At 62.8% G+C, this 41,550-nt stretch carries 47 protein-coding genes; 36 read left to right on the forward strand and 11 right to left on the reverse strand.

Annotation, left to right across the window (positions count from 1 at the left end):
- A partial coding sequence (locus NKH60_RS27960; protein WP_352874185.1) for an SGNH/GDSL hydrolase family protein occupies nt 1-1,548 on the forward strand: 1,548 nt, incomplete at its 5' end.
- Nucleotides 1,549-1,581: 33 nt separating this feature from the next.
- On the forward strand, nt 1,582-2,166 hold the full coding sequence (locus tag NKH60_RS27965; RefSeq protein WP_352458146.1) for an acyltransferase: 585 nt from the start codon (nt 1,582-1,584) through the stop codon (nt 2,164-2,166).
- A 28-nt stretch (nt 2,167-2,194) separates the two neighbouring features.
- On the opposite strand, the gene NKH60_RS27970 is transcribed toward NKH60_RS27965, so the two are convergent.
- The 5 genes from NKH60_RS27970 to NKH60_RS27990 all read right to left on the reverse strand — a co-directional run bounded on the left by NKH60_RS27970 (nt 2,195) and on the right by NKH60_RS27990 (nt 4,395).
- Nucleotides 2,195-2,941 (reverse strand): hypothetical protein, encoded by a 747-nt coding sequence (locus tag NKH60_RS27970; RefSeq protein WP_352835243.1) that lies wholly within the window; start codon nt 2,939-2,941, stop codon nt 2,195-2,197.
- Between the two features lie 268 nt (nt 2,942-3,209).
- Nucleotides 3,210-3,383, reverse strand: a complete 174-nt coding sequence (locus NKH60_RS27975; protein WP_352465314.1) for a hypothetical protein — start codon at nt 3,381-3,383, stop codon at nt 3,210-3,212.
- Nucleotides 3,384-3,549: 166 nt separating this feature from the next.
- Nucleotides 3,550-3,717, reverse strand: a complete 168-nt coding sequence (locus NKH60_RS27980) for a hypothetical protein (RefSeq protein WP_352835187.1) — start codon at nt 3,715-3,717, stop codon at nt 3,550-3,552.
- 176 nt (nt 3,718-3,893) lie between these two features.
- Nucleotides 3,894-4,076: a hypothetical protein gene (locus NKH60_RS27985; RefSeq protein ID WP_352491000.1), complete on the reverse strand. Its 183-nt coding sequence runs from the start codon at nt 4,074-4,076 to the stop codon at nt 3,894-3,896.
- A gap of 133 nt (nt 4,077-4,209) precedes the next feature.
- Nucleotides 4,210-4,395 (reverse strand): hypothetical protein, encoded by a 186-nt coding sequence (locus tag NKH60_RS27990; RefSeq protein WP_352474196.1) that lies wholly within the window; start codon nt 4,393-4,395, stop codon nt 4,210-4,212.
- Between the two features lie 152 nt (nt 4,396-4,547).
- Between NKH60_RS27990 and NKH60_RS27995 the strand changes: the two genes are divergently transcribed.
- The 6 genes from NKH60_RS27995 to NKH60_RS28020 all read left to right on the forward strand — a co-directional run bounded on the left by NKH60_RS27995 (nt 4,548) and on the right by NKH60_RS28020 (nt 6,810).
- The gene (locus NKH60_RS27995) at nt 4,548-5,345 is read left to right on the forward strand and encodes an N-acetylmuramidase family protein (protein ID WP_352851027.1); all 798 of its coding nucleotides are present in this window, start codon (nt 4,548-4,550) and stop codon (nt 5,343-5,345) included.
- Nucleotide 5,346: 1 nt separating this feature from the next.
- Nucleotides 5,347-5,613 carry a hypothetical protein gene (locus tag NKH60_RS28000; protein ID WP_352874189.1) on the forward strand — a complete coding sequence of 89 codons (267 nt, stop codon included), beginning with the start codon at nt 5,347-5,349 and terminating at the stop codon, nt 5,611-5,613.
- The gene (locus tag NKH60_RS28005; protein ID WP_352773023.1) at nt 5,559-5,828 is read left to right on the forward strand and encodes a hypothetical protein; all 270 of its coding nucleotides are present in this window, start codon (nt 5,559-5,561) and stop codon (nt 5,826-5,828) included. Before NKH60_RS28000 ends, NKH60_RS28005 begins: the two co-directional genes overlap by 55 nt.
- Nucleotides 5,813-6,016 carry a hypothetical protein gene (locus tag NKH60_RS28010; protein WP_352491004.1) on the forward strand — a complete coding sequence of 68 codons (204 nt, stop codon included), beginning with the start codon at nt 5,813-5,815 and terminating at the stop codon, nt 6,014-6,016. Before NKH60_RS28005 ends, NKH60_RS28010 begins: the two co-directional genes overlap by 16 nt.
- Nucleotides 6,016-6,339, forward strand: a complete 324-nt coding sequence (locus NKH60_RS28015; protein ID WP_036245970.1) for a hypothetical protein — start codon at nt 6,016-6,018, stop codon at nt 6,337-6,339. The genes NKH60_RS28010 and NKH60_RS28015 overlap by 1 nt, the downstream gene beginning before the upstream one ends.
- Nucleotides 6,340-6,510: 171 nt before the next feature.
- Entirely contained in the window at nt 6,511-6,810 is a 300-nt protein-coding gene (locus tag NKH60_RS28020) for a hypothetical protein (RefSeq protein ID WP_352835182.1), read from the forward strand.
- A gap of 14 nt (nt 6,811-6,824) precedes the next feature.
- On the opposite strand, the gene NKH60_RS28025 is transcribed toward NKH60_RS28020, so the two are convergent.
- Nucleotides 6,825-7,100, reverse strand: coding sequence for a hypothetical protein (locus NKH60_RS28025; protein WP_352474207.1), 276 nt, complete (start codon nt 7,098-7,100; stop codon nt 6,825-6,827).
- 168 nt (nt 7,101-7,268) lie between these two features.
- On the opposite strand from NKH60_RS28025, the gene NKH60_RS28030 reads away from it, so the two are divergent.
- The 4 genes from NKH60_RS28030 (at nt 7,269) to NKH60_RS28045 (ending at nt 8,865) form a co-directional block, all read left to right on the forward strand.
- Nucleotides 7,269-7,565: a hypothetical protein gene (locus NKH60_RS28030; RefSeq protein ID WP_352474209.1), complete on the forward strand. Its 297-nt coding sequence runs from the start codon at nt 7,269-7,271 to the stop codon at nt 7,563-7,565.
- Between the two features lie 343 nt (nt 7,566-7,908).
- The gene (locus NKH60_RS28035; RefSeq protein WP_352474210.1) at nt 7,909-8,214 is read left to right on the forward strand and encodes a DUF1236 domain-containing protein; all 306 of its coding nucleotides are present in this window, start codon (nt 7,909-7,911) and stop codon (nt 8,212-8,214) included.
- 124 nt (nt 8,215-8,338) lie between these two features.
- Nucleotides 8,339-8,551 (forward strand): hypothetical protein, encoded by a 213-nt coding sequence (locus NKH60_RS28040; protein WP_352452715.1) that lies wholly within the window; start codon nt 8,339-8,341, stop codon nt 8,549-8,551.
- An 86-nt stretch (nt 8,552-8,637) separates the two neighbouring features.
- The gene (locus NKH60_RS28045) at nt 8,638-8,865 is read left to right on the forward strand and encodes a DUF2934 domain-containing protein (RefSeq protein WP_352503642.1); all 228 of its coding nucleotides are present in this window, start codon (nt 8,638-8,640) and stop codon (nt 8,863-8,865) included.
- Nucleotides 8,866-9,002: 137 nt separating this feature from the next.
- Here the strand turns inward: NKH60_RS28045 and NKH60_RS28050 are convergent, their stop codons facing one another.
- Nucleotides 9,003-9,317: a hypothetical protein gene (locus tag NKH60_RS28050; RefSeq protein WP_352474216.1), complete on the reverse strand. Its 315-nt coding sequence runs from the start codon at nt 9,315-9,317 to the stop codon at nt 9,003-9,005.
- Nucleotides 9,318-9,750: 433 nt separating this feature from the next.
- Here NKH60_RS28050 and NKH60_RS28055 point away from each other — a divergent pair, with 433 nt between their 5' ends.
- Complete coding sequence (locus NKH60_RS28055) at nt 9,751-10,452, forward strand: hypothetical protein (protein ID WP_352874193.1); 702 nt, start codon at nt 9,751-9,753, stop codon at nt 10,450-10,452.
- Between the two features lie 134 nt (nt 10,453-10,586).
- Here NKH60_RS28055 and NKH60_RS28060 read toward each other — a convergent pair whose 3' ends face one another.
- Nucleotides 10,587-10,919, reverse strand: coding sequence for a hypothetical protein (locus tag NKH60_RS28060; protein WP_352474220.1), 333 nt, complete (start codon nt 10,917-10,919; stop codon nt 10,587-10,589).
- A gap of 275 nt (nt 10,920-11,194) precedes the next feature.
- On the opposite strand from NKH60_RS28060, the gene NKH60_RS28065 reads away from it, so the two are divergent.
- The 3 genes from NKH60_RS28065 to NKH60_RS28075 all read left to right on the forward strand — a co-directional run bounded on the left by NKH60_RS28065 (nt 11,195) and on the right by NKH60_RS28075 (nt 13,321).
- Nucleotides 11,195-11,449 carry a hypothetical protein gene (locus tag NKH60_RS28065; RefSeq protein ID WP_352474222.1) on the forward strand — a complete coding sequence of 85 codons (255 nt, stop codon included), beginning with the start codon at nt 11,195-11,197 and terminating at the stop codon, nt 11,447-11,449.
- 202 nt (nt 11,450-11,651) lie between these two features.
- The gene (locus NKH60_RS28070) at nt 11,652-12,902 is read left to right on the forward strand and encodes an aconitase X (protein ID WP_352503643.1); all 1,251 of its coding nucleotides are present in this window, start codon (nt 11,652-11,654) and stop codon (nt 12,900-12,902) included.
- Entirely contained in the window at nt 12,899-13,321 is a 423-nt protein-coding gene (locus NKH60_RS28075; protein WP_352474226.1) for an aconitase X swivel domain-containing protein, read from the forward strand. Before NKH60_RS28070 ends, NKH60_RS28075 begins: the two co-directional genes overlap by 4 nt.
- On the opposite strand, the gene NKH60_RS28080 is transcribed toward NKH60_RS28075, so the two are convergent.
- The 3 genes from NKH60_RS28080 to NKH60_RS28090 form a co-directional block, all read right to left on the reverse strand.
- Nucleotides 13,318-14,400 carry an SIP domain-containing protein gene (locus tag NKH60_RS28080; RefSeq protein WP_352541118.1) on the reverse strand — a complete coding sequence of 361 codons (1,083 nt, stop codon included), beginning with the start codon at nt 14,398-14,400 and terminating at the stop codon, nt 13,318-13,320. The genes NKH60_RS28075 and NKH60_RS28080 overlap by 4 nt on opposite strands.
- A 2-nt stretch (nt 14,401-14,402) precedes the next feature.
- Nucleotides 14,403-16,535, reverse strand: coding sequence for a TonB-dependent hemoglobin/transferrin/lactoferrin family receptor (locus NKH60_RS28085; protein ID WP_352835180.1), 2,133 nt, complete (start codon nt 16,533-16,535; stop codon nt 14,403-14,405).
- A gap of 241 nt (nt 16,536-16,776) precedes the next feature.
- The gene (locus NKH60_RS28090) at nt 16,777-17,808 is read right to left on the reverse strand and encodes a LacI family DNA-binding transcriptional regulator (protein ID WP_352678761.1); all 1,032 of its coding nucleotides are present in this window, start codon (nt 17,806-17,808) and stop codon (nt 16,777-16,779) included.
- Between the two features lie 374 nt (nt 17,809-18,182).
- Between NKH60_RS28090 and NKH60_RS28095 the strand changes: the two genes are divergently transcribed.
- The 20 genes from NKH60_RS28095 (at nt 18,183) to NKH60_RS28190 (ending at nt 41,257) form a co-directional block, all read left to right on the forward strand.
- Complete coding sequence (locus NKH60_RS28095; protein WP_352835177.1) at nt 18,183-19,796, forward strand: extracellular solute-binding protein; 1,614 nt, start codon at nt 18,183-18,185, stop codon at nt 19,794-19,796.
- A 79-nt stretch (nt 19,797-19,875) separates the two neighbouring features.
- Nucleotides 19,876-20,736 (forward strand): carbohydrate ABC transporter permease, encoded by an 861-nt coding sequence (locus NKH60_RS28100; protein ID WP_352835174.1) that lies wholly within the window; start codon nt 19,876-19,878, stop codon nt 20,734-20,736.
- Complete coding sequence (locus NKH60_RS28105) at nt 20,733-21,692, forward strand: carbohydrate ABC transporter permease (RefSeq protein ID WP_352835170.1); 960 nt, start codon at nt 20,733-20,735, stop codon at nt 21,690-21,692. The genes NKH60_RS28100 and NKH60_RS28105 overlap by 4 nt, the downstream gene beginning before the upstream one ends.
- A complete protein-coding gene (locus tag NKH60_RS28110; protein WP_352835168.1) occupies nt 21,692-22,783 on the forward strand; it encodes an ABC transporter ATP-binding protein in 1,092 nt (363 codons plus the stop codon). Before NKH60_RS28105 ends, NKH60_RS28110 begins: the two co-directional genes overlap by 1 nt.
- 4 nt (nt 22,784-22,787) lie before the next feature.
- Complete coding sequence (locus NKH60_RS28115; RefSeq protein ID WP_352835165.1) at nt 22,788-23,849, forward strand: ABC transporter ATP-binding protein; 1,062 nt, start codon at nt 22,788-22,790, stop codon at nt 23,847-23,849.
- A 50-nt stretch (nt 23,850-23,899) separates the two neighbouring features.
- Nucleotides 23,900-24,988 (forward strand): Gfo/Idh/MocA family protein, encoded by a 1,089-nt coding sequence (locus tag NKH60_RS28120; RefSeq protein WP_352835237.1) that lies wholly within the window; start codon nt 23,900-23,902, stop codon nt 24,986-24,988.
- A gap of 26 nt (nt 24,989-25,014) precedes the next feature.
- The gene (locus tag NKH60_RS28125; RefSeq protein WP_292661966.1) at nt 25,015-25,929 is read left to right on the forward strand and encodes a sugar phosphate isomerase/epimerase family protein; all 915 of its coding nucleotides are present in this window, start codon (nt 25,015-25,017) and stop codon (nt 25,927-25,929) included.
- Nucleotides 25,930-25,966: 37 nt separating this feature from the next.
- On the forward strand, nt 25,967-26,908 hold the full coding sequence (locus tag NKH60_RS28130) for a sugar ABC transporter substrate-binding protein (RefSeq protein WP_023675781.1): 942 nt from the start codon (nt 25,967-25,969) through the stop codon (nt 26,906-26,908).
- A 61-nt stretch (nt 26,909-26,969) separates the two neighbouring features.
- Nucleotides 26,970-27,974, forward strand: coding sequence for an ABC transporter permease (locus tag NKH60_RS28135; RefSeq protein WP_352874199.1), 1,005 nt, complete (start codon nt 26,970-26,972; stop codon nt 27,972-27,974).
- Nucleotides 27,971-28,753 (forward strand): ATP-binding cassette domain-containing protein, encoded by a 783-nt coding sequence (locus tag NKH60_RS28140; RefSeq protein WP_352835234.1) that lies wholly within the window; start codon nt 27,971-27,973, stop codon nt 28,751-28,753. The genes NKH60_RS28135 and NKH60_RS28140 overlap by 4 nt, the downstream gene beginning before the upstream one ends.
- A 34-nt stretch (nt 28,754-28,787) precedes the next feature.
- A complete protein-coding gene (locus tag NKH60_RS28145) occupies nt 28,788-29,969 on the forward strand; it encodes an aldose 1-epimerase family protein (protein WP_352835156.1) in 1,182 nt (393 codons plus the stop codon).
- 91 nt (nt 29,970-30,060) lie between these two features.
- The gene (locus NKH60_RS28150; RefSeq protein ID WP_352835153.1) at nt 30,061-31,149 is read left to right on the forward strand and encodes a fatty acid desaturase family protein; all 1,089 of its coding nucleotides are present in this window, start codon (nt 30,061-30,063) and stop codon (nt 31,147-31,149) included.
- 44 nt (nt 31,150-31,193) lie between these two features.
- Nucleotides 31,194-31,508 (forward strand): MocE family 2Fe-2S type ferredoxin, encoded by a 315-nt coding sequence (locus NKH60_RS28155; protein ID WP_023675786.1) that lies wholly within the window; start codon nt 31,194-31,196, stop codon nt 31,506-31,508.
- A 37-nt stretch (nt 31,509-31,545) separates the two neighbouring features.
- Nucleotides 31,546-32,346, forward strand: a complete 801-nt coding sequence (locus NKH60_RS28160; protein ID WP_023675787.1) for a 3-methyl-2-oxobutanoate hydroxymethyltransferase — start codon at nt 31,546-31,548, stop codon at nt 32,344-32,346.
- Between the two features lie 226 nt (nt 32,347-32,572).
- The gene (locus NKH60_RS28165; protein WP_352835150.1) at nt 32,573-34,015 is read left to right on the forward strand and encodes a DHA2 family efflux MFS transporter permease subunit; all 1,443 of its coding nucleotides are present in this window, start codon (nt 32,573-32,575) and stop codon (nt 34,013-34,015) included.
- Between the two features lie 280 nt (nt 34,016-34,295).
- Complete coding sequence (locus NKH60_RS28170; RefSeq protein ID WP_352452739.1) at nt 34,296-35,282, forward strand: ABC transporter permease; 987 nt, start codon at nt 34,296-34,298, stop codon at nt 35,280-35,282.
- Nucleotides 35,283-35,339: 57 nt separating this feature from the next.
- Complete coding sequence (locus NKH60_RS28175) at nt 35,340-36,365, forward strand: sugar ABC transporter substrate-binding protein (protein ID WP_352835147.1); 1,026 nt, start codon at nt 35,340-35,342, stop codon at nt 36,363-36,365.
- A 217-nt stretch (nt 36,366-36,582) separates the two neighbouring features.
- Nucleotides 36,583-38,706 (forward strand): ABC transporter permease, encoded by a 2,124-nt coding sequence (locus tag NKH60_RS28180; protein WP_352835145.1) that lies wholly within the window; start codon nt 36,583-36,585, stop codon nt 38,704-38,706.
- Nucleotides 38,703-39,761: a hypothetical protein gene (locus NKH60_RS28185; protein WP_352474242.1), complete on the forward strand. Its 1,059-nt coding sequence runs from the start codon at nt 38,703-38,705 to the stop codon at nt 39,759-39,761. Before NKH60_RS28180 ends, NKH60_RS28185 begins: the two co-directional genes overlap by 4 nt.
- Nucleotides 39,761-41,257, forward strand: a complete 1,497-nt coding sequence (locus tag NKH60_RS28190; RefSeq protein ID WP_352771376.1) for a sugar ABC transporter ATP-binding protein — start codon at nt 39,761-39,763, stop codon at nt 41,255-41,257. Before NKH60_RS28185 ends, NKH60_RS28190 begins: the two co-directional genes overlap by 1 nt.
- Nucleotides 41,258-41,550 lie beyond the last annotated feature (293 nt).

Raw genomic sequence — 41,550 nt, forward strand, 5'->3', positions numbered from 1 at the left:
AGGCGAGGAGGTCGCGTCGACCTTAATCAAGACGCTTCGGTGCGAGTGGATCCACGGCTTCATCGCCGACTTCTTCAACACTATCAGTGCAAGGCTGTCGTCCTGGCTGCGGCAAATATTACGAACAATGTGCAGGCACGCATGTCGGCTGCTGGCGTTTTTCCGTTCACCGGCGATGGAACCAGCGGTATGTACATTCGCAGTATCGTGCTGCGCAAGCAGGGCCTGCCGGCTAACCTGTTCCCGAGCAGCGACCCCGCCAACGCCGCCTTCACGAAGCAGAACGTGACGGTTACCACCACGGTCAGCCCTTATGAACCGGTGCTGATCTCCCTGCCTCCGCTTGTCGATGGCCTCGACGTGACCGTCAGAGGCCGAATGACGGCGTCGAAGCTTGTCGAAATGGTCGGCTCTGGCAATCCTTCCGTTTATCAGGGCAGGTCCGTGGTCAATGGCGACAATATCGTCTGGAAAGTCACCGCCAAAAAGGCCGAACGCAATCGTCTCAATCTCTACTCCAACAACGCCGTCATCTTCGACTGCACCTTCAATCTCGACACCGGGACTGCGACCGGCACGGGCGCGAGCATCGTCGCTCTTGGCAACGGCTGGTACGAATGCACGGTCACGAAGACGGCAACGGCCACGGCCGCGACGAACTGGCAACAGCGTATTTTCCCGTCTGCTGGCGGTCACCCGTATGTCGGCGATGGTGTGTCTGGATTCTATGTCCAAAGGTCGGCTCTAAGCATCAATGGTGGGCCGAATGTCTTCTCGTCTTCGGAAAACCTCTCCAACTCGGCCTGGACCAAAAGCGCCGGCGTGACGGCAGTCGCCAATGGCGCTCTGTATCTTGGCCTACTGTCGGATCCGGCCAACATCGGCGGCGATCCATATGACGACGGCTCGGCCGCCCTGGTTGGTAAGAAATTGACGCTGATCGGCTCTAGTATTTCGGCCGGAGCCTACTACGTTCCCGTCCTCGCCGGTCTGACCGGTATGGTCCCTACCAATCTAGCCGTCAGTGGCTCGGCCTTGGGGCTGAGCACCACCGCCTATCCGAGCTACGGAATGTCCAATGCGATCACCAACATTCCGGTCGACGCGGACTTGGTAATCCTGGAGCCGGGCCCGAACGCCTTTGGCGCGCAGGAGACGCCCCTGGGCGCTCTCGGCGACACGACCTACGCCACTCACTATGGTTCGCTGTGGGCGGCGTGCGCCGCCATCCGAGCGCGTGCGCCGAACGCCAAGATCATCATGATTGGCACCTACAGCGGCGGCCCTGGACACGCGACGCACCGGATAGGTCGGGTGAATGGCCAGGGCAACACCATGGACCAGTTCTTCAACGCCGAGCGCGAAGTGGCGAAGCTGCTGTCCATACCGTTAATCGACGTAGGTGGTGAGAGTGGCATCGGCTACCTGACCTCGTTGCTTTACATGGGCGATGAGCTCCATCCGAATGCTGCGGGCAGTCTGCGTCACGGAACTTTCGACGCTGAGGAACTCCGTTGTCTGTCGCGCCGGGGCTTCTTCGGAGCCTAGACTGGAATGGTCCTGTGTGGCAGATGTTCGCGAATGCGCGTCTTCTCCACCGTTCTCACTCTTCGCCGCCGCTTTTGGTCGTGGATCGCCACGGGCGCCGCTAGGGAGAATGCCGTCATCGGGCCGCGCACGAAGTTCGGCGCCGGGGCAGAGATCTTTAATATCCACGGCGACCGGTCTCGCGTCTCAATCGGCGCGGACAGCCATTTGGATGGGCATTTGCAGGTCTTTGCCCACGAGGGTCGGATCAAGATTGATGATTGGTTCTATCTTGGCCCAAGCTCGACGATTTGGTCGTCAGACCCGGTGGGGATCAAGATCGGAAAGCGGGTACACGTCTCATGGGGTGTGGCGATCCACGACACCAACTCGCATCCTATGGACCCGAAGAAGCGCTTCGCGCAGATGCAAGCCATCTTCAAGCGGGGCCATCCTAGAGTCGACCCTGGCATCCGCTCCGCTCCGATCGTGATTGGAGACGATGTCTGGATTGGGAACAGTGCCATGATCATGAAGGGTGTCACGATCGGCGATCGGGCGATTATCTCCGCCGGTTCCATAGTGCGAACCGACGTCCCTGCTGACGCCCTGGTGCGGCCTGACCGGGTCGTGAAATGATGCCTTTGGGTTAATGCTCATCACACGGTTAGCTCACTGTCACGAAGGGCATGTGCTTGATCCGCTCCCATTGCTCCTTCGCCGTGGTTCCTGACCAGCCGTTGCGAAGTGCACTCTCGCGGTACGCCTCCACAGGCTCTAGTCCGGGCAAGGCCACAGTCTGCGGCAAGAAGAACAGGTTGCCGCCAGCCGCCGAGACAGCGACGAGTTTGTAGCCGTGACTATTGCAGAGCTGCGTCAGAGCGGTGATCGAGGCGCCGTGATACCAACCGCTTTCGTGCTTTGCGGCCCTATCGAACGACGGATCGTATGGCACGGTGACGGGGTTGAGCCCGAAGCTGGCATTGTACTCCGCGACAATGATGGCCGGGCGCACTGGCAGCAAGGCTTGCAGAAACCAGTAGTCGTTTCCATCGACATCGACGGAAAGCACTCCAAGTTGCGGAAAATGCGTGGCGAGACTTTCGATGTTGTTGAGATCAATGAAGCTCTGGCGCACTTCAATCCGCTTTGGAAGCAGCGAGCGCGCCAACCGCACGGTCGTTGCGTCGCCGTCGACGAGCAGACCCCTGAATTCACTAAGCCCAATGCAGTTGTACTCCGTCGGATGGAAACCAAATTCCAAGAACGTTTTCGGGCTTTGGCCAACAATCTGCGACAGGATTACACTTTCGTCTGATTGCGGAGACCCGGCAAGGCGAGCCTTTGCGAGGTGAAAATAATATCGGAGGGGGCTTGAGCGAAGGAAAGCATGCATGCGCGATTGGACATTCATCAATGGATGACTCCTGATCGCCCGCCCGCGGACAATTATTTGCGACAAGCGGCGGCGGTTTGCAAGCTTGCAAACGCGCGTGTCCGCCAGTCTGGAGGCCATTTGAAAATCGCCGAAAAGTTCGTCAGAAGAATTGCTCTGCGAGGCCGCTCGGGATGCTGTGCGCACCAACAATGGCACAGCAGGCCGACCAGAAATCCTACAGCTGGGCGGTATTTCGGAATTGCCAGGGTTCATCGCCGACGCGGACCCGCCGCCGGCGGAGCCGCTACCGTCTGCTGTCCTGCGGTTTCTGATGCAGGTCCTGGCTTTTCGACCACCAGACAAAATACAGCGAGCCCATCTTCATCACAGGCACGCGGCGGTCGCGTTCCCTGGCCCGCAACTCACGATAGGTCTTCATCTTCAGAGTGCCGCCAGGCAACCTGATACGCACTGCCATCGGTCCAACTCCCGTTGTGCAACGCAGCAATTTTCGTGCAATGCGGTAAGTAGAGACCTTCCGTTACGGGAGAGTCAACAGCAGGATCATCAACTTATTTTGCAAGCTGGCCGGCGGAGGTCGGGGCGGGCTTCCCAGGCGCATGGCAGCCGAAAAAATTCATGCGTCACCCTGGCGACTGATCGTCAACCAGGCGCTGGCGGTTCGACCACCAGGTGAAATAGATCCGGCCGATCTTGACGACGGGTATGCGGCGGGCGCGTTCGCGTTCGCGCAATTCGCGGTACACCTTCACCTTCAGCGTGCCGCCCGGCATTCTGATACGCACTGCCATCGCTTCCGCCGCCCCAAATTGTGCAATGCAGCATCAGAGACCTTCCGCTGCGGAAGAGTCAATGCCTGCCCGCTGACTATTTCTGGGACTAGTCGAGCGGCTTTGAGGTTTTGGCGCGCACGGCGGTTCCTGATCACCGAGGCGGCATGCCCAGTCGGGATCGTCGGGTGCGCGGGCTATTTCCTGGGCGAGGATTTTCTGGGCGAGGATGGGCGATCGGACACGCCGCTCGGCCACCAGATGACGAAGTAATTGCCGACCTGCCAAACCGGCACCTCGCGGTTCTGCTCGCGGCGCCGCAGCTCGCTCCTTTTCTTGATCTTCAAGGTGCCGCCCGGAAGCCTGATTCTTATCGTCACGTGTCCTCCCGCTAAAGCTACGAACGATAGACGGGAACAGTTTCATCCCGGCTAGGCAATTTCATCCAGGCCAAGCAATTTCGGGGCCGAAAACGCAGCGCGCCTGACCGCAGCGATATCGCCGGAACCGGCTTCATTTGAAGAAATCCGCAATGCCGTTGATGGCCAGCACCGCATAGACGATCGGTCCGGCGATAAACGCACAATAGAGACAGAGGATCGCCGCCAGCACCGCGAGCAACGGCTTGTCGCGAGCGACGGCGCGGAGCTCGGACTTCACCGACCAGCGTGCCGCAGCGGTTTGTTCATCATCAGACATGTGCACCATCCCGCGGCCATTTCACACGGCGGGTCGAAAACATCAACCTTCCTTGCCACATCGGCGCGGGCTGCCGCCAAATTCTGCTTTGCCGCCGCGCATCTGCTTTTTCAACCTCAAAACCTTGCCCGCGAGGGCGGAAAGGACTGCCCATGGACATGACGTTCAGGGGCGCCGCCAGGCGCCTCGATGATATAGACTTGCCGAAACTCGGTGCCCGGATCGGCGTCGGCGAGGACGAGATGCACGCGTTCCTCGATGTCGAGACCAGCGGGCACGGCTTCGACGCCGTTGGCCGGCCGGTCATCCTGTTCGAACCGCACGTCTTCTACCGCAACCTGTCGGGTGCCAAGCGGGCACAAGCGGTAGCCGCCGGCCTCGCTTATCCGAAGTGGGGCGCAAAGCCCTATCCCAGGGATAGCTACCCACGGCTCAGGGCAGCTTGTGCGATCGACGAAACCGCGGCGCTCAAATCCGCTTCGTGGGGCTTGGGCCAGGTCCTCGGCGAGAATTTCAAGGCGGCAGGCTTCCTTACCGTGCAGGCGATGGCCGAGGCGATGATGGCGGACGAGGCGCTGCAGCTCGGCGCGGCGATCGATTTCATCGTCGAGAAGCGGCTCGACGACAATCTGCGCAATCATGACTGGTCGGGATTCGCCAAGGGCTACAACGGCGCCGGCTATCGCAAGAACGCCTACGATACCAGGCTTGCCGAGGCCTATCGCAAATGGTCGCGCATCAAGGACACGCCCTGGCCGTCTGCCGGTCCGGTGTCATCGGCGGTCACCCCTGCAGTCCCGCCAGAGCCCGCCAAGCCAATTGCCGTTCCACAAGCGACCGCTACGCCCTCTGGGCCTCCCGTGGCTGTCGCCAGGCCCGGCTTCTGGGCAGCGCTGATCGCCGCCATCCTCAAATTATCAGCCATCCTCAAGCTATTCGGAAGGAAATGACATGTGGACCCGGATCAAGAGCTTTTTCCGCGACAGCGAGACAATATTCTGGGCGCGGCTTCAGGCGGCCATCGGCGTCATCGCGACTATCGTCACCTATGTCGACCCGCAGGTTCTTTCGCCGGTCGTTCCGGGGGAATGGTTCCCCTGGTTTCTTGTGATCAACGGCGTTTTGACCGAGTTCCTGCGCCGCCGCCGCGCGGAGGACTTGTTATGGCAGCGCTTCTCAGCATTCTCAGCGCCATCATCGGCAACAGGGTCGTCATGACGGCATTCGCTGCTGTGGCGGGCGGCATCGGCCTTTACGTTGCCGGCGGCATCAACCGGGCGAGGAAGGAGGCGGTCAAACAGGCAGAGGCAAAAGTCGCGGCCGCCGAGGATCGTCTGGAAATGAGGCGCGAGGCCGCCGCCGAAGAGCGCAAGGCCGCCGGCATGGCCGATGCGGCAGCAAGGGCGGAGGCTGAGAAATGGGCAAGGCGCTGATCCTCTGCGTGGTGCTCGCCGGCTGCACGACAACCGCGCCGGCCGGCAATCCGCGCCAGGTCTGGTGCGACCACAACCAGCCGCGCCGGCCATCCTCCCCGGTCGTTGCCGCCATGAGCCGGCCCGAGCTCGACGAGATGAACGCCTTCAACGGGCAGGGCGCCAGATGGTGCGGGTGGACGCCATGATGCACGAATTGCTCGACGTCCTGGGCATCAAGGCGCCGGTGTTGGTCGCCGGCCTGTCCGGCGGCATTTTGCGGGCCTTGTCGCGCCATCGCTACAAGGTCCGCGAAATGGTGGCCTCGCCGATCTGCGGCGCGCTGGCGGCGGCCTATCTGACGCTGCCGGTCGTGCATTATTTCCGCGCCGCCGGCCTGCCCATTCCTTCTCCGGACGACGACACCACGACGCTGGCCGCGGCGTTCCTCATCGGCGTCTCGGCGATGTGGATCTCGGACATCGTCTTCGAGGTTATCGTGCGCCGGTTCGGGCCGGTGAAGGAGGAATAAGCCGCCCAAGCCCGCCGAAATAGTGACGTTCAGTTGGAGCCCGCCGCGCCGAAAGGTGCGGCGGGCTTTTTGCATTTTTGCTCGCATTCTGTACGATCTTTCTTTCGCGACAGGGCGGCTCGATCCGGCGCTGCCCGACCAAGATGCGCGTTAGGCATGGGAGATGGTGTCATGCTTGCCAAGGTCCAGACACAAGCGGCAGTCCTGACAGCCGGGGCGCTTCTGTTTGCCGCAACGGCCGACGCGCGGCCGGACAGCCGCGCGATGACATGCGAACAGACGCAGCGTCTGATCCAGAGGCATCGCTCTGTCGTGCTCACCACCGGCCAGAACACCTACGACCGTTACGTCCGCCAATTCGGCAATGAATGCGACTGGCCGCAGGTGCCGCGCGCCGCGTATATCAAGACGCGTGACGGTCAATGTCTGGTCTATCGCTGCCAGGAGCCGCTCTTCGACCTCCCGAATTGAAAGCAGGCGGCGGCTCATTCCTCGTCGAAAGGGCCACCTTCGCGTGCGAGATCGCGCGAAATGACACGTTCATCCGTATCGTCCGGCAAGGCCTCGTCGCTGTCCTGGTAAGCGTTATCGTCGTCCTCCTCCGGCAGTTCGCCGCTCTTCTCGACGTCATAGCGAATATCGCCGTTTTGCGGCACGCCGTCAGGGAGGATTCTCCCGCTCCGGATGGCATCCCAGTCCTGCTGCTGGATCGTCGGGCTCTCCGTCTCGTCGTCGGTTCGTTCTTTGCTGCGCGGTTCCATCGCCGGTTCTCCATAATGTCAGCGGCCCTGAATTGGCTCAGTGGTTGAACTCATAAGTCTGGCAGCCGGTTCCGGGCCGCTGCGGTCCGCGCGCATTGCCGCACGACGGAACCAATCGCGCCGGCCCGCCTTCACATTCAGAAGATACTGGCGCGAAAGGAGCTCGACATGAGACCGCTCATTTTCTTGCCGTACATGTTAGGTGCGCTGCTGCTGGCGGTGCCGGCGGCCGCGCAGCCGGGCGAACAGGCGCAATCCGACCGCTGCAAAGTCGAGCCGCCGGACCAGAACAGCCAACAGCAGAAGCCGGCCGGCAACAATTTGTCCGATACGCTCGAGCCATGCGGTGGGGTCCTGAAGCCGCCGCCAACGGGCGATCAGGGCATGGCGGCGCCACCGCCGGATGAGGGCAAGACCCCGGTGATCAAGCCCGGCGAGGTGCCGCCACAGCCGCCAAAGCAGTAGCAGCGACGAGCGGCAACTTCGCGCCGCTCGCGCCGGCAGGTTTGTTGCACTCGCTGAGGAACATTAGCTTGTCCTAAATGTTATTTCAGACGCAGTAGATATCACCCCCCTCCGGTATCGCTGCTGATCGGGAAACCGATCGGCCCGCGTCTTGCGACGCGGGCCACCGCAAGCTCATTCGCAGTCCATTCGCCGCATCGCGCGGGCACTTCACCGCTGTTCGATTAGCCGCCACTTACGGAACAACAAGGTGGCGTGGGCGTTTGCCTAGAGGGTTCGCCGCTTCGACCGGAATGCCGCGTCGCAATTGTAAGGGCGAGGCCCGTAACAACAGGAGTAGACGATGAAAATCCACCTTGTTCCTGCTGCGGCGGGATTGGCGTTGCTTGCCGGCGTCGGCGTGGCCACCGCGGACCAGGTGATTGTCACGCCCAAACAGCAGACGGTCATCCGCGAATACGTCCACAAGCACCCGCTGGCGTCGATCAGTCTTCTGGGGGTGGAGCTCAATATCGGTTCCACGTTGCCCGATACGGTTGAGCTGCAACCGATCGATGTTCCAGACGTGCGGTACAGATACGTCGTCGTCGGCAATCGCACCGTGCTCGTCGACCCAGACACCCGCAAGATCGTGCAGGTCATCGAGTGATCGGCGTTGCCAAACCGCGAACCGGATTTGGAAGGTCATGGCCTAAATTATCAAATGAGAGCTCCATCCCGAGGGATCGGGATGGAGCCGCTGTCGTCTCGAAACAAGGAAAGGAGCCACTCCCATGCTGCCGCATGTCGAGCCGGTCAACGTGGCCGCAGCCGTCGACAAACTGCTTGCTGAACGAGGCGATGGCCTGCTGTCGATGAAGGCGGCGATAGCACTGTTGCGCGAACGCACCGGAACCGAGCGCTCGGACGCGGACCTTGAAGGGCTGATCATCAAGAAGGCGGCGCTCCTCGGGGTCGCCGTCCTGTGTGACAGAGAGGTTCAATGACGGTGTCGCCTGCCGCTCAAGACCCCGGTCGAAATTTCAGCTAGAACAAGGTTGCTTACGCATCAACCGAGCCGACGGAGGCAACAATGACGGACAGGCAGGAACGGATTCGCCAGCGAGCACACGCGATCTGGGAACAGGCAGGCAGGCCCGACGGGGCGCATCAGCAGCATTGGGATCAGGCTACCGCCGAAATCGACGCAGAAACCGCCGCGCCGGAGACCGCCAGCCGACCGAAGCCGAAAGCACGCCAGCCTAGGCCGGCCGCCAGCAAGGACGGAAGCAAATCCAAGGCGCGACCACGTAAAGCGTGAACGCAAGCGGATTTGATTCCAACGCTGGATCTCGCGGGTGGTCGGCCCATACATCGTTCCATGATCGGCAGCAAAACCAGTCCTGACCGGTCCTGCTGCCGCAAGCCCGCGATGGCAAGCCCGATTGGCGCGGCTAACTACTTACCGCAATTGTTGTCGTTGACAGTCGGTGAAACCGTCCCGGCAGGCTTGTTGGATGCATCGGGTTGAGCTCCTTGCGGGGTTGCAGGGCAGTTTTCATCCGCATTGGAGTTCATGGTACCCGTCGTGCCCATCGTGCTGCGGGTCGTGCCAGGGTCAATACCGTTCGGCTTGGGCTGGACGACGATGCTCTTCTCGCTGCCAGGCGCATTGTTGTCCGACCCGGCGTTCTGGGCCATCGCCGCGGTCGCCAGACCGGCTGCAAGTATGGAAGCTGTCACGATTTTCGTAAGCATGTTGATCTCCATCATTGGGTTATCATCATGTGGCGACTACAGAAAAAACAACCCGGGTGATGGAAAGGTTCCGGCAAAAATGACGCAGCACAGTGAAGCAAACCCGCGCAGCGCGGATCTTCTCGGCCCCCCTTGTTCTATTACCGTAGGTAGGTTTGATGTTGTGGTTTGCTGATTAGGAATTCGCCTTCTTTGGCCGCCGACCGTCGCAACGTTCGTCTATTGCGGCGCCATCAGCTGAGTCTCGCATCGCTTCAATTGGTAGAGACCATCCCAAGTAAAACTTTCGGAAAATTTCACTACAAATTTCACGCGGCTGTTATTTGAAAATATACCATGAGGCCAGCGAGCTGATCGGCAACGAAACCGATCATCTTCTTGCAAATTAGTAGGTATGCAACCGGCGACGTCGCGGGCTGTTCAGCGCAACTACAGCAAGGAGAGTGTTATGACCACCTTAATCAAAACAATCACCGATGCGGTGGCAGGCAGCGCAGTTATTTTCATGCTCTCGATGCCCGTGAATGCCGCGGACGGAATTGCCGTTGGTGTTGGAACATCCATCGGCGGCAACGGCGGCATCAAAGCCGGCCTCGGCGCGACGGTTGGCGGTCGCGGCGGCATCAACGCCGGTGCCGGCGCGACGGTTGGCGGCAGCGGCGGCATCAAGGCAGGCCTCGGTGCGTCGTTGGGCGGCAGTAGCGGCATCAACGCCGGTGCCGGCGCGACGGTTGGCGGTTCCAGCGGAATCGCGGCGGGCGCCGGCGCATCGGTCGGGGGCAGAAGCGGCATCAACGCCGGTGCCGGCGCGACGATCGGCGGTTCCGGTGGCATTGCTGCCGGCGCGGGGGTAGGTATCGGCAGCGGCGTTAGGGCTGGCACGGGGGTCGGGATCGGCAGCGGCATCAATGTCGGCGCCGGTGTCGGGATCGGTGGTGGCACCAATCCGAGCAATCCGTCCAACCCGGGCAGTCCGTCCAATCCCAGCAACCCCAGCAACCCCAGCAATCCCAGCTTGCCCCAGGTCGTTGCCGACATGGCGGGCGACAAGTTGGCCAGGATGAAGAAGCGCTGCGTTGACGTGCTCAGCAGCGAAGGCACTTACGACAGCGATCTGCGCCAATTGTGCCTGCTGATCGCCCGCCGCTAAGGCGAATACATCGGATGAATGTCGGACCGGGCCGAGAGGCCTTCGTCCACCAAAGCTCCAGCAGTCCAAAGCCCGCCATTGCGGCGGGCTTTTTTCCGAGCACGTGGCGGCAGCATGGCGGGGCTCACACGCGCTCAGTGTGTTTGACGGCCAGGATCCGGCGAAGCGGACGCTTCGTCTTCCAGGGAGTCCCAACCCGCGGCGGGGCTGCTTTGCATCAGCTGAGGGCACGCAAACTCCGCCAGATCGGTTTCCGCGAAGCCGTCGAACTCGATAGCCGCCCCGTAGAGCTGGGCTGCTTGCATGACGAGCCATTCGATGTCCTCGCGCGCAACATTCTCGGCGAGGTTCTGCAGTCGCGCGGCTTCGGCGACAGCAGTCAGATTGATGGCAATCCCGGACCGCAATACAGCCCGAACTCGGGAACTGACGTCCTCGTGCAGGCGAACCGAAAATCCGTAGCGCATGGAAAACCTTCCCTTCAGGAGCGGTTTGTCCCTCATGTTCCACGATGCGCCCAGGATTCGCGATTGGCAAGCGAAATTCCTTAAAAACTCATTTCATGTCAAATAGTTAGCGTATTTTGTTGATTGCCTATCTGACGCTTGATCCGCTTCATCTGACTTCTGCATGACTCGCTGATCCGAAGGCCTTGACGCATTCTGCTCACGTACCTAACTCTACAGAAAATTAGGAACACACTAACTCAGCTGCATTTAGGCTGGTGTGACAGGAGGCCGAGATGTCCGAACTGGAACGCCCGGAACGATTGCAGATCATGCTGACCGTCGATGAACTGGCGGCGTTGGAGAACTGGCGCTTCGACAAGCACATGCCGAGCCGGTCGGCCGCGGTACGTGAGCTTTTGAGGCGAGGTCTCACAGCCGATGGTTTCCTGACGGCGGCGCATGGGACCAAGTCGCGCGATTTCGGCATCCTGCCGCATTCTGCAGATGGTGACCGCAGCGCGGCCGACGGACCGTCCCAGAAGGAATAGCGCCGAAGGAATAGCGCCGTTTCCGCCGCGGATCGCCCGCTCTGCGACCGTGCTTCGCGTCTCTCTCTTGCTTCGCGATGAGCTGTGAACGTCTGGTCTGCTGACGGCTGCGAAGTAGAAGAGATCCAAAGCTCTGTCTTGCCAGACGCTCCGTAATCAGGGAGTGCTTGATCGGCATAGTGCGGGCTCGGGAATATTGCCGATGACGCTGGAATTGACGGCGGGCGACCAGTCGATGCTGCATGGCGAGCAAGGCTCGGCAGCGGCTGCCGCCATGACGATCCTGGTTGCCTTTTCGAAGGCGGTCGGCGCGCGCAAGTTGCTGGACATTGCCGGTGCCCATATCGACGGCTGCCTCTATCACGGCCAGGCCAGCCTCGATTTCGTCGAAAGGCTGATCGAGGGCGGCGGCCGCGTTCGGGTGCCGACGACGCTGAATGTCGGTTCGTTCGACCTCATCCATCCCGGATTGGTGAAGATGCCGGTGTCGCAAGAAACGCCGGCGCGACGCCTGATGAAGGCGCATCTGGAACTCGGCTGCCAGGCGACCTTCACCTGCGCACCCTATCAGACCCGGTTCCGGCCAAGGTTCGGCGAGCAGATCGCCTGGGGTGAATCCAACGCCATCGTCTTTGCCAATTCGGTGATCGGCGCGCGGACCAACCGCTATGGCGATTTTATCGATTTGTGCTGCGCAATGACCGGGCGCGCGCCGGCATGGGGGCTGCATCTGAGTGAAAATCGACGAGGCCAGGTCCTGTTCGAGCTGACTGACGCTGCTTTCGAGCCAAGCGACGCTCTGTTTGTCGGCGTCGGGCTGATCATCGGGCAAAGGGCTGGCGACCGCATCCCTGTCATATCGGGCCTGCCGCAGCCGCGCGACGAGGACCAATTGAAGGCGCTGGGGGCGGCGGCAGCAACGACGGGTGCCGTGGCGCTGTTTCATGCCGTCGGCATCACGCCGGAGGCGGAGACGCCGGATGAGGCGTTGCACGGCCTGGCGCCGGAGGAAAAAATCCGGATCTCTCGCGCTGACATCCACCATGCGCTGGCCAGGCTGTCGAGCGTTCCCGACGGCGTGCAGCTCGCAGCCGTGTCGTTAGGCACGCCGCATTTCTCCCATGAAGAGTGGATGCGCCTGTTGCCGCTGCTGCGCGAAGTCGGTCCAGGCAAAGGTGTCCCGATCTATGTCAACACAGGGCGCGCGACGCTGACGCGGCTGCAGGACGAAGGCGCACTGGCCGGCATGGAAGCCTTCGGCCTTGTCCCGGTCACCGACACCTGCACCTATGTCACGTCGATCCTCGAGCGTCTCGATGGCGTGGTGATGACCAATTCGGGCAAATGGGCGCATTACGCACCTGGCAATATCGGTGTCTCGGTGGCCTTCGGTGACATGGAAGACTGCGTCCGCTCGGCTGCGGCCGGCCGCGTCGTGCGAGGCGCGCCATGAAGACGCCGGCCAGAACCGGTACATTCCACCTTTCCGGCTCGGCACAAGGCCCAGCGCTGGTGCTTTCGCAGGCGCTCAGCTTCTGGGGCGGGATCGACGTCGAAACGGGCGACATCATCGACCATTCGCATCCGGACCTGGGCGGCAATATCGCCCGCAAGATCCTGGTGATGCCGAGCGGGCGAGGGTCGTCGTCCTCGTCTTCGGTTCTGGCCGAAGCGATCCGCAGAGGCACGGCGCCGGCCGGCATTATCCTGGAGCGGCCGGACCCGATCCTTGCCGTCGGCGCCATCGTTGCCGAATTCCTCTACGAAATCAGCATGCCGCTGGTTGTCTGCGACGTGTCAGGCATTGTCTCCGGCGACCGGATCGCAATCGGTCTGGGCGAAGATGCGCAAGCGATGGTGAGCAAGCTCTAGCCGGCCATCAGTCCCGCCGCGCCCCGCCGCCAGTAGGCTGCCGCCAGTGTTTCGTTGCGACCGAGCGCCAGCGTGCCGCGCCAGTGTTCGCGCACCGTCGTGGCGGCTGCCGCTTCGGCCGCAAACCAGCCGAATGCCGAACCGGTCGGCCATGCGACTGACCGGATGGCGCGCGCCAGCCTGTCGTCGAGCCCGGCTGGCACCCCATTTCTCGGCAGCCAGTGCACCTCTATTCCGGTTGCGTTGTCGACGACCTGCCGTTCGCCATCGTCGGCGATCTCTATGAAGGCCACGCCTTTGGTCTCGGCGGGCAGAGTCTCCAGCATGCGAGCCAGCGCCGGCAGGCCGGTTTCGTCGGCGCCCATGAGATACCAGGACGCCGGTCGCACCCGACGGCCGACCGGCCCCATCATGCCGATCTTCATGCCGGGCGCCGCCTGCATGGCCCAGCGGGCGCCGACGCTGTCGCCGGGGTGGATGAGGAAGTCGACCTCGATGATGCCCATTTCGACGTCGAGGGCCCGGATGGTGTAGACGCGCGCTGCCGGGCGCCTGTCGTCCGAGGGCCATGCCGGGAGGCCATTGCTGCCGAGCACGGGCCAGAGCGGATCGGGGACGTCCCTGGTCGGAAACAGCATGCGGATATGCATGCCGCCGAATTTCGCAAAACGAGAGAGATCCTCGCCGGCGAAGCGGATGCGGCGCATATGCCGCGTCAGGTCGCCGACCTGGGTGACGACCATCTCACGGAACTGCGCGAGGCGGGTTTCTTCGGCGAGATCGCCGGTCCAGACGATCTCGGGACTTTCTTCCTTGGCATATACCTCTACGGCGGTGGCCAGCAGGTCCTTGATGCGGGCCAGCCCATCGCGGTCGGCGGCGTTGGCCCGCATCACCAGCCGCTCCATGTCAAGGGACGCGTCGCCGAAGGCGAAGCGGAAGTCGAGCCGCTGCCCCTCCCGCGAGGCATCGGCATCGAAGCTCTGCAGCCTGTCGCTGATGCGGTCGATGTAATGCGGCAGGTTGCGCAGGTTCAAGCGCGCTTCGCAGGCCAGTCCGCTCACTGAAGCTTCCCTCATTCTCAACCTCCGATCCTGCCTGTGAGCGCCACCTTGAAGGTGCGGCCCTTGCCCTGTTCCGTCGCCGCCGTCGTCGACCAGGCGCTTTGCGGGTCGGTGTAGGCGGTGTTGAAGACGTTATCGACGCTGAAATCGAGCTTGGCGTAGTCGTTGATGCGCCAGTTGGCAAAGACGTTGACCAGGTCGAAGCCGTCATCGACCACGACCGGCGCGTCGGGATTGGTGCGGCTTGTCCGGGTGATCTTGCCGACGCTGAGATATTGCGCACCGACGGTGAGCTGGTCTTCCAGCATGCGGAAGCCGACGGTCGCCGAGAAGCGGTCGAGCGGCGTGTTGTTCAGCGTCTGGCCGGAATAGACGCCGCTGACGACCTTGGCGTCGATCAGGGCGCCGGCGAGGTTCGCGAACCCCCAGCCATAGTCGTAGACGGCTTCGGCCTCGACGCCCTTCAGCCGCGCGTCGCCGATGTTGATCGCCATACGCGGCAAAACGGTGAGGTCGACGTCGATATAGTCTTCGACGGCGGTGTGGAAGACGTTGACCTTGGCACGAAAAAGGTCGCCTGCGGCCAGCACATCGTCATATCTCAGATTGATCCCGGCTTCCCAGTTCTTCGCCGTTTCGGGCTGCAGAAGCAGGTTAGGCTGGTAACTGTCGCCGCCGCCATGCGCGCCGCCACCGCGATAGACGTCCTGCAGGCCTGGTGCCCGGTAGCCTTCCGAATAGGTGCCGTAGAGCTGGAAGCCATCCAACGGCGTCACGCCGACGGTGAGGCGAGGCGACCAGCGATCGCCCGAAATCGAGGCTTCCGCCGGCGGCACGGTCTTCGTTTTGCCGTCGAGCTGGTAGCCGTCATAGCGCATGGCGGCGATGAGCTGCAGCCAGTCGCTGTAGTCGCCCTGCCATTGCAGGAAGCCGCCATAACCCTGCTGCTCGCCCGAACCGAAATGCGCGGCCTCCGACGTGGCCTCCAGATAGTAGTAGTCGAGGCCGTAGGTGAGGGTATGTGCCAACTCCCAGGCGTCGAAACGCGAGGAGTTCTTCAGGTTGAAGCCGGTCGTGGCGACGTCGTAATAGCGGAAGTTGCCGATCGCCGTTGCCGGCCAGACCTGCGTCTGCTCGGCGCGCGTGCGGTTGTGGTATGCGTTGACACTGAGGTCGATCAGTTCGTTGTCGTCCGGCCTCCACATATAAGCAGCCGTGTAGGTCTGGTTGGTCGTGTCGGTGTCGTAGCGGCTCAGCGTTGGCGAGGTCGAGCCGCTCGATCCGGTGATCTGGTCATTGTAGTGCTGCAGGATCGCGCCGAGCTTGAGCTCGTGACCGTCGGCCGGCCGCAGGGTCGCCTTCATATAGCCGCTGGTGATGCTCTCGCCGGTCCATGGCACGGCGTCGCCATTGCCATCGGTGTAGCTGTCGCGGTCGCGATAAATGAGGTTGCCGATGATGTCGGCGTCGTCGCTGAAACGGTAGGCGCCGGTGGTGCTGGTGGTGAAGCCGTCGCCATTATCCTCATAGCCCAGCTTCTCGCTCAGCGCCCAGCGTTCCTCCTGCTTGAGGAAATCGCCGGCATCCCTGGTTTCGAAGGAGACAACGCCGCCGATGCCGCCCGAGCCGTAGGCGTTCGAGACCGGGCCGCGAATGACGGTCGCTTCTTTGATTAGTTCCGGCTCGACATAGAACGAGCCCGAGCCGTGGCCGACGCGCCAGTAATCCTGGCGGGCGCCGTCGAGCGTCACCACCACGCGGCCATATTGTTCGAGGCCGCGAATGTTGATGGCGGTTGCCGGATCGTCGCCGTTCATCGAAGCGGCAACGCCGGGCGTGGTGCGGAACATGTCGGCGGCGGTGTCAGGCTGGATGCGTTCGAGCTCTTCCTGATCGACGGCGCTGATGGCGGCCATCGATTCGATGATCGCCGTCTTGATCATCGTCGCCGAGATGGTGATCAGGTCGAGCACGGTCGGCTCGTTCTGCCCAGTTCTAGCCTGCTGGGCGACCTTGACCGGCCGATCGGCCTTGGCGGCGGCGCCGTTCTTCTCCGGCTCCTGCGCGGCGGCCAGCGGCGCGGCACACAGGCCGAGCGCGAAGGCGAGCGCGGTGCTCGCCATCAAGGTCTTGTTGCTTGTCTGTTTCATGCGTGCAGCCCCGGGAAAAGCAAAGATTGCTGGCGGCGGCCGTTGGCCCTGGCTGGCATGATGGAGAAGCCTCGACACACGGGCCGGGCAGGGATACTTATTAAAACATGATGATAATAGTCAATTTAATTTTGCAGGTCTGAGCCTGATCGAAGATTCTCGGTCGGACCCTTGATCTGGCCGCCAAAATCTCGCCCGAGCGATTATGAATTTGTGACGCACCCGTGCTTCTTCACCTGGTTCAGATCTCCGGGATGCTTTCCCTGAAGATCACTTGCAGCCGTGGCTGGTGCAGTTCGTAAGGCAAGCCCCTGACCGCATGGGTCAAGGTGTTGAGCGCCTCGCGGGCCTCTACGCGCGGGTTCTGGTCGATGACCGCGTCCAGCGTGCCGTCGAGCAGAAGCTCCTTGGTGCCTTCCGTCACCTCATGGCCGAGAAAGACCGTCGACAGCGCACGCCCGCGCTCCTTGAGGGCGCGGGCGATGCCGGTGTTGCCGGCGCCGACATTGTAGATGGCGGCCAGGTCCGGGTGCCGGTCGAGCAGGGCGGAGGCCTCCGAATAGGCTTTTTCCCGGTCGTCGAGCATTTCGCGCATCTCGACGATCTGCAGATTGGGCGATTCTTCCGCCAGTATGTGGCGGAAGCCCATCTCGCGCTCCTCGTGGCCGCGGTAGGAGAGCGAACCGGCGAACAGCGCGACCTTGCCCGGACGCCCTGCGCCCATGAAGCGGTTGAGCAGGTAGCCGGCGAGCCGGCCGGCGGCGCGGTTGTCGATGCCGATATAGGCAACCCTCGGCACATGCAGGATGTCGGAAGCGATGGTGACGACCCTGACGCCGCTGGCCGAAAGCGAGCGGATCGCCTCGCGGACCGTTGGATGGTCGAGCGCGATCACGCCGACGCCCTGCGTCTGCCCGTGCAGTTCCTGCAGCAGACGCGCAAGCCGGTCCGGATTGAAACCTTCGATGGTAGCGACGCGGACGTCGAGGTCGGGCCGCGCCTGCGCCTGCGCCTCGATCTGGCGGTGTAGCATCTTGATGAAGGAATTGGTGCCGGCGGGCAGGGCGAAATCCAGCCGTATGACCTCGCCAGTAACCGCGTTGCGCTGGTTCGGATTGTTCGAATTTTCAGCGATATAGCCAAGCCGCTGTGCCGTTTCGAGCACGACCTCGCGGGTGCGCGCCCGAACCCCGGCGCGGTTGTTGAGCACACGGTCGACCGTGGCGGCCGAAACGCCGGCCTCCCGGGCTATGTCTGTCAGGGTGGACCGCACTGTCGATCACCTCATTCCAAAACGCGCCAGGGGCGCATCGAGATTACGCACATTTCATGGGTCCGATGTCGCAGAGCGGCTTCATCGCCGTCCGCGATTCTGATGGGAAATGATGTAACTGGCCTTGGCCGATGTGCAAGCCGTTGCGCTACACCAAAATGCCCAAGCGGACCAAAGCGGGGAGGTGGGCAGCCGGGCTCCCTCAAATTCAAGCACCGGCTTCAGTGTGAGAGCCTTGATAGACGCCATCCTTCCCCTCCCATGAGATGTTATGAGGTGTATTGATTATTTATGATGTTGACAGGCTTCCTATAGTTCCGTCAATATCCATCATAAGGGCCGTGGAGGAACAAGGCCCTGAGGGAGGAGTTCCAATGTCGAATTTGATCCGCGTGTCGCGGCGCCATTTGCTGGCGTCCGGTGGAAAGGCGGCAGTCCTTGTTGCCGCCGCAGGTATTGCGCCGAAATTCATTCGTCCAAGCCGTGCCTATGCCGCCGATGCCCTGGCGCCCGGCATGATCGGTGGCCCGACGGGTTTCGACGGTTCGGAGCGCTATCAGTATGGCGCCGACACGCCCGAGGGTCGCGCCATTGAGGCGGCCAAGGCGATGAAGGGCGCCGGCAAGGCGCCGGCCAAGATCGTGCTTGGCCTGTCCGACGGCTCGATCGGCCAGCTAACCCAGCCGTTTCCGGCCGGCGCGCCGTCGATCAAGGATCTCTGGGAGAAGGAAACCGGCATTCCGTTGGAAATCGTCGGTGTGCCGAACGGCCAGGAATTTACCAAGACGATGCAGGACATCTCCACCAAGGGTGGGGCGTATGACATCTACGCGGTCGAATGGAACCGCCTTGGCGACCTCGCCGAAACCGGCGGCATCCTCAAGCTCGACGACTTCGTCGCGCAATACAAGCCGGAATGGGATGATCCCGAGCGCGGCTATGTCGACGGCGCCAAGGGCGTCTCGCTGCTCAACCAGTATCGCGGCTCGACCTACGGCGTGTCGCTGGATGGCGATTTCCAGACCTGGGTCTACCGCACCGATCTGTTCGGCGACGCAGCCGAGAAGAAGGCTTTCTCCGGCAAATACGGCTATGAACTGGCGGCGCCGAAGACCTGGAAGCAGCATGACGAGATCGCGGCTTTCTTCCAGCGCCCGGACAAGGGCCTGTTCGGCTCGACCGATCTGCGCAACCAGGGCTGGGGCTACACCAACTGGTATCAGCGTTATGTCTCAATGGCTTCGCCCAATCAGTTCTTGTTCGACGATACCGGCAAGCCGCTGATCAATTCGGAGCAAGGTATCGCGGCGACCAGCGAGTACATCGCGTCGCTTTCGCACCATTCGCCGGATGCGATCTCCTGGGGCTGGCCGGAGCAGTACGGCAATTTCGCCAAGGGCGGCGCGGCCATGACCTGTGCCTTCTCCAATCTGCCGAAATTCCTCGACAATGCCGGCAACAAGGATTCAGCTGTCACCGGCAAGATCGGCTCGATGCTGCCGCCCGGCCGCGAAATCGACGGCAAGCTGGTCAGCCGGTCGGTGCTGTGGCTCAATCTGTCGGCGTCGGTGTCCTCGCAAGCCAAGAATCCGGAGGCCTGCTACCTGTTCCTGCAGTGGCTGGGCTCAAGCCGCATCTACGCCTGGATGACTGCCAATCCGGGCGGCTACTTCGATCCGTTCCGGCTATCGGATTTCTCGGATCCGCTGGTTCGCCAGACCTACCACGCCTACCACATGGACGTGGTGCGCGAGACGGTCGCCCGCACCGTGCCCACCATCAACTATCCCGGCGCCACCGCCTTCCACAACGCGCTGGACGAGAACCTCGTCGCCGCGCTGACCAAGGCCAAGACAGCCGAGCAGGCGATGGCCGACACCGAGGCCGAGTGGAAGAAGATTGCCCGCCGCACCGGCGAGGAGAAGCTTCTCGAAGCGATCAAGACCAACAAGGAGGCCTGGCCGACCGTCCTCGATCCGATCGCCTGATCCTTCCAAGGATCCTACCAAGAAGGGGAGGAGCGGTCGCTCTTCCCCTCGGCAACGAAGGACCCAGCAAAGCCGCAAGATGAAGCGTTCAGTTCCTTTCGAGATATTCCGCTATGCCGCGATCCTTGCGGCGATGGCGGTGACGCTGGTGCCGATCCTGTGGATGGTGTCGATGGCGTTCAAGCCGATCGCCGAATGGTCGGCGACCGGCGCCGACCTGACATGGTGGCCGAAGAACCCGACACTCAGCAATTTCCGTTTCGTCTTCGGTGAGTCGACCAACAATCTGATCGTCGCCCTCGACCGCACAGCTTTGCAGCCGATCCTGTCGTCGCTGCTGTCGGCCACATTCGGTACGGCAATCGCCATGTCGGCGGGCACCGCGGCGGCCTACGGTCTGTCGCGCTTCGGCTCGGGCCAGAACCTGCCGCTGGCGCTGATCCAGCTTCGCCTGTTTCCGCCGATGGCGGTCATGACCCCGGTGATGATCATGTCGGCCTTCCTCAACTTCACCGACAGCTGGTGGGGGCTGTCGTTGATCTACGGCATCGTCACGCTGCCTTTCGCCTTCTGGCTGATGAAGACCTTCTTCGACGACATGCCGCGCGAGATCGAGGAGGCGGCGCTGGTCGAGGGCTGCTCGCGGTGGCGCGTCTTCATCCGCATCACGCTGCCGATGATGCGCGCGCCGCTGGCCAGTGCCGCGTTGTTCGTCTTCATTCTCAACTGGTCGGACTATCTGATTGCGCTGCTTCTGACGACGCGCGAATGGGTGACGGTCCCTGTCTACATGGCCTCGCTGTCCTCCTCGATGACCGGCCAACTCTACGGCGCCAAGGCGGCGCTCGGCCTGATAGCCGCAGTGCCGCCTGTCATCATGGGCATCGCCATCCAGCGCCATCTGGTGCGCGGACTGACCTTCGGGGCGCTCAAGCAATGAGCGCGGTGACTGCGACGATTTCGGAGGGCGACATGCAAGCCTCCAAAGCGGCGTCGGTGCTGCCGGACGAGGGCGCAAAGCTCGGCTTCCGGCTGACGCTGCCGGCGCAGATCCTGGTGCTGTTCATCGCCGTCTTCCCGCTCCTGATGCAGCTCTACATCAGCCTGACCGACTGGTCGCCGCTGTCGGGCACCGGCTGGTGGAACGCCTGGTCGATGTGGAACAGTTTCGCCAACTACACCGACCTTGCCGCCGATGCGCGCTTCTGGAGCGCGCTGAAGCGCACGGCCATCGTCATGATCGTCTGCGTGCCGGCGGAGTTCCTGCTCGGCTTGGCGCTCGCGACACTGTTTGCGGACGAGTTCCCCGGCAAGCGGATCTTCTACTCGATCCTCTTGATGCCGATGATGGTGGTGCCGGCGGTGGCCGGCTACATGTTCTTCATGCTGTTTCAGTCGGGCGGCCCGGTCAACGACATCCTGTCGGCGATCTCAGGCTTTCCCGTCACCATCGCCTGGCTGTCGGACCCGACGCTGGCGCTCGTCGCCGTCATGGTCGCCGACATCTGGCAATGGACGCCGCTGATGTTCCTGATCCTGCTTGCCGGCCTGGTCGGCGTGCCTGAGGACCAGATCAAGGCGGCGACGCTGCTCGGTGCCAACCCTTGGCAGCGATTCATCACCATCGTGCTGCCGAAGATGAAGACGATCATCATCATCGCGCTGGCGATCAGGGTGATCGAGAACTTCAAGATCTTCGACACGCTCTACATCATGACCGGCGGCGGTCCTGGCGTCGCTACCGAAACCATCTCCGTTTACATCTACAAGCTCACCACCCAGGACCTGATCTGGGGCTATGTGGCGGCAATCGCGCTGGCCATATTGATCGTGCTGTCCATCGCCGCGGTGTTTGCCATGAAACGCATGGCTCGGGTACGCGAGGTGGCGGCCTGATGAGCACCATCCATCTGCAGAACCTGGTCAAGAAATTTGGCGATTTCACCGCGCTGAAGACGATGGACCTGGCCATTGCCGACGGCGAGTTCATGGCGCTGCTGGGGCCGTCCGGCTGCGGCAAGTCGACGACGATGAACATGATCGCCGGCATGGAAGAGCCGACCAGCGGCAAGATAATGTTCGGCGAGCGCGACATGGCCGGCGTGCCGATGGGGCGGCGCGGCGTCGGCTTCGTCTTCCAGAACTATGCGATCTTCACTCATATGAGCGTGCGGCAGAACCTCGCCTACGGGCCGAAAATGCGCGGCGCACCAAAGGCCGAGATCGGCCGCCGTGTCGGCGCCATTGCCGAGATGCTGCAACTGACGCCGCTGCTCGACCGCAAGGCGGACAGACTGTCGGTCAACATATTGCAGCGGGTGGCGATCGGCCGTTCGGCGATCATGGAGCCGGCGATCTTCCTGCTCGACGAGCCGCTGTCCAATGTCGATGCCGCCTTCCGGGCGGTGATGCGGACCGAATTGAAGCAGTTGCAGCGGCAGTTCCGGCAGACCATGGTCTACGTCACCCACGACCAGCTCGAAGCGATGACCATGGCCGACCGCATCGCGGTGATGGACCACGGCGTGCTGCAGCAGGTCGGCACGCCACTGGAAGTCTACAACGATCCGGCCAATGTCTTCGTCGCCCGCTTCATCGGCGCGCCGGGCATGAACCTGCTCAAGGGCTGGCCGGCGGAAAGCGACCGTGGCCTGGTCGTCGATCTCGGCCCGCTCGGCGTGACACCGCCGCTGCCGGTCGAGATCGCCGATGCCGTACGCAGGATGCGCGGCGAGGTGTTTTATGGCTTTCGACCGGAGCAGGTGACGCTGGCTGAAGACGGCCGTGGCCTGTCCATGCCGGTGAGTTTCGTCGAGCGGATCGGCGCGCGCACCATCATCCACCTTGGCGACGGCGAGACTGCGGTGAAGGCGGTGTTCGACAATGATGTCGGGCTGGCGATCGGGCAGACAACCGTCGTCGCACCTGCGGTGGAGGCGGTGCGTGTCTTCGACGCCGTCACCGGCCTCGCCTTGAGAGCGGGCTGAGACCATGGCCGATATCGCCTTCCGCAATGTGACCAAACGCTACGGCAACACGCTCGCCGTCGACGACGCCTCGTTCACTGTCAACGACAATGAGTTCTTCTGCTTCTTCGGGCCGCCGCTGTCGGGCAAGTCGACGATACTGCGTCTGGTGCTCGGGCTGGAAACCCCGGACGCGGGCGAGATCCTGATCGGCGGAAAGCCGGTCAACACGGTGTCGCCGGCCGAGCGCAACGTCGCCATGGTGTTCCAGAATTTGGCGCTGTTTCCGCATATGAGCGCGCGCGCCAACATCCGCTTTCCGCTGGTCGAACGCCGGGTCGCCGAAGCCGAGATCGAAAAGCGCGTCGCCGACGTCGCGGCCAAGCTGCATATCGGCCATATCCTGCACAAGCCGCCGGCACAGCTTTCAGGCGGCGAGCGGCAGCGCGTGGCGATCGCCCGTGCGCTGGTGCGCGACCCGGCCGCCTATCTGATGGACGACCCGATTTCGGCGCTCGACGCCCGGCTGCGCGAGGAAACGCGGGTCGAGCTGAAGCGCATCCAGCGCGAGCTCGGCAAGACGCTGATCTATGTCACGCACGACCAGGAAGAAGCGATGTCGGTCGCCGACCGAATGGCCATTCTGGAGAACGGCAAGATCAGGCAGATCGGCGCGCCGGCCGAGATCTATGACCGGCCAGCCAGCACCTATGTGGCGCGGCTGCTCGGGTCGCCGATGATGAACATATTGAAGTCGGTGCACGGCGCCGAAGGCGTGGAGGCGGCGGAAGGCACGATCCGCATCGCGGATGCCGGTGCCCCGGCCGATGCCGTGGAAATTGGACTCAGGCCGGAAGACATCAAGGTCAAGGCCTGGTCGGAGGGGGGCGCGGGCCGCCCGGCGCGAGTGTTCGAGGTCGAGCCGCTCGGCGGCTACACCGTTGTGACGCTCGCCGCCGGGCAGGCGCGTCTGCGGGCGCTGTTGCGCGGCCAGCCGGACATCAGGCCGGACGCGATGGTGGCGATATCCTGCGAGCCGGGCAGGGTGCATTATTTCGGACAGAGCGGGGGAGCGCTGGCAAGATGACGGCGGCGGCAAGGAACGAGCTTCGGGAGGAACATATGGCAAGCCAAGAAATGGCGGGCAACGGCTTCGAGCCGGACGTTAAAGTCCGCACCAGGGAATACAGGATCGGCTGCGTCGGCGCCGGCATGATCATGGCCGAATGTCACCTTGCCGCCTACAAGGAAGCCGGTTTCCCCGTGGTGGCGATTGCCTCGCGGACCAAGGCCAGCGCCGAGAAGGTCGCCAAACGCTGGGATATCCCAACCGTCCACGACACGCCGGAACAGCTCATCGAGGACAAGAACGTCGAGATCATCGACCTTGCCTTTCCACCGGACCAGCAGCCGGCGCTGATCCGCCATGCTCTGAAGCAGGCACATATCAAGGCGATCCTGGCGCAGAAGCCATTGGCGCTGTCCCTTGAAGAGGCCGTCAAACTTCGCGACGAGGCGGCCAAGGCAGGCAAGATCCTCTCGGTCAACCAGAACATGCGTTACGACCAGTCGATGCGCGTCTTGAAGCAGATCATCGATAGCGGCGCGCTCGGCGACATCGTTTTCGCCCAGATCGACATGCATGCGATCCCGCACTGGCAGAGCTTCCTCGAGGACTATGACCGGCTGACGCTCGCCAATATGAGCGTCCATCATCTCGACGTACTGCGGTTCCTGTTCGGCGATCCCCTGGAGATCACCACCCTGACCCGCAAGGACCCGCGCACCCGCTTCGACCATTCGGACGGCATCACCGTGTCGACGATCAAGTTCCCGTCGGGCGTGCTTGCCGTATCGCTTGAGGATGTCTGGTCCGGTCCGCGCCAGGAGGACTACAAGGACGACCAGCACATCAATTGGCGCGTCGACGGCACCAAGGGCGTCGCCAAGGGCACCATCGGCTGGCCGACTGGCGCTGCCTCGACGCTGACCTATGCCTCGACCGAGACTACCGGTGGTGAATGGGTGACACCCAGCTGGGACACGATGTGGTTCCCGCATGCTTTTATCGGCGTCATGGAGCAGCTCCAGCACGCGGTCAAGACGGGCGAGCCGCCGGCGCTGTCGGTCGCCGACAACGTCAAGACTATGGCGCTGGTCGAAGCCGGCTATCGTTCGATCGACAAGGGCCGGACAGTCAAACTTTCCGAAATATCAACTGACTGAATCACTTACAGGGAGGACTTCACACCATGATGCAGGCAGGTATTTTCACGGGTTATTTCCCGTATGGCCTCAAGGAGACCGCGCAGAAGATCCGGGCGCTCGATTTCAACACCGTGCAGCTTGACCTGCATTTCAGGGATATCGACCTTTCCGCCGGACAGATCACCAGGGACAAGGCCAAGACTGTCCGCGACACGTTCCGCGACCACAATCTGCCGATCTGCTGCGTATCGGGCTACACCAACATCATCCATCCGGATATGGGCGAGCGCGAGAGGCGCGTCGGCTATTTGAAGGAGATCATCCGCAACGCACGCCATTTCGGCACCCCTTACGTGATCTCGGAAACCGGTACCTACAACACCGAGTCCGACTGGGTGCATCACCCGAAGAACAAGACCGAGGAAGGTTTTGAGGAATGCCGCAAGGTCATCGCCGACCTTGCCCAGACCGCCTATGACCACGGCGCGGTCTTCCTGCTCGAGACCTATGTCAACAATGTCGTCGGCTCGGTCGAGGAGACGGTGAGGATGTTCGCGCAGGTCGACCACCCAGGCCTCGGCCTGCTGATGGACCCGACCAACTATTTCGAAACGCACAACATCGACAGGATGGACCAGATCCTGAACCAGGTGTTCGACACGCTGACCGACAAGATCAAGATAGCCCACGCCAAGGACGTCAAACGCTCCGGCGGCGACAAGTCGGAGAAGCACGCCGACATCGGCGACGAGGACGCGCTGGAAAGCCACACTTTCCGCGGCGTCGGCGAGATCGAGCTGCCGGCGCCCGGTCTCGGTTCGCTGAACTACGACCTCTATCTCAAGCGGCTGGCCGAAAAGCACCCGAACATCCCGGTCATCATCGAACATCTTTCGGAAGACGACGTGCCGCGCGCCAAGAAATTCCTCGACGGGAAATTCCGCGCCAACGGACTGTGATGGCGCGGTTCGGCTACGAAACAAGGGAGGAAGAGAAATGTTGAAATTCGCGTTGAAAATCGCTGCCGCGGCGACCGTTCTCGCCGGTGTTGCGCTGGGTACGCCGGCGCTGGCGCAGGACGCCCAGAAGACGTTCTATCTGCTGTCGCATGGCGGCCCGTCGGATGCCTTCTGGATCGACTGGAATGCCGGCGCCACCAAGGCCTGCGACCAGCTCAAGGTGACCTGCAAGATCTCGTTCAGCGGTGGCGACATGGCGGCGCAGAAGGAGGCCTTCAACTCCGCACTTGCCGCCAAGCCGGACGGCATCGCCACGACCTCGGCGCAGCCCGGCCTGTGGACCGAGGAGGTCAAGGCAGCGAAGGCGGCCGGTATCCCGATCGTGTTCTTCAACACCGACGATCCGGCAACCGGCCGTCAGGCCTATGTCGGCGCCGACCTTAAGGAAGCCGGTGTCATCTGGGCGAAATATCTGGTCGACCACAAGATGGTGAAGCAGGGCGACAAAGTGTTCCTGCCGGTCGAAGTGCCGGGCGCCAGCTACCAGCAGCTCGAGACCGAAGGCATAGCCAGCGTCTTCGATCCGCTCGGCATCAAATATGATGTGGTCGATTGCGGCACCGATCCGGCCGGCATCATCGCCAAGATGACCGACTACATGGTCGCCAACAACCCGCCGGCAATCATCGCGCTCGGCGATTCCGTCGCGGCCAGCGTCAAGCGGGTGTTCGACGGCGCCGGCGTGCCGGCCGGCAAGATCCCGGTCGTCGGCTGGGGCAATTCGAAGGAAACGGCCGAGTCAGTGAAGTCTGGGTTCATCAACGCGGCTGCCTGGCAGTTCCCATCGGCGCAGGGCTTCATGCCGGTGGCGCTGCTCGGGTTGGCCGCCGCTGGCGAACCGATCGGCTACGACATCCACACGTTCAGTCTCTACGACGCGTCGAGCGTCGAACCGATCCTGAAACTCTACAACAAGTGATTGGAACTGACGCTCGCCGCGCAGGCGGCGGGCGTCACCTTGAGATATGGTCGAAACAGTCATGACAATTGCCGCAGAAGAGGAAATGCCGCGTGCCAAACGCAGGTCGAGCCTGATGCGCTCGCCGCAGTTCTCTTCGCTCGTCATCCTGATTGTCCTGCTGGCGGTGTTCGCGATCGCCGACGCCAATTTCCTGTCGCCGCTCAACATCTCCAACATGATGGCGTTCCTGCCCGAGCTCGGCATCATCGCGCTCGGCATGACGCTGCTTCTGACGGCGGGCGAGTTCGACCTTTCGGTCGGTGCCGTGTTCGGGCTGGCGCCGGTCGTCGTCATGCTGCTGGTGCAGAACGGCGGCTTTGATATTGGCGTCGCGCTGCTGGCCGGCCTGCTGCTCTGCATAGCCATCGGCGCGATCAACGGGCTGATCGTCACCAAGATCGGCATTTCGTCCTTCCTGGTGACGCTGTCGATGTTGCTCGTCGTGCGCGGGGCAGCGCTCTACATCACGCAAGGATTTCCGCTGAAATCCTGGGACCGGCCGGGCTTCTTCGTGACGCTGCTGGCCGGCAGCTTCAATATCGGAACGTTCCGTTTCTATACCTCGCTGTGGTGGTTCATCGGCCTGTCGCTACTGGCGATCTATGTGCTGCGCTACGCCAAGCTCGGCAACTGGATCAGCGCTATCGGCTCGAACCGTAACGCTGCCGTGGCGCGTGGTGTGCCGGCCGATGCGGTCAAGATCTGGCTGTTCATCCTGACCTCGGTGCTTGCCGGTCTCGCCGGCATGATCAGCGCCTTCCGCATCTCTGCCGCCTCGCCGGTGGCCGGCACCGGCTACGAGATCGAAGTGATCGCCATGGTGGTGGTTGGCGGCACCGCGCTGACCGGTGGACGCGGCACCATTTTAGGCACCATCGTCGGCGCGCTGATGCTGCGCAGCATCCGCAACGGCATCGTGCTGATCGGCGTGCCAGGGCTCGCCTACAACATCTTCGTCGGCGTCATCATCCTTGCCATGCTCATCCTGCACGCTTTGCTGCAGAAGAACGCCGCCAGGAGCTGATCATGGAAGTGCTTCGGCTGCAGAATTTGCAAAAATCCTTCGGCAGCGTCCGCGCCCTGAAGAACGCGTCCTTCGCGCTCAACGAGGGCGAAGTGGTGGCCTTGCTCGGTGACAACGGCGCCGGCAAATCGACGCTGATCAAGGCGATCTCGGGCGTGTTTCCGGTCGATCGCGGCGAGATCTATGTGCGCGGCCAGAAGGTCTCCATCCGCTCGACGCGCGACGCGATGGATCTCGGCATCGAGACCATCCACCAGGACACCTCGCTGGCGCCCGACCTCAGCATCGCGCGCAATCTTTTCCTCGGCCGCGAGCCGGTCAATCTCAAATGGATGGGCGTGTTCGCACCGCTCGATCTTGCCAAATTGCGCGATGCCGCCTCGGCGCTTTTGAAGCGCGTCGGCATCTCGAAGAAACTCGACGCCGATGCGCTGGTCAGCACGCTGTCGGGCGGCGAGCGCCAATCGATCGCCATTTCGCGTGCCATGCAATTTGCCGCCAAGGTCATCATCCTCGACGAGCCGACCAACAATCTCGGCGTCGAGGAAACGCACGGTGTGCTGCGCTTCGTCAAGGAAGTGCGCGACGCCGGTCACTCGGTGCTTTTGATCACCCACAACATCCATCACGTCTTCCAGGTCGCCGATCGCATCATCGTCATGCGCCGCGGCGAGATCGTCGCCGAGCAGACGGTCGCCGACACCGATCTGCTGACCGTGGAAAGCATCATCACCGGTGCCGACATGTCGGCCCTGCTCAAGGAGACGAGAGCGAAGTGAAGGACGGGAGCAAAGTGAAAGAACTGGCCGTCACATGGTAGAGCTTTACGGCAAGACGCTGTCGCGCCGGCAGGTCTCGGAACGCTCGGGCATGCTGTCGCAGTTCGCCGGCGTGCGGCTGATGACGCTTGGCGACGGCATCGAGCGCGGCATCCGCATGCTCGAATTCCGCACCGGCTCCGGCCTGCGCTTCACCGCGCTGGTCGACCGGGCGCTCGATATCGCCGATTGCGACTTCAGGGGCCAGGCGATCGGCTGGCACTCGCCGAGCGGTTTTCGCCATCCCGGCCTGCACGAATATGAAGGCGAGGAGGGATTGGCGTGGGCGCGGTCGTTTTCCGGCCTTCTGCTGACCTGCGGCCTCGACCATATATTGTTCATGAACGAAGTACCGGCCGATACCTACAACTACCCGCCGAAGAAGACGGTGCGCCATTCGCTGCACGGCCGTGTCAGCACCATTCCGGCGCGGCTGACCGGCTATGGCGAGACCTGGGACGGCGACCGCTGCCTGTTGTGGGCCGAAGGCATCGTCCAGCAATCGACTGTATTCGGCGAGGATCTGCACCTGCTGCGGCGGATCGAGGCCGATGTCGGCGGCAACGAGATCCGGCTTTCGGACCGTGTCGTCAATCACGGTTTCAACCGTACGCCGCATATGTATTTCTACCACATCAATGTCAGTCATCCGGTGCTCGACGAGGGATCGCGCTACCTGGCGCCGATCCGCGACGTCGTCTGGGCCGGGCATGCCGGCGAGCGCTATGAAGCGCAGAAGGTCGGCTACCGCACGGTGCCGGCGCCGCAACCGGGATTCAAGGAACAGGTCTGGCAGCATGAACTCGGCGCCGACAGCACCGGCGAAGTCCCGGTGGCGGTGGTCAACGACAGGCTCGGCCTCGGCTTCGAGGTGGTCACGCGCAAGGACCAGTTGCCTTGCGCCTATCAATGGCAGAATTTCCAGGCCGGGCAGTACGCGCTGGGCATCGAGCCGTCGACGCATCATGTGCTGGGCAATCTGGCGGCGCGCGAACGCGGCGAGATGATCTGGCTGGAGCATGGCGAGAGCCGCTCCTACGATGCGGCGTTCCGGGTCCTCGACGGCGCCGGCGAGATCGCCGCCGCCGAAAGCCGGATCGCTGCAATCGCCAGGCAGCCGCAGCAGGATTATCCCCAGCCGTCGGGCCGTTTTCCTGTTCTTGGAGGCAGGTCGTGATAATGGCGAAGACGATACGGGACACCAGTTGGGAGGCTGGTTCCGGCCGGAGCGGGGAGGGTTCGCGGCCGATCGGGAATTGGAGGTCACAATGGCTGGCACGGTAAAGCGCGATTACAGCCTGGTCGGCGAAAGCACGCGCAGGGCGATCGAGACGGGACTGGCCTCGGCGGAGTGGTACCACACGGATGTCCCCCGCAAGGCGATCAAGGAGTTGATGCAGCGCTCAGACGGTCCGGCGATCCGCGACACGATCATCTGGATCGTCGCCATCCTCGGCTCCGCCGCCGGCGCCATCTATTTCTGGGGTACCTGGTGGTGCGTGCCGTTCTTCTTCGTCTACGGCGTGCTCTACGGCTCGTCCAGCGACTCGCGCTGGCACGAATGCGGCCATGGCACTGCCTTCCGCACGCGCTGGATGAACGATGTCGTCTACCAGGTCGCCAGCTTCATGCTGATGCGCAACCCGGTGACCTGGCGCTGGAGCCATGCCCGCCACCACACCGACACCATCATCGTCGGCCGCGACGCCGAGATCGCCGTGATGCGCCCGCCGGACCTTTTGCGTGCGGCGCTGGCTTTCACCGGCATCCTCGATTTTCGCTATTCGCTTCCGGCACTGGTACGCCAGGCGTTCGGCAAGCTGACGCCCGACGAGAAAAGCTACGTTCCCGAGATGGAACAGCACAAGGCCGTCATCGCGGCGCGCTGGCATATTGCCATCTACATCGCCACGATAGCACTCGCCCTCTACCTGCAGTCGTGGGTGCCGGTGGTGCTTATCGGCGTGCCGCGCCTTTACGGCACCTGGCACATGGTGATGACCGGCCTGCTGCAGCACATCGGTCTGGCCGACAATGTCGTCGATCACCGGCTCAACACCCGTACCGTGTACATGAACCCGATCAGCCGGTTCATCTACTGGAACATGAACTACCACGTCGAGCACCACATGTTTCCGATGGTGCCTTATCACGCGCTGCCCAGGCTGCATGAACTGATCAAGCACGATCTGCCGGAGCCGAACCCGTCGATATGGCATGCCTATCGCGAGGTCTGGCCTGTCCTGCTCAGGCAGCTCAAATACGAGGATTATTTCCTCAAGCGCGAACTGCCGCCAACCGCACGGCCCTATCGTGGCGAATTCCACGAAGTGAACATGTCGGCAGCGGCTGAGTAGGTACTGCGCACCAGCGCAACGCAGAAATTTCAGGAGAGATAGAGATGGCCGATTGGGTCGAAGCGTGCGCCGTGGACGATGTCGAAGAGGAAGATGTCATCCGCTTCGACCATGGCGGCCGCACCTTCGCGATCTACCGTTCGCCGGACGATGAATTCTTCGCCACCGATGGGTTTTGTACGCATGAGAAGGCGCATCTGGCCGATGGGCTTGTGATGGACGACATCATCGAATGCCCCAAGCACAATGGCCGCTTCAATTATAAGACCGGGCAGGCGAAGGGCGCTCCCGTTTGCGTCAATCTCGCGACCTATCCAGTCAAGGTGGAAGCTGGCAAGGTGATGATCCAGATCGCCTGACCGGCCTTCTGTCACGTAGCAAAGGGAACCAAAATCCATGAGCCGGAAAAGACCGACCGTCGCAGACCTGCGTGCCATGAAGGGCAAGCGGCAGCTGACCATGCTGCGCGTGCTGACGATGGACGAGGCCGAGGCCGCCGAACGCGCCGGCGTCGATATCGTCTCGGTGCCGCCGGAGTTGGTGCTCAATCCGCAATACCGCGATGCGGCACCCAGCCTGTTCACCATGCCGGGCGAGAATTTCTTCGAAATCGGCACCGCCGATGATTTCGTCCGCTGGGCGTTCCGGCTCTACAAGGCCAGCGCCGATGCGGTCTATTGCAGCGCCGGGTACGCCACCATCAAGCGGATGGCCGACGATGCCATTCCGGTGATCGGCCATGTCGGCCTCATCCCGTCACGCGCCACCTGGACGGGCGGCTTCAAGGCTGTCGGCAAGACCGCCGATACCGCCATGCAGGTGTTCGAGGCGGTGAAGCAACTGGAGGCCGCCGGCGCGATCGGCGCCGAGATCGAGGTGGTGCCGGTCGAGGTGGCCAAGGCGATTTCGGAACGCACGTCGCTGATCATGCTGTCGATGGGAGCGGGCACCGGCTGTGACGCGCAGTATCTGTTCGCCGACGACATCCTCGGCCAGAACCGTGGCCACATGCCGCGCCATTCCAAGGTCTATCGCAATTTCGCCGCCGAATACGATCGCCTGCAGGCCGAACGAATCGCTGCCTTCTCCGAATATGTCGCCGATGTGAACAGCCTGGCCTATCCCGAAGACAGGCACGTCGTGCACATGGACCCGGACCAGCTCAGCCTGTTCCTGGAGAAGATCGAAGCCGCATAAGACGCCCCGGCAGCGGCACAAAGCATCATCGCGGATCGTGAAAGGCCGGTTCGGCGCCAGGGCCGGGTCATCGCATGGCCGGCTGCGATGCCACACGAAAGTTTGTTGAACCAGGTCTGGACGGCACCGGCCAGATACTGTTGAAACCGGTGGGTCATCGGTTTGCCGGATAATTGTGCGGTTGCCGATGGAGCGGGTGAAAATTCCCCTTCGGGCAGTTCTGTGCATGACCGCCATTCCCGAAAACAAAGCCTTGCCCGAAACCGCGCCGGCGGCGCGGCAAGCCCGGCGGGTGGCGCTGATCGTCGCCGTCGCCTTCTTCATGCAGCTTCTGGATTCGACCATCATCTCGACATCGCTGCCGCAGATGGGAGAATCCTTCGGCGTGCCGGCGGTGGCGATGAGCATCGGCATCACCGTTTATATGCTGACCATGGCGGTATTCGTGCCGCTGTCCGGCTGGCTCGCCGACCGTTTTGGCGCGCGCAACATCTTCCTCGTGGCGATCGCCCTGTTCACATTGGCCTCGCTCGTTTGCGGCATCTCACAGAATCTGGCCGAGTTCGTCGCCGCACGCGCGGTTCAGGGCCTGGGCAGCGCGCTGATGACGCCGGTCGGCCGCATCCTGGTGCTGCGCAACGCGCCGAAATCCGAGCTTCTCAACGCCACGGCGCTGATCACCTGGCCGGCGCTGTTTGCGCCGGTGGTCGGGCCGGTGCTTGGCGGCTTCATCACCACCTATCTCTCCTGGCACTGGAATTTCTTCATCAACATCCCGCTTGGCGTTGCCGGTTTGGCACTGGTCGCCCGCTTCATTCCCGGCGACCGCGAAGCTGGGGCCAAGCCCCTCGACTGGCCGGGCTTCCTGCTGACCTCGGTGGGGCTCGCCGCGATGCTCTATGGCCTCGAGCGCATCGCGCATCCGGAAGAGGGTGTGTTGCCGACCGTGGCACTGCTCGGCACGGGCATTTTGGTCGGCTGGCTGGCGGTGCGGCATCTGCGACGCGCCAACCATCCGCTGCTCGATCTCACAGCTTTCAAGGTGCAGACCTTCGCCATCTCGACGCTGTCGGCCGGCACGATTTTCCGGATCGCCATCAACGCCACGCCGTTCCTGCTGCCGCTTTTGTTCCAGGTCGGCTTCGGCCTGAGCCCGGTCGATGCGGGCATGATGATCCTGGCCTATTTCCTCGGCAATCTCGGCATGAAGGCGGTGACGACGCCGACGCTGAGGCGCTTCGGCTTCCGTTCGGTGCTGATCGTCAACGGGGTGATCGCCTCCTTGTCGATCATGGCCTGCGCGGCGCTTTCGCCGCAGACGCCGCAAGCGTTGGTGGTGGCGCTGATGCTGATCGCCGGACTGTCGCGCTCGATGCAGTTCACCGCGCTGAACACGCTGGCCTTCGCCGATGTGGCCTCACCGCAGCGCAGCTCGGCGGCGACGTTGTCCAGCATGCTGCAGCAGGTGGCGATGCTGTTCGGCGTAGCGGTCGCCGCGGCACTGCTCAACCTGTCGCAGATCGCCAGGGGCGCTGCGGCGCTCGATCTCGTCGACTTCCGACTCGCCTTCGTGGCGATCGGCGCAATCGGGCTCGTCGCCTCGTGTCGCTTCCTGGCGTTGCCGAAGGCTGCCGGCGCCGAGGTCTCGGGCCATGTTTTGCGGATTTGACGCAGGAATCCAGCGGCAATCGCGGACATAAATTATGCCTGCTTCGCTCGTTCCGGAGCAAACCTTTGCCGGCGGTCCGATCGGCGCGATCAATTGCAAAACAGCTTGAGTTCCCGGCATTGCGCCAGCCTCGCCAATCGGTGCATCCAAGCGCGGAATTTCGTCGCAAGCCGGCCTGCAATGCACGGATTCATTTGACGAATTGGTCTTGAGCCGATTAGCTTTCGTTCCGATGGCCGCAGAGGGAGCAGGGCGTAGCCATCGCGGGTGAAAGCGGGCAATGAACGCGACCGGCTGGCTAAACTGGAGAAGCCTGAACCAAGAGGGCATTGTCTTTGCCATCGCGGTTGTGCTGTTCATTGCCGCCGCCATCGGACTGCCCGGGTTTATCAATTCGAACAATCTCGTTGCCATCGTGCGCTCGGTCTCGGTGCTGGGCATATTGGCGCTCGGCATGGCGGTCGTTATCATCGGCAGGGGCATCGATCTCTCGGCGGTGGCGATCATGGCGATGTCGGTCGCGTGGTATCTGCAACTGCTGAATTCGGGGATGCCCGACGGGCTGGCCTTCGCCTATGTGCTCGCCGGTGTTCTCGCCATCGGGCTGTTGAACGGAATCCTGGTCGCCTATGCCGAGGTCCCGGCGATCTTCGTGACGCTGGCGACCGCGTCCTTCGTCTTCGGCTATGTGCGTTCACAATTGATCACGCAGGACGCCGTGCCGGTGCCGCCCGGCCATTGGGTCGAGCTTCTGGGCGGGCTGCGTTTCCTCGACATCCCGGTCGAGGTGTTTGTCTTCGCCGGGCTGGCTTTCGCCTTCTTCCTGTTCCTGCGCTACACCAAATGGGGCCGCTACGTCTATTTCGCCGGCGACAACCCGGTCGCGGCGCGCAATATCGGCATTCCAGTGCGCCCGATGCTGGTGCTGCGCTACGTGCTGTCGGCCCTGGTCTCGCTGGTGGCTGGCCTGCTCACCGCCGCCAGCCTGCATTCAATCAACACCCGCATCGTCAATTCCACGCTGCTCTACGACATCGTGCTGGTGGCGGTGATCGGCGGCATCGGTCTGTCGGGCGGGCGGGGCGGGGTGCGCAACGTGCTGGTGGGTGCCGCGCTGATCGGCATCCTGCTCAACGCCATGACCATCATCGACATTCCGCTGCTCTATCAGAACCTGATCAAGGCCGCGATCCTGCTGGCGGCGATCATCGTCGATGGGTTCATCAATCCGCGCGACGAGCAGACCGCGCAGCAAGGCGACATTTAGACTGACGCGAACGGTTGGGGCCGGCCGCGAACGACATACCAAACCAGAGGATGTGACATGAAAATCATCAGGACATTTATGGCTGCCGCGGCAGCGCTTGCCATCTCCGCCTTCGTGGCGCCGGGCTTCGCTGCAGAAGATCCGGGTCCGGCCGCCTATTCGCAAGCGCTCAAGGGCAAGCGTGTGATGCTGGTGCCGATGGCGATGGGCTTCGACCTGGCACAGGGCTGGGCGCATTACCTGAAGACGGAGGTCGAGGCCTGGGGCGGCGTGTTCGAGACGCGTGATCCGAACTGGGTGGTCGATGCCGGCGCGCAGGCGATAACCGACGCAATCTCGTCGGACGCCAGGCCGGACGTGCTGATCATCCATTCGCCGGACCTCAATTCCTATGCCAAGCTGATGAAGAAGGCGCAGGCGGCCGGCACCTATGTGCTTTTGGTCGACAATCCGGCGAACTTCCCGGCCGATGCCTTTGTCGGCAGCGACTGGGATCGCCTCGGCCAGTTGGAAGCCGAAGCGGCGATCAAGGGTTGTGGGCCGAACTCCTCCAAGAAGATCGGGCTGGTGCAGGGCGACCAGGCCAACTCATCGAGCCTCTACCAGTATGCCGGCATCATGAAGGTGCTGGACAAGAACGCGGACTTCAAGGTCGTGGCCAAGCCGGACTCCAACTGGGATGCGACGACCTCGCGCAACGTGACGACGACAATGCTGCAGCAGAACCCCGACATCTGCGCCATCATCGATTTCTGGGATGGTGACGCGACCGGCGCATCGGCTGCGATCCGCGATGCCAAGCTCGAGGGCAAGGTGTTCCTGGTCACCACCGGTGGCGGCGAGAAAACCGCCGACTGCGACAAGCTGCAGGACGGCACCTATGGCGCGGTGGTGATGACCGACCTTGCCCGCCAGTCGGGTGACATGAACGCCGTCATAAAATTCCTGTTGCAGAGCGGCCAGCCGGCCGGCACCTCGCACACCTACATCTACACGCTGGAGAAGGCGACGACCAAGGCCGACCTCAAGCCGGACAGCTGCTGGGATTTGAAAGCACTGCAAGCCGAAGCTGCGGCCAAGTAGGCCGGCTTTCCTGAGCTTCGCGCTGCCCCTCATCCGCCTGCCGGCACCTTCTCCCCGTATAGTGACGGAGAGAAGGGATACGCTCCAACGCTGGCGACCCCCTCTCCCCGTCTCTATACGGGGAGAGGGTAAGGGTGAGGGGCAGCGCAAACCTGAGGCGATTGTTCTGCGGATAGCCCGGCCCCTTTTTCCCTTTTCTCTCGAATAGCAGCAACCGATGTCCTTTCGCGAACGCCTCCAGTCCTGGCGCTACAATCTCGTGCCCGACCATCTCGTCGGCGAGATATTGAGCAAACGCTGGACCGACAACGCCATTCCGTTCCTGGCGCTGGTGGCGACGCTCGGCGTGTTCGGTTCGATCATTCCCGGCTTCTTCAAGCCGATGTCGCTACAGGAATCGACCCGCCAGCTCGGCGAGTTCTCGCTGGTCGTCACCGGCATGACGGTGGTCATGCTTGGCGGCGGCATCGACCTTTCGGTCGGCTCGATCTTCGCGCTGTCCTGCTTTTCCGCCGTCTTCGTCTTCTTCATCCTCGAACAATCGGTGTGGCTGGCGCTGGTCGCCTCGATCGCCACCGGCCTGCTGTTCGGCGCGATCAACGGTTACCTGATCGGCTATTTCAGGCTGCGCGCTTTCCTGACGACACTGGTCACCTTCATCTTCGGGCGGGCGCTGTTCGACATACTGGTCACCACCTATGCCGCCGACGTCCAGCTTTCCGATGCCACATCGGATGTGCTGGACTTCATCGGCGACGATACCTTCTGGGGCCTGTCGGTCGCAGTGTGGGCGGCGATTATCCTGGCGATTATTACGCATGTCGCGCTGACGCGCTCGCGGCCCGGCTGGCATGTGCAGGCGGTGGGCGGGTCGCGGCGATCGGCTCACAATGCCGGCATCCGCGTACGCCGCACCGTGTTCATGACTTATGTGTTCTCCGGCTTCTGCGCCTCGCTCGGCGGCTTCCTCATCGCCTGCCGGCTGAGCGGGGCAGGGCCGGGCACAGGCCTCAACCTCGAGGTCATGGCACTGACAGCGGCGGTCGTCGGCGGCGTCAGCCTGGGCGGCGGCCGCGGTTCGGTGATCAAGGGGCTGATGGGCGCGATCATCGTGCTGACGATGACCAACGGCCTGATCCGGCTGGGCTATGGCACCGGCACTAACCAGATGGTGCTGGGCATCATGCTGGCCGTCGCCGTCACCATCGACATTCGCTGGCTGAAGAACCGCCACAAGGTGCTGGACGAGGTCTATGTCGCACCGGTCTATCTGAAAATGGGCGCAACGCAGTCGGCCGCACCGGGTTCCGGCACGCCTTACGAGCTCGACAACCGGCTGTCTGGGGCTGACCATATCGGGCTCGGCGAGCTGGAAGGGCCGGAAGACGTCATCCTCGACCGCGACGACCATCTCTATTGCGGCACCAGGCATGGCGAGATCGTCCGCTTCTTCGCGCCGGACTACAAACGTTCGGAGGTCTTTGCGCATATTGGCGGCTTTCCGCTCGGCCTGGCCTTCGACAAGACAGGCAATCTGATCAGCTGTGTCGGCGCGATGGGCCTCTATTCGGTCTCGCCGCAGCGCGAGGTGAAGCGGCTTTCGGCGGAAACGTCGCGCTCCTGGACCTCGATCGTCGACGATGCGCGGTTGCGCGACCCCAATGATTGCGACATCGCGCCGGACGGCCGCATCTACTTCACCGATTCCACCAAGCGCTATGACGCGCACGACTGGGCGCTGGATTCGATCGAGAACCGCGCCACCGGGCGGCTGCTCGTCTGTGATCCGACGGACGGTTCGACCAAGACATTGCTCGACGGCTACCGTTACACCAACGGCGTCTGCATGGCGCATGACGGCAAGTCGCTGTTCTTCGCCGAAAGCTGGGCCTGCCGCGTGCACCGCTACTGGCTGGAAGGGCCGAAGGCGGGCGTTGCCGAATGCGTCATCCGCGACATGCCTGGCTACCCCGACAACATCAACCGAGCGTCAGACGGCAATTACTGGATGGCCTGGCTCGGCATGCGCACGCCGAGCTTCGACCTGTCGCTGCGCCATCCCGACATGCGCAAGCGCATGACGCGCCGGCTGCCGCAGGACGAATGGCTTTTTCCCAACATCAACACCGGCGGTGTGGTAAAATTCAACGAGAACGGCGGCATCGTCGAGGCGATGGGCGACCTGTCGGGCGCCGCGCATCCGATGGTGACTTCGATGCGCGAGCATAAGGGTTTTCTGTTCGTCGGCGGCATCCTCAACAACCGCATCGGCCGCTACCGGATTGCCGGCGCCGACCCGAACTGGACCAGCCCCGCTTCTTACTGGGGTGCCAAGCCATGATGCTGGACCCGATCCTCGACATCTTTCGCGGCAAGGCAGTGACCATCCCGCCGCTTGATGGCGCCTTCAGGCCGAACACGCTGCTGGACGATGTTGCGGCCTTCGCCGAACTGCCCGAGCCCGACAATCTGCTGGTCGCCGACGGCCGGCTGCTGGCGTCCAGCGGCAATGCCCTCTACGCGCTCGCCGCCGGTGGCGCGCCTGTTCTGGTCGAGACATTTCCCGCCGCCGTCACCGCGCTCGCGCGCTCGCCCGCCGGCGAACTGACGGTCGGGCTCGAAAGCGGCAGGCTGCTGATTGCAGGCAAGGAGGCCGCCCTGCCGGCCGAGATCCGCTGCATAACAGCACTCGCCTACGCAGAAGATGGCACGCTTTGGCTGGCCAATGGCTCGGCCGAACACGCGCCGTCGGAATGGGCCGCCGATCTGATGAAGAAGGGTGCGTCGGGTTCGCTGTGGAAGCGCGATCCGGCAGGCAGCGAATTCCGCAAGCTCGCCGGTGACATCGCCTTTCCCTATGGGCTGCATCCAACCGGCAAGGACGTGTTGGTCGGCGAGAGCTGGCGGCACCAACTCGTCCGCTTCGACGGCGCGACAGGCAGCCGCTCGACGGTGCTGGCGCATCTGCCCGGCTATCCCGCGCGGCTATCGCCCGCCGCCGATGGCGGTGCCTGGCTGGCGCTGTTTGCGCCCCGGAACCGTCTGATCGAATTCGTGCTGCAGGAAACGCACTATCGGAACGACATGCTGGCGCAAGTGTCGCCGCAACACTGGATCGCGCCGGCGCTCGCCTCCAACCGCAGCTTCCTCGAGCCGCTGCAATGCGGCGGCATCCGCACCATGGGCATCCACAAGCCGTGGTCGCCGAGCCGCTCTTACGGGCTGGTGGTCAGGCTCGATCGGGAGATGCGGCCGCAATTCAGCCTGCACAGCCGCGCCAACGGCACGCGCCACGGCATCTGCAGCGTGGCGGAGACAGACGGTCGCCTTTTCATTGCCTCGAAAGGCGGCGATTGCCTGCTGGCCATTGATCTGGCTTCAGGAGGGCATCGCTGATGGAACCGATCGTCCGACTGGAGAACGTGACCAAGACCTATCGCGGCGTGCCCGCGGTGAAGAATGTCAGCTTCGAACTGCGCAAAGGCGAGATCCACGCGCTGCTCGGCGAGAATGGTGCTGGAAAATCGACGCTGACCAAGATCATCGCCGGCGTCGTCGACGCGACATCGGGAACGATGTTCCACAAGGGCCAGGAGATCGCCTACGCCTCGCCGCATGCGGCACTTGAAGCCGGCATCGCCATGGTGTTCCAGGAAACCAGCCTGGTGCCGTCGATGACGGTGGCGCAGAACCTCTACCTCGGCACGGAGCGCTTTCTCAACCGGCTGCGCGGCACCTATATCTCGGCGCAGCAGTTCCTGCAGTCGCTGAATTTTCCCGTCGACCCCAATGCCATGGTGGCGACGCTGGGCGCCGCCAAGCGGCAGATGGTCGAGATCGCGCGCGCCGTCCACCACAATGCCGAGATCATCATCTTCGACGAGCCGACGGCGACGCTGACGCCAGAGGAAAAGCGGCACTTCTTCGCGCTGATCCGCCGGCTTAAGGCAAGGGGCGTGTCGATCGTCTTCATCAGCCATGCGCTCGAGGAGGCGCTTGATATCGCCGACCGCATCACCATCCTGCGCGACGGCGAGCTGGTGATCACCGACGATACCGCCGCCTTCGATCGCGACAGGATCGTCGCGGCGATGGTCGGGCGCACGCTGTCGGGGCAGCTCTACAGCCAGCGCGACGAGACCAGGCTGCGCAAGGCCGGCAAGAAGGTGCTGTCGGTGCAGGACATCTCGATGAGCAATGTCGTGCGCAACAATTCCTTCTCGATCTTCGAGGGCCAGATCACCGGCGTGTTCGGGCTGATCGGCTCGGGCCGCACCGAGACATTCAAGATCGTCTCCGGCATCTACAAGCGCGACTTCCTGCGCGGCGGCACCATCGAGCTGGACGACCGGCCGGTGCGCTATCTCGTGCCGAGCGAGGCGGTGGCGGACGGCATCGTCTATGTCACCGAAGATCGCAAGAGCGAGGGGATTTTCGAGACGATGGACGTCGCCGAGAACCTGTTCGGCGGCTTTTTGGCGGCGGGGCGGGAAAAGAGCTGGGTAATCAACGCGCAGGAGATGCGGGCGCTGTCTGCCGAATGGACCAGGACGCTGAACGTCAAGGCGATCAACGATAATGCGCGCGTGATCGAGCTTTCCGGAGGCAACCAGCAGAAGGTGGTGATCGGCAAGGGGCTGGTGCAAAAGCCGCGCATCGTCATCTTCGACGAGCCGACGCGCGGCGTCGATGTCGGCGCCATCGCCGAGATCCACCAGATCATCAACCGGCTGGCCGACGAGGGCCTGGCCGTCGTCGTCATCTCGTCCTACCTGCCGGAGATCATGAACCTGTCCGACCGCATCCTGGTCTGCCGGCAAGGCCGCATCGTCGAGGAGTTCTCGCCTGCCGAGGCGACGGAGGAGAAGATCATGTACGCTGCGGTGCATTAGGTTCCCGGGCGCGGAAGGTTGACATTTGGACGGTTTTTGCGCCGGCGGATCGTACACTTTGGAGATTGGCCGAGGCGCCCGTCGTTTCGTCATCCTGGGGCGAAGCAAGGAGCGAAGCGACGCGGCGCAGATCCCAGGATCCATGCCGCTACATCAGAGCGCTGCAGCGGTGCAGCATCCTGCTCCGCTGCACCCTTCGGCTAAGGTCACGGCATGATGGGGTGGACGGCGCCCGACGGCATCGGATGTGCCAGAATGAGTTCGTTGAGATCTCAAACAAGGGAGCCGTCCGT

Source organism: Mesorhizobium sp. M1006 (assembly GCF_040318825.1).
GTDB lineage: Bacteria > Pseudomonadota > Alphaproteobacteria > Rhizobiales > Rhizobiaceae > Mesorhizobium.

Coding starts and splice junctions, on each gene's coding strand:
- NKH60_RS27970 (WP_352835243.1), bottom strand. CDS start 2,941: ATGAATGTCCAATCGCGCATGCATGCTTTCCTTCGCTCAAGCCCCCTC.
- NKH60_RS28085 (WP_352835180.1), bottom strand. CDS start 16,535: ATGAAACAGACAAGCAACAAGACCTTGATGGCGAGCACCGCGCTCGCC.
- NKH60_RS28150 (WP_352835153.1), top strand. CDS start 30,061: ATGGCTGGCACGGTAAAGCGCGATTACAGCCTGGTCGGCGAAAGCACG.
- NKH60_RS28050 (WP_352474216.1), bottom strand. CDS start 9,317: ATGATGGAGATCAACATGCTTACGAAAATCGTGACAGCTTCCATACTT.
- NKH60_RS27965 (WP_352458146.1), top strand. CDS start 1,582: ATGCGCGTCTTCTCCACCGTTCTCACTCTTCGCCGCCGCTTTTGGTCG.
- NKH60_RS28010 (WP_352491004.1), top strand. CDS start 5,813: ATGGGCAAGGCGCTGATCCTCTGCGTGGTGCTCGCCGGCTGCACGACA.
- NKH60_RS28130 (WP_023675781.1), top strand. CDS start 25,967: ATGTTGAAATTCGCGTTGAAAATCGCTGCCGCGGCGACCGTTCTCGCC.
- NKH60_RS28105 (WP_352835170.1), top strand. CDS start 20,733: ATGAGCGCGGTGACTGCGACGATTTCGGAGGGCGACATGCAAGCCTCC.
- NKH60_RS28125 (WP_292661966.1), top strand. CDS start 25,015: ATGATGCAGGCAGGTATTTTCACGGGTTATTTCCCGTATGGCCTCAAG.
- NKH60_RS28190 (WP_352771376.1), top strand. CDS start 39,761: ATGGAACCGATCGTCCGACTGGAGAACGTGACCAAGACCTATCGCGGC.
- NKH60_RS28020 (WP_352835182.1), top strand. CDS start 6,511: ATGCTTGCCAAGGTCCAGACACAAGCGGCAGTCCTGACAGCCGGGGCG.
- NKH60_RS28045 (WP_352503642.1), top strand. CDS start 8,638: ATGACGGACAGGCAGGAACGGATTCGCCAGCGAGCACACGCGATCTGG.
- NKH60_RS28080 (WP_352541118.1), bottom strand. CDS start 14,400: ATGAGGGAAGCTTCAGTGAGCGGACTGGCCTGCGAAGCGCGCTTGAAC.
- NKH60_RS28145 (WP_352835156.1), top strand. CDS start 28,788: ATGGTAGAGCTTTACGGCAAGACGCTGTCGCGCCGGCAGGTCTCGGAA.
- NKH60_RS27995 (WP_352851027.1), top strand. CDS start 4,548: ATGGACATGACGTTCAGGGGCGCCGCCAGGCGCCTCGATGATATAGAC.
- NKH60_RS27990 (WP_352474196.1), bottom strand. CDS start 4,395: ATGTCTGATGATGAACAAACCGCTGCGGCACGCTGGTCGGTGAAGTCC.
- NKH60_RS28180 (WP_352835145.1), top strand. CDS start 36,583: ATGTCCTTTCGCGAACGCCTCCAGTCCTGGCGCTACAATCTCGTGCCC.
- NKH60_RS28025 (WP_352474207.1), bottom strand. CDS start 7,100: ATGGAACCGCGCAGCAAAGAACGAACCGACGACGAGACGGAGAGCCCG.
- NKH60_RS28100 (WP_352835174.1), top strand. CDS start 19,876: ATGAAGCGTTCAGTTCCTTTCGAGATATTCCGCTATGCCGCGATCCTT.
- NKH60_RS28000 (WP_352874189.1), top strand. CDS start 5,347: ATGTGGACCCGGATCAAGAGCTTTTTCCGCGACAGCGAGACAATATTC.
- NKH60_RS28110 (WP_352835168.1), top strand. CDS start 21,692: ATGAGCACCATCCATCTGCAGAACCTGGTCAAGAAATTTGGCGATTTC.
- NKH60_RS28060 (WP_352474220.1), bottom strand. CDS start 10,919: ATGCGCTACGGATTTTCGGTTCGCCTGCACGAGGACGTCAGTTCCCGA.
- NKH60_RS28095 (WP_352835177.1), top strand. CDS start 18,183: ATGTCGAATTTGATCCGCGTGTCGCGGCGCCATTTGCTGGCGTCCGGT.
- NKH60_RS28160 (WP_023675787.1), top strand. CDS start 31,546: ATGAGCCGGAAAAGACCGACCGTCGCAGACCTGCGTGCCATGAAGGGC.
- NKH60_RS28040 (WP_352452715.1), top strand. CDS start 8,339: ATGCTGCCGCATGTCGAGCCGGTCAACGTGGCCGCAGCCGTCGACAAA.
- NKH60_RS28165 (WP_352835150.1), top strand. CDS start 32,573: ATGACCGCCATTCCCGAAAACAAAGCCTTGCCCGAAACCGCGCCGGCG.
- NKH60_RS28005 (WP_352773023.1), top strand. CDS start 5,559: ATGGCAGCGCTTCTCAGCATTCTCAGCGCCATCATCGGCAACAGGGTC.
- NKH60_RS28035 (WP_352474210.1), top strand. CDS start 7,909: ATGAAAATCCACCTTGTTCCTGCTGCGGCGGGATTGGCGTTGCTTGCC.
- NKH60_RS28170 (WP_352452739.1), top strand. CDS start 34,296: ATGAACGCGACCGGCTGGCTAAACTGGAGAAGCCTGAACCAAGAGGGC.
- NKH60_RS27975 (WP_352465314.1), bottom strand. CDS start 3,383: ATGGCAGTGCGTATCAGGTTGCCTGGCGGCACTCTGAAGATGAAGACC.
- NKH60_RS28175 (WP_352835147.1), top strand. CDS start 35,340: ATGAAAATCATCAGGACATTTATGGCTGCCGCGGCAGCGCTTGCCATC.
- NKH60_RS28135 (WP_352874199.1), top strand. CDS start 26,970: ATGACAATTGCCGCAGAAGAGGAAATGCCGCGTGCCAAACGCAGGTCG.
- NKH60_RS28185 (WP_352474242.1), top strand. CDS start 38,703: ATGATGCTGGACCCGATCCTCGACATCTTTCGCGGCAAGGCAGTGACC.
- NKH60_RS28055 (WP_352874193.1), top strand. CDS start 9,751: ATGACCACCTTAATCAAAACAATCACCGATGCGGTGGCAGGCAGCGCA.
- NKH60_RS28155 (WP_023675786.1), top strand. CDS start 31,194: ATGGCCGATTGGGTCGAAGCGTGCGCCGTGGACGATGTCGAAGAGGAA.
- NKH60_RS28120 (WP_352835237.1), top strand. CDS start 23,900: ATGGCGGGCAACGGCTTCGAGCCGGACGTTAAAGTCCGCACCAGGGAA.
- NKH60_RS28065 (WP_352474222.1), top strand. CDS start 11,195: ATGTCCGAACTGGAACGCCCGGAACGATTGCAGATCATGCTGACCGTC.
- NKH60_RS28015 (WP_036245970.1), top strand. CDS start 6,016: ATGCACGAATTGCTCGACGTCCTGGGCATCAAGGCGCCGGTGTTGGTC.
- NKH60_RS28115 (WP_352835165.1), top strand. CDS start 22,788: ATGGCCGATATCGCCTTCCGCAATGTGACCAAACGCTACGGCAACACG.
- NKH60_RS28070 (WP_352503643.1), top strand. CDS start 11,652: ATGACGCTGGAATTGACGGCGGGCGACCAGTCGATGCTGCATGGCGAG.
- NKH60_RS28030 (WP_352474209.1), top strand. CDS start 7,269: ATGAGACCGCTCATTTTCTTGCCGTACATGTTAGGTGCGCTGCTGCTG.
- NKH60_RS27980 (WP_352835187.1), bottom strand. CDS start 3,717: ATGGCAGTGCGTATCAGAATGCCGGGCGGCACGCTGAAGGTGAAGGTG.
- NKH60_RS28075 (WP_352474226.1), top strand. CDS start 12,899: ATGAAGACGCCGGCCAGAACCGGTACATTCCACCTTTCCGGCTCGGCA.